Source organism: Acidovorax sp. Root267, assembly GCF_001429215.1.
GTDB lineage: Bacteria > Pseudomonadota > Gammaproteobacteria > Burkholderiales > Burkholderiaceae_C > Acidovorax > Acidovorax radicis.
Genome location: NZ_LMJC01000007.1, coordinates 1 through 56,378 on the forward strand (window position 1 = coordinate 1; position 56,378 = coordinate 56,378).

The 56,378-nt window shown below is 64.4% G+C and carries 53 protein-coding genes (1 of these 53 running past the window's edge); 23 read left to right on the forward strand and 30 right to left on the reverse strand.

The annotated features are described in order from the left end of the window. Positions 1 to 145 precede the first annotated feature (145 nt). From ASE39_RS08055 to ASE39_RS08085, 7 genes are all read right to left on the reverse strand, one after another. On the reverse strand, positions 146 to 1,111 hold the full coding sequence (locus ASE39_RS08055; protein ID WP_140426149.1) for a 5'-methylthioadenosine/S-adenosylhomocysteine nucleosidase: 966 nt from the start codon (positions 1,109 to 1,111) through the stop codon (positions 146 to 148). A 132-nt stretch (positions 1,112 to 1,243) separates the two neighbouring features. Next, the gene (locus tag ASE39_RS08060) at positions 1,244 to 2,254 is read right to left on the reverse strand and encodes a BMP family protein (RefSeq protein WP_057270799.1); all 1,011 of its coding nucleotides are present in this window, start codon (positions 2,252 to 2,254) and stop codon (positions 1,244 to 1,246) included. A 225-nt stretch (positions 2,255 to 2,479) separates the two neighbouring features. Next, complete coding sequence (upp, locus tag ASE39_RS08065; protein ID WP_057270800.1) at positions 2,480 to 3,124, reverse strand: uracil phosphoribosyltransferase; 645 nt, start codon at positions 3,122 to 3,124, stop codon at positions 2,480 to 2,482. 181 nt (positions 3,125 to 3,305) lie between these two features. Further along, positions 3,306 to 4,298, reverse strand: a complete 993-nt coding sequence (locus tag ASE39_RS08070) for a threo-3-hydroxy-L-aspartate ammonia-lyase (RefSeq protein ID WP_057270854.1) — start codon at positions 4,296 to 4,298, stop codon at positions 3,306 to 3,308. 484 nt (positions 4,299 to 4,782) lie between these two features. Beyond that, positions 4,783 to 5,628, reverse strand: a complete 846-nt coding sequence (locus tag ASE39_RS08075) for an enoyl-CoA hydratase-related protein (RefSeq protein ID WP_057270801.1) — start codon at positions 5,626 to 5,628, stop codon at positions 4,783 to 4,785. Between the two features lie 164 nt (positions 5,629 to 5,792). Then, positions 5,793 to 6,611: a hypothetical protein gene (locus ASE39_RS08080; RefSeq protein ID WP_057270802.1), complete on the reverse strand. Its 819-nt coding sequence runs from the start codon at positions 6,609 to 6,611 to the stop codon at positions 5,793 to 5,795. A gap of 185 nt (positions 6,612 to 6,796) precedes the next feature. Then, on the reverse strand, positions 6,797 to 8,317 hold the full coding sequence (locus tag ASE39_RS08085) for a helicase HerA-like C-terminal domain-containing protein (protein WP_057270803.1): 1,521 nt from the start codon (positions 8,315 to 8,317) through the stop codon (positions 6,797 to 6,799). A 250-nt stretch (positions 8,318 to 8,567) separates the two neighbouring features. Here ASE39_RS08085 and ASE39_RS08090 point away from each other — a divergent pair, with 250 nt between their 5' ends. From ASE39_RS08090 to rng, 7 genes are all read left to right on the forward strand, one after another. Beyond that, positions 8,568 to 9,287 (forward strand): YebC/PmpR family DNA-binding transcriptional regulator, encoded by a 720-nt coding sequence (locus tag ASE39_RS08090; RefSeq protein ID WP_010458745.1) that lies wholly within the window; start codon positions 8,568 to 8,570, stop codon positions 9,285 to 9,287. 114 nt (positions 9,288 to 9,401) lie between these two features. Then, a complete protein-coding gene (purD, locus tag ASE39_RS08095) occupies positions 9,402 to 10,679 on the forward strand; it encodes a phosphoribosylamine--glycine ligase (protein WP_057270804.1) in 1,278 nt (425 codons plus the stop codon). Between the two features lie 141 nt (positions 10,680 to 10,820). Then, complete coding sequence (gene hemF, locus ASE39_RS08100) at positions 10,821 to 11,789, forward strand: oxygen-dependent coproporphyrinogen oxidase (RefSeq protein ID WP_057270805.1); 969 nt, start codon at positions 10,821 to 10,823, stop codon at positions 11,787 to 11,789. Between the two features lie 194 nt (positions 11,790 to 11,983). Continuing rightward, a complete protein-coding gene (rsfS, locus tag ASE39_RS08105; RefSeq protein WP_010458751.1) occupies positions 11,984 to 12,868 on the forward strand; it encodes a ribosome silencing factor in 885 nt (294 codons plus the stop codon). Between the two features lie 55 nt (positions 12,869 to 12,923). Then, positions 12,924 to 13,391, forward strand: coding sequence for a 23S rRNA (pseudouridine(1915)-N(3))-methyltransferase RlmH (gene rlmH / locus ASE39_RS08110; RefSeq protein ID WP_010458753.1), 468 nt, complete (start codon positions 12,924 to 12,926; stop codon positions 13,389 to 13,391). A 96-nt stretch (positions 13,392 to 13,487) separates the two neighbouring features. Continuing rightward, entirely contained in the window at positions 13,488 to 14,102 is a 615-nt protein-coding gene (locus tag ASE39_RS08115) for a Maf family protein (protein WP_057270806.1), read from the forward strand. A 30-nt stretch (positions 14,103 to 14,132) separates the two neighbouring features. Next, on the forward strand, positions 14,133 to 15,620 hold the full coding sequence (gene rng, locus ASE39_RS08120) for a ribonuclease G (RefSeq protein ID WP_010458757.1): 1,488 nt from the start codon (positions 14,133 to 14,135) through the stop codon (positions 15,618 to 15,620). A 32-nt stretch (positions 15,621 to 15,652) separates the two neighbouring features. Here rng and ASE39_RS08125 read toward each other — a convergent pair whose 3' ends face one another. Continuing rightward, the gene (locus tag ASE39_RS08125) at positions 15,653 to 16,261 is read right to left on the reverse strand and encodes a glutathione S-transferase family protein (protein ID WP_010458759.1); all 609 of its coding nucleotides are present in this window, start codon (positions 16,259 to 16,261) and stop codon (positions 15,653 to 15,655) included. Between the two features lie 93 nt (positions 16,262 to 16,354). On the opposite strand from ASE39_RS08125, the gene ASE39_RS08130 reads away from it, so the two are divergent. After that, a complete protein-coding gene (locus ASE39_RS08130) occupies positions 16,355 to 17,311 on the forward strand; it encodes a YafY family protein (protein WP_035198153.1) in 957 nt (318 codons plus the stop codon). A gap of 21 nt (positions 17,312 to 17,332) precedes the next feature. Here ASE39_RS08130 and ASE39_RS08135 read toward each other — a convergent pair whose 3' ends face one another. The 6 genes from ASE39_RS08135 to kdpF all read right to left on the reverse strand — a co-directional run bounded on the left by ASE39_RS08135 (position 17,333) and on the right by kdpF (position 25,679). Beyond that, positions 17,333 to 18,043, reverse strand: a complete 711-nt coding sequence (locus ASE39_RS08135) for a response regulator (RefSeq protein ID WP_057224657.1) — start codon at positions 18,041 to 18,043, stop codon at positions 17,333 to 17,335. 120 nt (positions 18,044 to 18,163) lie between these two features. Further along, on the reverse strand, positions 18,164 to 20,881 hold the full coding sequence (locus ASE39_RS08140; RefSeq protein ID WP_057270807.1) for a DUF4118 domain-containing protein: 2,718 nt from the start codon (positions 20,879 to 20,881) through the stop codon (positions 18,164 to 18,166). Between the two features lie 67 nt (positions 20,882 to 20,948). Continuing rightward, positions 20,949 to 21,566 (reverse strand): potassium-transporting ATPase subunit KdpC, encoded by a 618-nt coding sequence (gene kdpC / locus ASE39_RS08145; protein WP_057270808.1) that lies wholly within the window; start codon positions 21,564 to 21,566, stop codon positions 20,949 to 20,951. A gap of 140 nt (positions 21,567 to 21,706) precedes the next feature. Further along, a complete protein-coding gene (gene kdpB, locus ASE39_RS08150) occupies positions 21,707 to 23,773 on the reverse strand; it encodes a potassium-transporting ATPase subunit KdpB (protein WP_010458770.1) in 2,067 nt (688 codons plus the stop codon). A 20-nt stretch (positions 23,774 to 23,793) separates the two neighbouring features. Further along, a complete protein-coding gene (gene kdpA / locus ASE39_RS08155) occupies positions 23,794 to 25,587 on the reverse strand; it encodes a potassium-transporting ATPase subunit KdpA (RefSeq protein WP_057270809.1) in 1,794 nt (597 codons plus the stop codon). Further along, positions 25,584 to 25,679, reverse strand: a complete 96-nt coding sequence (gene kdpF / locus ASE39_RS08160; RefSeq protein ID WP_010458774.1) for a K(+)-transporting ATPase subunit F — start codon at positions 25,677 to 25,679, stop codon at positions 25,584 to 25,586. Before kdpF ends, kdpA begins: the two co-directional genes overlap by 4 nt. Positions 25,680 to 26,182: 503 nt before the next feature. Between kdpF and ASE39_RS08165 the strand changes: the two genes are divergently transcribed. After that, entirely contained in the window at positions 26,183 to 27,085 is a 903-nt protein-coding gene (locus ASE39_RS08165) for a DMT family transporter (RefSeq protein ID WP_057270810.1), read from the forward strand. A 34-nt stretch (positions 27,086 to 27,119) separates the two neighbouring features. Here the strand turns inward: ASE39_RS08165 and ASE39_RS08170 are convergent, their stop codons facing one another. The 6 genes from ASE39_RS08170 to lptF form a co-directional block, all read right to left on the reverse strand. Next, positions 27,120 to 27,557, reverse strand: a complete 438-nt coding sequence (locus ASE39_RS08170) for a T6SS immunity protein Tdi1 domain-containing protein (RefSeq protein ID WP_057224644.1) — start codon at positions 27,555 to 27,557, stop codon at positions 27,120 to 27,122. 35 nt (positions 27,558 to 27,592) lie between these two features. After that, positions 27,593 to 28,780, reverse strand: a complete 1,188-nt coding sequence (locus ASE39_RS08175; protein ID WP_057270811.1) for a pyridoxal phosphate-dependent aminotransferase — start codon at positions 28,778 to 28,780, stop codon at positions 27,593 to 27,595. 54 nt (positions 28,781 to 28,834) lie between these two features. After that, complete coding sequence (locus tag ASE39_RS08180) at positions 28,835 to 29,776, reverse strand: CysB family HTH-type transcriptional regulator (protein ID WP_010458783.1); 942 nt, start codon at positions 29,774 to 29,776, stop codon at positions 28,835 to 28,837. 65 nt (positions 29,777 to 29,841) lie between these two features. Continuing rightward, entirely contained in the window at positions 29,842 to 30,228 is a 387-nt protein-coding gene (locus ASE39_RS08185; RefSeq protein WP_057270812.1) for a CbiX/SirB N-terminal domain-containing protein, read from the reverse strand. Between the two features lie 36 nt (positions 30,229 to 30,264). Continuing rightward, on the reverse strand, positions 30,265 to 31,371 hold the full coding sequence (lptG, locus tag ASE39_RS08190) for an LPS export ABC transporter permease LptG (protein WP_010458787.1): 1,107 nt from the start codon (positions 31,369 to 31,371) through the stop codon (positions 30,265 to 30,267). Continuing rightward, positions 31,368 to 32,471, reverse strand: a complete 1,104-nt coding sequence (gene lptF / locus ASE39_RS08195) for an LPS export ABC transporter permease LptF (RefSeq protein ID WP_010458789.1) — start codon at positions 32,469 to 32,471, stop codon at positions 31,368 to 31,370. The genes lptG and lptF overlap by 4 nt, the downstream gene beginning before the upstream one ends. A 73-nt stretch (positions 32,472 to 32,544) precedes the next feature. Between lptF and ASE39_RS08200 the strand changes: the two genes are divergently transcribed. From ASE39_RS08200 to ASE39_RS08215, 4 genes are all read left to right on the forward strand, one after another. After that, complete coding sequence (locus ASE39_RS08200) at positions 32,545 to 34,041, forward strand: leucyl aminopeptidase (RefSeq protein ID WP_057270813.1); 1,497 nt, start codon at positions 32,545 to 32,547, stop codon at positions 34,039 to 34,041. Between the two features lie 7 nt (positions 34,042 to 34,048). Beyond that, a complete protein-coding gene (locus ASE39_RS08205; RefSeq protein WP_057270814.1) occupies positions 34,049 to 34,483 on the forward strand; it encodes a DNA polymerase III subunit chi in 435 nt (144 codons plus the stop codon). A 329-nt stretch (positions 34,484 to 34,812) separates the two neighbouring features. Then, the gene (locus ASE39_RS27065) at positions 34,813 to 35,085 is read left to right on the forward strand and encodes a hypothetical protein (RefSeq protein ID WP_225585251.1); all 273 of its coding nucleotides are present in this window, start codon (positions 34,813 to 34,815) and stop codon (positions 35,083 to 35,085) included. A gap of 131 nt (positions 35,086 to 35,216) precedes the next feature. Next, positions 35,217 to 36,344, forward strand: coding sequence for a branched-chain amino acid ABC transporter substrate-binding protein (locus tag ASE39_RS08215; RefSeq protein ID WP_010458793.1), 1,128 nt, complete (start codon positions 35,217 to 35,219; stop codon positions 36,342 to 36,344). A gap of 264 nt (positions 36,345 to 36,608) precedes the next feature. On the opposite strand, the gene ASE39_RS08220 is transcribed toward ASE39_RS08215, so the two are convergent. Next, positions 36,609 to 37,616, reverse strand: coding sequence for a D-2-hydroxyacid dehydrogenase family protein (locus ASE39_RS08220; protein ID WP_010458796.1), 1,008 nt, complete (start codon positions 37,614 to 37,616; stop codon positions 36,609 to 36,611). 375 nt (positions 37,617 to 37,991) lie between these two features. Here ASE39_RS08220 and ASE39_RS26755 point away from each other — a divergent pair, with 375 nt between their 5' ends. After that, positions 37,992 to 38,186: a hypothetical protein gene (locus tag ASE39_RS26755; RefSeq protein ID WP_158004244.1), complete on the forward strand. Its 195-nt coding sequence runs from the start codon at positions 37,992 to 37,994 to the stop codon at positions 38,184 to 38,186. A gap of 401 nt (positions 38,187 to 38,587) precedes the next feature. On the opposite strand, the gene lexA is transcribed toward ASE39_RS26755, so the two are convergent. Then, on the reverse strand, positions 38,588 to 39,262 hold the full coding sequence (gene lexA / locus ASE39_RS08225) for a transcriptional repressor LexA (protein ID WP_010458797.1): 675 nt from the start codon (positions 39,260 to 39,262) through the stop codon (positions 38,588 to 38,590). A gap of 113 nt (positions 39,263 to 39,375) precedes the next feature. Between lexA and ASE39_RS08230 the strand changes: the two genes are divergently transcribed. The 3 genes from ASE39_RS08230 to ASE39_RS08240 are packed head-to-tail and all read left to right on the forward strand — an operon-like array spanning position 39,376 to position 41,238. Further along, the gene (locus tag ASE39_RS08230) at positions 39,376 to 40,302 is read left to right on the forward strand and encodes an asparaginase (protein ID WP_082615363.1); all 927 of its coding nucleotides are present in this window, start codon (positions 39,376 to 39,378) and stop codon (positions 40,300 to 40,302) included. Between the two features lie 16 nt (positions 40,303 to 40,318). Beyond that, positions 40,319 to 40,741 carry a hypothetical protein gene (locus tag ASE39_RS08235; protein WP_010458801.1) on the forward strand — a complete coding sequence of 141 codons (423 nt, stop codon included), beginning with the start codon at positions 40,319 to 40,321 and terminating at the stop codon, positions 40,739 to 40,741. Positions 40,742 to 40,764: 23 nt separating this feature from the next. Further along, positions 40,765 to 41,238 carry a DUF6152 family protein gene (locus tag ASE39_RS08240; RefSeq protein ID WP_057270816.1) on the forward strand — a complete coding sequence of 158 codons (474 nt, stop codon included), beginning with the start codon at positions 40,765 to 40,767 and terminating at the stop codon, positions 41,236 to 41,238. 119 nt (positions 41,239 to 41,357) lie between these two features. On the opposite strand, the gene adk is transcribed toward ASE39_RS08240, so the two are convergent. The 6 genes from adk to ASE39_RS08270 all read right to left on the reverse strand — a co-directional run bounded on the left by adk (position 41,358) and on the right by ASE39_RS08270 (position 45,488). Beyond that, a complete protein-coding gene (gene adk / locus ASE39_RS08245; RefSeq protein WP_010458805.1) occupies positions 41,358 to 42,014 on the reverse strand; it encodes an adenylate kinase in 657 nt (218 codons plus the stop codon). Positions 42,015 to 42,240: 226 nt separating this feature from the next. Then, a complete protein-coding gene (gene kdsB / locus ASE39_RS08250; RefSeq protein ID WP_082615364.1) occupies positions 42,241 to 43,080 on the reverse strand; it encodes a 3-deoxy-manno-octulosonate cytidylyltransferase in 840 nt (279 codons plus the stop codon). Continuing rightward, entirely contained in the window at positions 43,077 to 43,259 is a 183-nt protein-coding gene (locus ASE39_RS08255; protein ID WP_010458810.1) for a Trm112 family protein, read from the reverse strand. Before ASE39_RS08255 ends, kdsB begins: the two co-directional genes overlap by 4 nt. A 70-nt stretch (positions 43,260 to 43,329) precedes the next feature. Beyond that, complete coding sequence (gene lpxK / locus ASE39_RS08260; RefSeq protein WP_242421384.1) at positions 43,330 to 44,394, reverse strand: tetraacyldisaccharide 4'-kinase; 1,065 nt, start codon at positions 44,392 to 44,394, stop codon at positions 43,330 to 43,332. Between the two features lie 6 nt (positions 44,395 to 44,400). Further along, positions 44,401 to 44,835 (reverse strand): biopolymer transporter ExbD, encoded by a 435-nt coding sequence (locus ASE39_RS08265; RefSeq protein WP_010458814.1) that lies wholly within the window; start codon positions 44,833 to 44,835, stop codon positions 44,401 to 44,403. A gap of 5 nt (positions 44,836 to 44,840) precedes the next feature. Continuing rightward, entirely contained in the window at positions 44,841 to 45,488 is a 648-nt protein-coding gene (locus tag ASE39_RS08270; protein ID WP_010458816.1) for a MotA/TolQ/ExbB proton channel family protein, read from the reverse strand. Between the two features lie 352 nt (positions 45,489 to 45,840). Between ASE39_RS08270 and xseA the strand changes: the two genes are divergently transcribed. Together xseA and ASE39_RS08280 are read left to right on the forward strand one after the other, a co-directional pair. Then, entirely contained in the window at positions 45,841 to 47,166 is a 1,326-nt protein-coding gene (xseA, locus tag ASE39_RS08275) for an exodeoxyribonuclease VII large subunit (RefSeq protein WP_057270818.1), read from the forward strand. Between the two features lie 202 nt (positions 47,167 to 47,368). Further along, entirely contained in the window at positions 47,369 to 47,950 is a 582-nt protein-coding gene (locus ASE39_RS08280; RefSeq protein WP_010458819.1) for a Fe-Mn family superoxide dismutase, read from the forward strand. Positions 47,951 to 48,130: 180 nt separating this feature from the next. On the opposite strand, the gene ASE39_RS08285 is transcribed toward ASE39_RS08280, so the two are convergent. After that, complete coding sequence (locus tag ASE39_RS08285; protein ID WP_057224626.1) at positions 48,131 to 48,661, reverse strand: DUF192 domain-containing protein; 531 nt, start codon at positions 48,659 to 48,661, stop codon at positions 48,131 to 48,133. 172 nt (positions 48,662 to 48,833) lie between these two features. Then, positions 48,834 to 49,052, reverse strand: coding sequence for a hypothetical protein (locus tag ASE39_RS08290; RefSeq protein ID WP_010459080.1), 219 nt, complete (start codon positions 49,050 to 49,052; stop codon positions 48,834 to 48,836). A gap of 193 nt (positions 49,053 to 49,245) precedes the next feature. On the opposite strand from ASE39_RS08290, the gene icd reads away from it, so the two are divergent. The 4 genes from icd to ASE39_RS08310 form a co-directional block, all read left to right on the forward strand. After that, entirely contained in the window at positions 49,246 to 50,505 is a 1,260-nt protein-coding gene (gene icd / locus ASE39_RS08295; protein WP_057270819.1) for an NADP-dependent isocitrate dehydrogenase, read from the forward strand. 279 nt (positions 50,506 to 50,784) lie between these two features. Next, complete coding sequence (locus tag ASE39_RS08300; protein ID WP_057270820.1) at positions 50,785 to 52,635, forward strand: PAS domain S-box protein; 1,851 nt, start codon at positions 50,785 to 50,787, stop codon at positions 52,633 to 52,635. Continuing rightward, on the forward strand, positions 52,632 to 53,045 hold the full coding sequence (locus ASE39_RS08305; protein WP_057270821.1) for a response regulator: 414 nt from the start codon (positions 52,632 to 52,634) through the stop codon (positions 53,043 to 53,045). The genes ASE39_RS08300 and ASE39_RS08305 overlap by 4 nt, the downstream gene beginning before the upstream one ends. A 1-nt stretch (position 53,046) precedes the next feature. Continuing rightward, a protein-coding gene (locus ASE39_RS08310) for an EAL domain-containing protein (protein ID WP_057270822.1) crosses the window boundary here: on the forward strand, positions 53,047 to 56,378 show its 5' portion. Its footprint extends 319 nt past the window's final position; only the first 3,332 of its 3,651 coding nucleotides appear in the window; the start codon lies at positions 53,047 to 53,049; its stop codon lies off the right edge, out of view.

Sequence of the window (56,378 nt, forward strand, 5' to 3'; positions counted from 1 at the left end):
GAGGGGGGGGAGGGGGGAGGGGGGAGGGGGGAGGGGCGGACGCATTCAGCGCAGCGCCAGTTTCCACCACCCCCTCTCCCCAACCCCTCCCCCGCGAGGGGGGAGGGGCTACCGGTATGCGGTGAGCGGGGGCGGTGCAGAGCGGTCACTTCCAGGCCGCCAGAAACGCCTGCAGCACCTTGGCCGAATTGGCCGCCGCCAGGCCCATGAAGGTGCCCATTTCATTCTCGCCGTCACCACCACCCGCCAGATCGCTCAGCGAGCGAAAGGCGATGTACGGCACGCCGTTGCTGTGCGCCACCATGGCGGTAGCGGCGGTTTCCATGTCGAGCACGTTGGCCTCGAAGGTCTTGAACGCGTATTCGCGGAAGGCCTTGTTGTCCACAAATGCCTGGCCCGACACGCCGCTGCCGCCCACCACGAGTTGCGGGCGTTGCTTCAGGCAGGTGCTCGCCAGGCAATGCTCCAGGCCTACGTTCTGAAGGCTGCGTGCGGTGGCCAGCATCTTCGGGTCGGCTTCAAACCAGAACTGTTTGGTGATGCCGGGCTTGGCTGCCGACCGCACCTCGACGGGGCGCGGGTGCATCATGCCGAAGGCGGGCATCGTCAGCTCGCTTTTCATCCACGCTGGGGCGCTGTACTGCCCGGGCTTGTCTTCACGCGCCATCAGCCATTCCATGTACTGGCCCCACTGCGCGGGCACGGTCACGTCGCCAATGTGCAGGCTGGGGTTCACGCCACCGGCGATGCCGGAAAAGACAATGTGGCTCACATGGAAGCGGTCCAGCACCAGCTGCGTGTTCATGGCCGCGTTGGTCATGCTGATGCCCGAGAGGAACACGACCACGGGCTTGCCTTCGAGCGTGCCGGTGGTGAACTCCACGCCGTTGACGCTGTGCTTGGCGGGTTGTTGCACTTTGGGCAGCAGCACCGTCAGTTCGGGCGCAAAGGCCGAGATGACGGCGATGCGCGGTGTGTCATCCAGCCGCACGGCTGTTTTGCCAGGCGAGGTGGCGGCACAGCCCGCGACCACTGCGGCCAGGGCCAGGGCGCCCAGCAGGCGGGTGCACCGGGTTGTCAGAGACGGCTTGGTGGTACGGGGCGTGTGCATGGTGTGGTGCCTTGTGGTTCAGACAGAAGGGTGTGAGGAGATACAAGCAAACAGGCCACCGCGTTGCAGGGGTGGCCTTTAGAACAGGTTCTTAGACACGAAGCGGGCAGTGCGCCCGCGAGGGTGCGGTGTCTACTTGGCCGTGGACTTGGGCTGGCTGTCATCCACCTTCACGGTGAACTTGCCCGCCAGGATGTCAGATTCCTTGGCCTTGACCTTGGCGACGATGTCGGCGGGGATCTTCTTCTCGAACGTGCCCAGTGGGGCGAGTTCCGAGCCCTTGTGCTTCATCATCGAATACGGGCCGTAGTCCTCGGGGGTGAACTTGCCTTCCTTGACCAGCTTGAGCGCACGGTCGATGCTGGGCTCCATGTGCCAGATGGCCGATGCCACCACCGTGTCGGGGTACTTGTCCTGCGTGTTGATCACGTTGCCAATGGCGAGTTTGCCTTTTTCCTTGGCCGCATCGCTCACACCAAAACGCTCGGCATAGAGCACATCGGCGCCCTTGTCGATCATGGCAAACGTCGCCTCCTTGGCCTTGGGCGGGTCAAACCAGCTGTTGATGAAGGTGATGGTGAACTCGACCTTGGGATTCGTTTCCTTGGCACCCGCCATGAAGGCGTGCATCAGGCGGTTGACCTCAGGAATGGGGAAACCGCCCACCATGCCGATCTTGTTCGTTTTGGTCATGCCGCCCGCGATCATGCCGCTGAGGTAAGCAGGCTCCTGGATGTAGTTGTCGAACACGCTGAAGTTGGGTGCCTGCGGCTTGCCCGAGGAGCCGAGCAGGAACGATGTCTTGGGGAAGTCCTTGGCTACCTTGCGGGCGGCGGCTTCCACCGCAAAGGCTTCGCCCACGATGAGCTGATTGCCGCCCGTGGCGTACTCGCGCATCACGCGTTCGTAGTCGGCGTTGCTGACGTTTTCACTGGCCTTGTATTCGATCTCGCCGCGTGCTTCGGCCGCCTTGAGCGCCTTGTGGATGCGGCTGACCCATTGCTGTTCAAAAGGCACCGTGTAGATCGCCGCAACCTTGATCTTGGACTGCGCTGTGGCCAAAGAGGGTGCCATCGCCATGGCGGCAGACAAGGCCATGGAGGTGCAGAGCAGGCGTCCGGTGAAGATGCGGCGAGTGGTCATGGTGGGGGTCCTTCAGGCAATCGAATGAGGAGGAGAGGTCCGGTCCTCATGCAATTTGTGCGCCAGTGGTGCTCAGCGCCAGGGGAGCGGGCCGCAGGCAAGTCTGCCAGAGGAAAGCCACCAAGTGGTAAAAAAATCGCGGCGCTGCGGTTGTCTCCATCAAAAAAAGCCACCACAGCGCCCAAAGGCACGATGGTGGCTGGGGCATGCAACAGTGCCATGCGCTTATTTGGTGCCAAAAATCCGGTCCCCCGCATCCCCCAGGCCCGGCAGGATATAGCCGTGGTCGTTGAGCTCGCGGTCGATGGCGGCGGTGAAGATCGGTACGTCGGGGTGGGCCTTTTGCAGCGTGGCAATGCCCTCGGGCGCGGCGAGCAGGCAGACGAACTTGATGGAGCGGGGGTTGAGCTTCTTCAAGCGGTCCACGCAGGCGGCGGCCGAGTTGCCGGTGGCCAGCATGGGGTCTACCACGATGATGTCGCGCTCGTCCATTTCGGACGGCATCTTGAAGTAGTACTCCACGGGCTGCAGCGTGGCCGGGTCGCGGTACAGGCCGATGTGGCCGACGCGGGCGCCTGGCACCACGTTGAGCATGCCGTCCAGAAAGCCGTTGCCCGCGCGCAGGATGGAGACCAGCACCAGCTTCTTGCCGTCGATGACCTTGCCGGTCGTGGTCTCCAGCGGGGTTTCGATCTCGAAGTCCTGCAGCGGCATGTCGCGCGTCACTTCGTAAGCCATCAGGGTCGAGAGCTCGCCCAGCAGGCGGCGAAAGCTGTTGGTGCTGGCGTCCTTTCGGCGCATCAGCGTGAGCTTGTGCTGCACGAGGGGGTGGGTGATGACGGTGACATTGCTTTGGGGTGCGGAGCTCATGGCGCGGCCTCTGGTCTACGGGATGAATGAAGGGTGTTGGCCGTATTTTGACCTCCCTTCGCCCTCTGGGCGTGGAAACTGGAGCTGTCCGACACCAGTGGCCCCGCGGAACCGGCTTTGCCGGGCCGCTGGGGCCGTCCCCCTGAGGGGGAGGCGATGCAGTCGCATCGGGGGAGAAGGTTCAGTCTGCCAGAAACCGCGCATAGCGCGCCAGATCGACATTGCCCCCGCTGATGAGGATGCCCACGCGTTCGCCGTGCAGCAACTTGCCGCCGTTGTCCGCGCCCGAGAAGGCTTGCGCGCCTGCATAGGCCAGGGCACCGGTGGGTTCCACCACGATCTTCATGCGCTCGGCAAAGAAGCGCAGGGATTGCATCAGCTGTTCGTCGCTCACGCTGATGATGTCTTCGGCATGGTCGCGGATGATGGGAAAGGTGAGTTCGCCCAGGGCCTGTGTTTGCGCGCCGTCGGCGATGGTGTGGGGTGTGGGGATGCGGACGATGTGCCCGGCGCGCAGCGACTGCTGGGCGTCGTTGCCGGTTTCGGGCTCGACGCCCACCACGCGGCACTGGGGCGCCAGGGCCTGCGCGGCCAGCAGGCTTCCGGCCAGCAGGCCGCCGCCGCCCACGCAGACGAACAGGTAGTCCAGGTCGGGCACTTCTTCAAACAGTTCCTTGGCAGCGGTGCCCTGGCCTGCAATGACGTGCGGGTGGTCGAACGGCGGTACCAGCGTCATGCCGCGCTCCAGCGCCAGGTGGCGGCTGATGGCTTCGCGGTCTTCGGTGTAGCGGTCGTAGGTGACGACCTGGGCACCATAGGCCCGTGTGGCCGCCATCTTGGAGGCGGGCGCGTCTGCGGGCATGACGATGACGGCGGGCATGTCCAGCATCCGGGCGGACAGTGCAATGGCCTGTGCATGGTTGCCGGCCGAGAAGGCCAGCACGCCACGCTCGCGCTGTTCGTCGGTGAATTGGGCCAGGGTGTTGAAGGCGCCGCGAAACTTGAAGGCGCCAGTGCGCTGCAGGTTTTCGCATTTGAAGAACAGTTGCGCGCCGAGCAGTTCGTCGGCGGTGGTGGAGCGCAGCACCGGCGTGTGGTGCGCCATGCCCTTGAGCCGGTGCGCGGCGGCGGCCACGTCGTCGTAGGTAGGCGGGGTCACACTGGGCAGCGTCATGGCGGCATCCTCCATCAGGGCGAAAGCGGGGCGGCGATGGCCCACCCCTGGGCGGCTACATGATAGCCCGTCAGCATGGAGTTTTGAGTAAAAATGGCCGCCAGCGCTTGTCCTGAAAGCGTGGGTAGCTATGAATTTTGATAGTTTGGGGCGCGCGCATCAGCGCAGATGCCCTGCCATGCCCAGGCCCGCCTCGCGGGCCGAGCCCCTTAGAACGTGTTCAAAATCTTTTCGGGGGTCGCGTTGGAGTGCAATCGGGATGAGTGGATGCTTCGGATGCGCCGCATGGGCTCGTCGTGCCCATGCAAGCGGACGAGGCTTCCAATCGCACGATTTCACTCCAACCCTTCGGGCAAGTGCCTTGCCGGGCGGTCTGCGGCGTTGCGGCGCTTGCCAATAGCCGTGGCTATTGGCTGCCCACCGCGCCTTGCATCCCATCCCGGCAAGGCGCTTGCGCGACCCCGAAAAGATCTTGAACACGTTCTTAGCCCAGCTCGCTGAACCGCTGCAGCGGCGTGAGCGCCGGGAAGTCGCCCGCGCGCTTTTGTTTCATCGCCGTGACGGACTCGCGCACATGCTGGTTGCTCCAGATGGCGCCTTGCAGCCAGCCCATCTGGCGCAGGCTGTCTTCCACCGAATGGTCGCGCGCGTAGTTCACGGCCTGTTTGGTGCCCCAGATGGCCACGGGCGGCTTGCTGGCGATCTCTTGTGCGCATTGCAAGGCAGCGGCGAGCATCGCTTCTTGGGTCTCGAACACTTCGTTGACCAGGCCGTAGCCCAGGGCCCTGGCGGCGCTCAGGCGGCGGCCGGTGTAGGCCAACTCCTTGACCACACCCAGCGGGATCAGCTTGGGCAGGCGCTGCAGCGTGCCCACGTCGGCCACCATGCCGATGTTGATCTCCTGGATGCAGAAGAACGCGTCGGCCGTGGCGTAGCGCACGCAGGCGGCGGTGACCATGTCCACCGCGCCGCCGATGCAGCCGCCGTGGATGGCCATGATCACGGGGATGCGCAGGCTTTCGATGCGGGTGAAGGTGGCCTGCATGTCGGTCAGCAGGTCAAAGATGGCGGCGCGGCCCTCGGGGCTCTGGTCGTCCATGGTGATGGCACCGCCGAAGGTCTCCAGCGCCATGCCCGCGCTGAAATGTTTGCCGGTGCTGCTGATAACCAGCGCCCGCGCCTCGCCCGATTTGTTCAGCTGGGCCAGCACCTCGTCCAGCTCGCGCCAGAAGGTGGGGTGCATGGTGTTCATGGCCTCGGGGCGGTTCAGCACCAGGTGGGCGACATGGTGGGTGATGCTGAGGGTGAAGCAGGTGGGGGTGGTGTTCATGGGCTGTCACTGTAGACCCGCTGGCCCACCCGGGGTCGTCGCCTGGGTGACTTTGGGTATTTTTGGCCGCTGGCGCTTGTCTGGCAAGCGCTTCAAGCTATAAAAAAAGGAGTAACTACCGGGGTCGCCGTGACTACGCGGTATTCCGCCGGAGCGGATGTCGCTCAATCGCCGCCGCCCCCACCGCAGCCGCCGCCATCGCCCCCTCCATCTCCGCCGCCGTCGCCACCACCGCCATCCGAACTCTCGGCACCGCCGAAGTCGCCCGAGCTGCCGCTGTAGCTGCCGTCCGAGAAGCTGGTGCCGCAGTAGCTGTCGCCACCGCTACCACCCGTGTCGCTCTTGCGGGCGATGTCGGAGCAGTCGGGCACGTAGGTGAAGCCGCCGGCAATGGCGAACTTGGCATCCAGCGCAAACAGCAGGGGCAGGCGGCTGGGGGCCTTGGGGTCGATCGACTCCTCCTTGCACACCCAGTACCAGCAGCGGCGCAGGCCGTCGTTGTGCCGCGCCTTTTTGCCCAGCGCCTCGGCCGGGGTGTGGTGCAAGAAGAAACCCAGGGCGTTGTGGCACCAGGCTTTGTAGGCCTGGGTGTGCAGGATGAACTCATGCCACAGCACATCGACCGCCTTGGAGGGCATGGCCACAAACTGCTTGTTGCCGCGCAGGCAGGCCATGAAGAACTGGCGCAGGCCGCGTTCGACCAGCTCGCAATCGCGCGTGCTCAGGTGCGGGTAGGTTTCACGCAGCTTGCGCTGCAGAAAGCGGGGCAGGGGGGCTTCGCGGATGGTGCGCTGGCGCACCGCGTTGGTCCACTGGATCACCAGGGCCGTGACGACGACCGTGGCAAAAAAATACAGGATCCAGGGCCAGCGCAAGCGCCAGGCACCCGCAAAGATCCCGACGATGGCGGCCACCCACACGCCAATCGCCAGCAGCACAACCTTGCTTGCCCACCACAGCAGAATGTTTTCGATGCGTTTCATCGTCCCTCCTTTTGTTGTTATGTGGCGATTTCACGGCGGTTATGTGACTGATTGATGACGCTTTGGACGATGTCTTCAGATTGTCACGCGCGGATTCCCAGCGGCACCACCAATAGCAGACGGTCCGGCGATGGGGCCGCGCTGGGGATGCAAGGCAGGGGCGGGAATCTGCGCCCCTGCCGGGTTCAACGCCGCTTGCTGCCGCCGAAGATGCTGCCCAGCACCCCGCGCAGGATTTCCTTGCCGATGGTGGTGCCCATGGTGCGCACCGCCGACTTGGCCATGGTCTGGGCCAGGCCGTCGCGTTTGCCACCACGCGGGCCGGTGGTGCCAAACAGCACATCGTTGAGCCCGCCCATCAGGCCGCCGCCGCTGTCTTCCGTGTTGGCGGGTGCTCCTTTGCCACTAGTCGGCGCTTGCGCACTGGCTTCGGCCGCGCGGCCCTTGAGCTTTTCGTAGGCCGATTCGCGGTCCACCACCTTTTCATACACGCCCGCGACCAGCGAGTTGGCCACCAGCACCTGGCGCTGCTGCGGTGTGATGGGGCCGAGCTGGCTGCCGGGTGGCAGTACGAAGACGCGCTCGGTGATGCTCGGACGGCCCTTGGCATCCAGAAAGCTCACCAGCGCCTCGCCCACGGCCAGCTCGGTGATGGCGGTTTCGATATCGAGGCCCGGCTTTTGCCGCATGGTGGTGGCCGTCGCTTTGACGGCCTTTTGGTCGCGCGGGGTGAAGGCCCGCAGCGCATGCTGCACACGGTTGCCCAGCTGGGCCAGCACGCTGTCGGGGATATCGAGCGGGTTTTGCGTCACGAAGTAAACCCCGACGCCCTTGGAGCGCACCAGGCGCACCACAAGTTCGATGCGCTCCACCAACACCTTGGGCGCCTCGTTGAACAACAGGTGGGCCTCGTCGAAGAAGAACACCAGCTTCGGAATCTCGGGGTCGCCGATCTCAGGCAGCTGCTCGAACAGCTCGGACAGCATCCACAGCAAAAACGTGGCGTACAGGCGCGGCGAGTTCATGAGCTTGTCGGCCGCCAGGATGTTGACCACGCCGTGGCCATCCACCGTTTGCATGAAGTCCTGGATGTTGAGCATGGGCTCGCCGAAGAACTGCGTGCCGCCCTGCTGCTCGATCTGCAGCAGCCCGCGCTGGATGGCGCCCACGCTGGCGGCGCTCACGTTGCCGTATTCGGTGGTGAACTCCTTGGCGTTGTCGCCCACATACTGCAGCATGGCGCGCAGGTCTTTGAGGTCCAGCAGCAGCATGCCGTTGTCGTCGGCGATCTTGAACACCAGGTTGAGCACACCCAGCTGGGTCTCGTTCAGGTTGAGCATGCGGCCCAGCAGCAGCGGGCCCATGTCGGACACCGTGGCGCGCACCGGGTGGCCCTGTTCGCCAAACACGTCCCACAGTGTGGTGGGGCAGGCCAGGGGGGCGGGCAGGTCCAGGCCACGCTCTTTGAGCACGGCAGCCAGCTTGTCGCCGATCTTGCCCGGCTGGCTGGCGCCCGTGAGGTCGCCCTTCACATCGGCCATGAACACCGGCACGCCAATGCGCGAGAAGTTCTCGGCCAGGGTCTGCAGGGTCACGGTCTTGCCGGTGCCGGTTGCACCGGTGATGAGCCCGTGGCGGTTGGCCAGGCCTGGAAGCAGGTGGCATTCGATGGTGTCGTGCTTGGCAATCAGCAGGGGTTCGGCCATTTCGGGTTTCCTCGGGGTGAGGGAGCCTCTGCACGCGTCGCGCGCCGTGTGCATCTGCGGTCTCGGGCGGCCTGCTGCGTTACAAATGCTCGCAATAGCTGTGGCTATTGCTGCGCTTTGTGCCTGGCAGCCCATCCCGATCCGCGGCGCCCACTTTCCGCGCGAAGCGTGCAGAGGTTCCCTGGGTTCAGCAAAAAGTAAAATCCACTGAGTAGATTAAATCAATACACCAAGTACAGAAGGACTTCCCGTGGCAGGACACAGCAAATGGGCGAATATCCAGCACCGCAAGGGGCGGCAGGATGAAAAACGCGGCAAGATCTGGACCCGCATCATTCGCGAAATCACCGTGGCCGCCCGTTCTGGTGGCGGCGACCTGTCTGCCAACCCCCGCCTGCGCCTGGCGGTGGACAAGGCCAAAGCGGCCAATATGCCCGCCGACCGCATCAAATACAACATCGACAAAGCCACCGGCAACGCCGAAGGCCTGACCTACGAAGAAATCCGCTACGAAGGCTATGGCATTGGCGGTGCGGCCATCATGATCGACACCATGACCGACAACCGCGTGCGCACCGTGGCCGAAGTACGACACGCGTTCAGCAAACACGGTGGCAACATGGGCACCGAAGGCTCGGTGGTGTTCCAGTTCAAGCACTGTGGCCAGCTGATTTTTGCCCCGGGCACGAGTGAAGACAAGGTGATGGAAGTGGCGCTGGAGGCCGGCGCTGAAGACGTGGTGACCGACGACGACGGCGCAGTGGAGGTGTTGACCGCCCCGGCCGACTTCGAAGCCGTGAAGAATGCCCTGGAAGCCGCAGGCCTCACGCCCGAAGTGGCGGGCGTGACCATGCGGCCTGAAAACACCATCGAACTGACGGGCGACGACGCGGCGCGCATGCAGCGGCTGCTGGATGTGCTGGAAGACCTGGACGATACCCAGGAGGTCTACCACAACGCGGCATTGTGACCTTGCGCCTTTGGATCGCCGCTTTTTTCTTGCGCTGACTTGTTTTCCGACTGATATTTCCCCGAACCCCGCCAAGCAGCCCAGCGCTGCGGGCCGGGTTCACCAAAGGTTCCTATGAAAGTACTTGTGATTGGTGGCGGCGGCCGTGAACACGCGATGGCGTGGAAACTGAGCCAGTCCCCCAAGGTGACCAAGGTGTATGTGGCGCCCGGCAACGGTGGCACGGCGCTGAACCCCAAGCTCGACAACGTGGCCATCACCGACGTGCGCGAACTGCGCGTGTGGGCGCAGGCTGAGAAGATCGCGCTGACCGTGGTGGGCCCCGAGGCGCCACTGGCGGCGGGTGTGGTCGATGAGTTCCGTGCCAATGGCCTGCGCATCTTCGGCCCCACCAAGGCTGCTGCCCAGCTCGAAAGCTCCAAGGCCTTTTCCAAGGCCTTCATGCGCCGCCATGGCATCCCCACGGCCGACTACGACACCTTCACCGACCCGGTCGCCGCCCACGCCTTCGTGGACCGGCTGGGCGCGCCCATCGTCATCAAGGCCGATGGCCTGGCGGCAGGCAAGGGCGTGGTCGTGGCCATGACGCTGCAGGAGGCCCATGATGCTGTGGACTTCATGCTGGTGGACAACAAGTACGGCGTGACGCACAACGAAGGCGGCGCGCGCGTGGTGATCGAGGAATTCCTCGAAGGCGAGGAAGCCTCCTTCATCGTGCTGTGCGACGGCAAGAACGTGCTGGCGCTGGCCACCAGCCAGGACCACAAGCGCCTCAAAGACGGCGACGAAGGCCCCAACACCGGCGGCATGGGCGCGTATTCGCCCGCGCCGGTGGTCACCGCCGATGTGCATGCCCGCGCCATGCGCGAGATCATCCTGCCCACCATCCGTGGCATGGAAAAGGACGGCATTCCCTACACCGGCTTCCTGTATGCCGGCCTCATGATCGACGCCAAGGGCCAGCCCAAGACGCTCGAATTCAACTGCCGCATGGGCGACCCCGAGACGCAGCCCATCCTGATGCGCCTGAAAAGCGACTTCAGCGACGTGATGGCCGCAGCGGCCGACGGTAAGCTCGACCAGATGGAACTGCAATGGGACCGCCGTACCGCGCTGGGCGTGGTTATGGCGGCGCACGGCTATCCGGAAGCTCCCCGCAAGGGCGATCCCATCACGGGCCTGCCCGCCGAGGCCGACGATGCGGTGGTGTTCCACGCCGGCACGCAGTTGCAGGATGGCGTGGTCAGCGTGACCGGTGGTCGGGTGCTGTGCGTGACGGTGCTGGCTGACAGCGTCAAGCAGGCGCAGCAACGTGCCTACGACGTGGCGCGTGGCATCCAGTTTGACGGCGCGCAATACCGCCGCGACATTGGCTTCCGCGCGGTGAAATAGCTCCCCCTGAGTCGCCTGCGGCGCCTTCCCCCACAGGGGGATGACGCCCTCGCGGCGGGGCGGCCCTTGCTTGGCGTCCCTGGCCTGGGCCGCGCCAGTTTTACCGGCAGCGCATGGCGTCGATGGCAATGGATAACTGAAATGCAACAACCTGGATTGAATCCGGCCACGACCGTGGCGACCGTACGCAGCTATTTGCAGGGCCTGCAGACGCGCATTACCGATGCGCTCGAAGCCGTGGAAGGCGAGGGCGGCGCGCGTTTTTTGGCCGATGCCTGGAGCAAACCCCCTGGTGAGCCGCTGCAAGGCGACGGCATCACCAAGATCCTGGAAGGTGGCCGGGTGTTCGAGCGCGCGGGCTGCGGTTTCAGCCATGTGCGTGGCCCGCAGCTGCCGCCCTCGGCCACGCAGCACCGGCCCGAGCTGGCGGGTGCACCGTTCGAGGCCATGGGCGTGTCGCTGGTCTTCCACCCGCGCAACCCGTACGTGCCCACCGTGCACATGAATGTGCGCATGATCGCGGCAGGCCACCCGGGTCAGACGCCCACCTGCTGGTTTGGCGGTGGCATGGACCTCACGCCGTACTACGGGTTTGAAGAAGATGCGGTGCACTTTCACCAAACCTGCCGTGACGCGCTGGCGCCGTTTGGCGACGACAAGTACCCGCGCTTCAAGCAGTGGTGCGACGAATACTTTTACCTCAAGCACCGCAGCGAGCAGCGCGGTGTGGGCGGGGTGTTCTACGACGACTTCTCGGAACTGGGTTTCGACCAGAGCCTGGCCATGACGCAGTCGGTGGGTGATGCCTTCCTCAAGGCCTACCTGCCCATCGTGGAAAAGCGCCAGAACCTGCCGTTTGGCGAGCGCGAGCGCGACTTTCAGCTCTACCGCCGGGGCCGCTATGTCGAGTTCAACCTGGTGTGGGACCGGGGCACCCACTTTGGCCTGCAGTCGGGGGGGCGCACCGAGTCGATTTTGTTGTCTATGCCGCCGCTGGTGGCTTGGTCGTACCAGCGCTCGGATGCTGCGGACACTGCTGAAGCCGACCTCACGCAACGCTTTCTAGTGCGACGCGACTGGCTGGCTGGCGAGGCTGCTGCAGCGGTTTGAAAGCCTTGACAAGCGCAAAAGCTATAATTTCAATAGCTGCCCGCGCTTTTCACACCAGCGCAAGAGGCCAAAAACACCTCAAACTGCCGCAGCGCCCCTGCGCAACACCAGCGCAACACCCAAGGCGCAGCCCTACTGGTTGCGCGCTGCGTTGCACGCTATATTGATTCCATTTCCTCTCTATTCACCGCCTGATGACCACCTCCACCAAATCGGAAACCGCCGCCAAAAAAGACGTCACCAAACTCCAGCGCGCCATCGTCGATGGCCTGGAGGACGTCAAGGCGCAAGACATCCAGGTCTTCAACACCGAGCATCTCTCGCCGCTGTTTGAACGGGTGATCGTGGCATCGGGCACCTCCAACCGCCAGACCAAGGCCTTGGCTGCCAGCGTGCGCGACGCGGTGAAAGAAGCGGGCTTCACCAAGCCGCGCATCGAAGGCGAAGACAACGGCGAATGGATCATCGTGGACTGTGGCGCCGCCGTGGCGCACATCATGCAGCCCGCCATCCGCCAGTACTACCGTCTGGAAGAGCTGTGGGGCGACACGCCAGTGCGCCTGAAGCTGGGCGCCGCCAAGCCGGTTTCCAGCGCCGCCACCGAATTGGCCGAAAAGAAGTCGGCCCAGAAGGCTGCCAAGTCCGACGCCAAGGCTGCAGGCAAGGCGCCCGCCAAAAAGGCAGCCGCACCAGCGGTGCCGGCCCGGTCGGGCAAGGCCACGGTCAAGGCCGTGGCCAAAACAGCTGCCAAGTCCGCTGCCGCACCTGCTAAATCTGCTGCGAAACCTGCAGCCAAGACAACAGCAAAAGCACCTGCCAAAGCCATCACCAAGGCCCCAGCCAAGACCCCCGCAAAAAGCAGCAGTGCCAAGGCCGCACCGGCCAAGGCGCCCGCAAAGCCAACCACTGCCGCCAAGAAGCCCGCAGCCACCAAGGCACCGATCAAGACCGTGGTCGTCAAGCCATCGGCCCCCCGCAGCAAGACCGCTGCTGCCGCCAAGACCGGTGCCAAGCCCGCCGCAACTCGCGGCGGCGCAGCTGCCAAGCCCGCAACCAAGAGGGCGCCAGGCCGCAAGTGATTGCTGCCTCGGCCATCGACGACCCACCGTACCCGCGCACCGCGCCTGAGTTTCCATGAAGCTGCTGATCGTGGCCGTGGGCCAGCGCGTGCCCGACTGGGCGCAGACGGCATACGACGACTACGCCAAGCGGTTTCCGCCGGAGCTCAAAGTCGAACTCAAAGCCGTCAAGACCGAACCGCGCGGCTCCAAAACGCTGGAGACGCTGTATGCCGCCGAGCGCGAGCGCATTGAAGCCGCCATCCCCCGGGGCACGCGCGTGGTGGCGCTGGATGAGCGCGGCACCAACCTCACCACCAAGGCCCTGGCCGAGCGCCTGAAGGGCTGGCAGCTGGGTGGCGACGATGTGGCCCTGGTCATCGGCGGCCCCGACGGGCTGGACCCGGCCTTTCGCCAGGGGGCGCACGAGCGCATCCGCCTCTCGGACCTGACCTTGCCGCACGCCATGGTGCGGGTGCTGCTCATCGAGCAGCTGTACCGCGCCTGGTCGGTGAACGCCGGGCACCCCTACCACCGCGAATGAGGCCTGGATCGGGGTGTGGGTGAAGTACTATATTTTTTATAGCTGCTAGCGCTTGATGGATAGGCGCTGGAGCTGATTTTGATTCAAAGTCCGTTCATGCCCGACTTCATCTACCTTGCCTCCCAAAGCCCGCGCCGGCGCCAGTTGCTCGAACAACTGGGTGTGCGCCACGAACTGCTGCTGCCCAATGTGGGCGGCGACGAGCCCGAAGACGCCGAGGCCATCGAAGTGGTGCTGCCCGGTGAGGCGCCCACGGCCTATGTGGAACGTGTGACCGGCCTCAAGCTCGATGCCGCCGTGGCCCGGCGCGCGCGGCGGGGTTTGCCCGATGCACCGATCCTGTGCTCTGACACCACCGTGGCCCTGGGCCGCACGATCTACGGCAAGCCCGATGACGCGCCGCATGCCGTGCGCATGCTGGCCGAACTGGCGGGGCATGAGCACCGCGTGCTCACTGCCGTGGCGTTGCAGGTGGGCGGCAAACGGCTGGCGGCACTGTCGGTGTCACGCGTGACCTTTGCCCCCATGACACCCGCGCAGATCGACGCCTATGTGGCCACGGGCGAGCCACTGGGCAAGGCCGGGGCCTATGGCATCCAGGGGCGGGCGGCGGCGTATGTGGAGCACCTGGCGGGCAGCTATTCGGGCATCATGGGGCTGCCCATGTACGAGACTGCGCAACTGCTGCGCGCTTCGGGCTTTGCCATCTAAGCGACGCTAACAAAAGACAACAACAACGCCATGCAACAAGACATCCTGATCAACTGGTCCCCCCAGGAAACCCGGGTGGCCGTGGTGGAGCACGGCGCCGTGCAGGAGCTGCACATCGAGCGCACGCTGGAGCGTGGCCTGGTGGGCAATGTTTACCTGGGAAAGGTCTCGCGGGTGCTGCCCGGCATGCAGTCGGCCTTCATCGACATCGGCCTGGAGCGCGCGGCCTTTTTGCATGTGGCCGATGTGTGGCAGCGCCAGCCCGATGGCGAGCCGCCCGCATTCGCCCGCAAGAACGAGCCGCAGGTGCCGATTGAAAAGCAGGTGTTCGAAGGCCAGTCGCTCATGGTGCAGGTCATCAAGGACCCGATTGGCACCAAGGGCGCGCGCCTTTCCACGCAGATCAGCGTGGCCGGGCGCCTGCTGGTGTTTTTGCCGCAGGACGACCATGTGGGCGTGTCGCAGAAGATTCCGCCCGCAGAGCGCGATGCGCTGCGTGCGCGCCTGCAGGCGCTGGTGGGCGACAAATCCACGGGCGGTGGCGGCGGGTTCATCCTGCGCACCAATGGCGAAGACTCTACCGACGAAGAACTGGCCGAAGACATCGCCTACCTGCGCAAGACCTGGGCGCGCATCAAGGAGGCATCGCTCAAGCTGCCGGCCATGTCGCTGCTGCACCAGGACCTGGACCTGCTGCAGCGCGTGCTGCGCGACCTGGTGGGCGACCACACGCAGACCATCCGGCTCGACTCGATGGAGCAGTTCCAGCGGCTGCGGGCGTTTGGCGTGGAGTTCATGCCCGCCGCCGCCGGCAAGCTGCAGCACTACAAGGGCGAACGTCCGATTTTTGACCTGTACTCCATTGACGAAGAAGTGGCCAAGGCCCTGGGGCGCCGCGTCGATCTGAAGTCGGGCGGTTACCTCATCGTGGACCAGACCGAGGCGCTCACCACCATCGACGTGAATACCGGCGGCTATGTGGGCGCCCGCAATTTCGACGACACCATCTTCAAGACCAACCTCGAGGCCGCGCAAGCCATTGCGCGCCAGCTGCGCCTGCGGAACCTGGGCGGCATCATCATCGTGGACTTCATCGACATGGTGCGCGACGACCACCAGCAGGCCGTGCTGGCGGAGTTCAAAAAACAGCTCGCCCGCGACCGCGTGAAGACCATGGCGGGTGGCTTCTCGCAGCTGGGGCTGGTGGAAATGACGCGCAAGCGCACCCGCGAATCCCTGGCCCACATGCTGTGCGAACCCTGCGAGGCCTGCCAGGGCAAGGGCAGCGTCAAGACCGCGCGCAGCGTGTGCTATGACGTCCTGCGCGAGATCCTGCGCGAAGCGCGCCAGTTCAACCCGCGCGAATTCCGGGTGGTGGCGTCGGCACGGGTGGTGGAGCTGTTTCTGGACGAAGAGAGCCAGCACCTCGCGGGGCTGTCGGACTTCATAGGCAAGCCGATCTCGCTGCAGGCCGAGAGTGCGATGGGGCAGGAGCAGTACGACATCGTGCTGCTCTAGCGCCCCGGCGCCCTCGCGGCCGGGGCGCAGCATCAGCTCTCGATCTGCATCGCAGGGCGTGCCTGCACCCGCGCCAGCCAGTCCTTCACGTGCGGGTGCGCATTCACCGGCGCGCCCAAGTACACGCTGTAGCCCAGCACCGACCCCACCACCAGGTCCACCAGCGAGTAGTCGGCCCCCAGCATCCAGGGCTGCTTGGCCAGACGCGCGTCCAGCACCGCCAGCAAATCGTTCAGGCCTGCTGTGGCCGCCTGTGCATGCACGGCGCTGCGCAGCGACTCCTCGCCCTGTGTGGCCACGTGCAGGCGCACCAGCACCGCGCCGTAGGTCACATACGACCAGGCACACCACGACAGGGCCTGCAGCGCCTCGGGCGTGCCCGCTGCGGGCCACAGCCCGCGTTCGATGCCAAAGCGATGGCCCAGCCACAGGTGGATGGCCAGGGTCTCGAACATGGGGGCACCGTCCACGGTCAGGGTGGGGACCTTGCCGTTGGGGTTGAGGGCCAGGTACTCCGGGCGGTGCTGTTCGCCGGTGCGGATGTCGACCTTCACGCGTTCGTGGGGCACACCCAGTTCGACAAGGGCGCAGGCGATAGGGCTGGCGCTGGACATGGGGTGCCAGTAGAGGACGATGGACATAAAAAGCTCCTTGGGGTTGTGGAAGAAAAGGTGGTGCCACTGTAAGAACCATTGCGGACAGTTTTGGCCCTCAATGCGCAGTACAGTCACGCCATGCTCACGTCATCCACCCGCCTGTTGCGGCTGCTTTCCTTGTTGCAGACGCGCAACCACTGGATGGGGCCGGAACTGGCCGAGCGCCTGGAGGTGCATCCGCGCACCCTGCGGCGGGACATCGACCGCCTGCGCCAGCTGGGCTACCCCGTGCATGCCAGCAGCGGTGTGGCGGGTGGCTACGCCTTCCGGGCCGGGCAGGCGCTGCCGCCCTTGCTGCTGGACGACGGCGAGGCCCTGGCCGTGTCGATTGCGCTGCGCACCGCCACAGCGGGTGCGGTGGGCGGCATTGAAGAGCCGGCGCTGCGGGCGCTGGTCAAGCTGGAGCAGGCCATGCCCGCACGGCTGCGGCAGCAGGTGGACGCACTGCGCTCCACCATCCTGCCCATGGACCGTGTCGGGCCGGTAGTGGATGCCTCGCTGCTGGCCACACTCGCATCGGCCTGCCGAGACCAGCTGCGCCTGGCGTTCACCTACGGCGACAGCCGGGGCCGCAGCGCTGAACGCAGCGTGGAACCCCAGGGCCTGGCCCATACCGGCCACCGCTGGTACCTGGTGGCGTGGGACCGGGTGCGGGAGGACTGGCGCACCTTCCGCATAGACCGCATCGTGGGGGTGCCCACGGTGGGCGCCCATTTCGCGCCCCGGGTGTCACCGGACGGTGGGGATTTGAAGGCGTATGTTTCACGCTCGCTGGCGGTGGCCCCTTATGCGGAGCAGGCGCGCATTGTGTTGCATGCGCCGTTGTCAGAAGCGGTGCACCGCATTCCCCCGTCGGTCGGTGTCCTCAAGGCCTTGGATGCCGAGCGCTGTGTGCTGGAATGCGGAGCCCATTCGCTCGATACGCTGGTGTATTGGCTGGTGGTGTTGGACCTGGATTTTGAGGTGCTGGCCCCACAGGCGTTGAAGGACCGGCTGAAGGCGATTGGCGAGCGGGCCCTGCGCTGCGCACCCTGAGAGAAATCAGGTCTTTCAGGCCTACGGCACAAACCGATAGCCGATTCCAGCCTCGGTCACCAGGTGCCGGGGCATGGACGCGTTGTCTTCCACCTTCTTGCGCAAGTTGGCCAGGTGCACGCGCACATAGTGCGTGTCCTCCGCGTGGCCCGGCCCCCACACAGCCTTGAGCAGTTGCTGGTGGGTGATCACGCGGTCGGGCTGGGACGCCAGGTGCGTGAGCAGCTTGTATTCGATGGGCGTGAGGTGCAGGGCCTCGCTGCCATGCCCTTCCGTGTGGCGCTCCACGGTGCGGCGGGCCAGGTCCACGGTGATGTTGCCGAACTGGATCACGGGTTGCGCCTCGGCGCTGGAGGACCGCTGGCTGCGCCGCAGCTGCGCGCGCACGCGGGCCATCAGCTCGCCCGAGCCAAAGGGCTTGACCAGGTAGTCGTCAGCCCCCGCGTCCAGCGCCGCGATCTTGCTGGCCTCCGCGCTGCGGGCCGAGAGCACGATGATGGGCATGGCCGACCAGGTGCGCAGGTCGCGGATCAAATCGACGCCATCCCCATCGGGCAGGCCCAGGTCCAGCACCACCAGGTCGGGGCGGCGGGTGCCGGCTTCGATCAGGCCGCGCTGCAGGGTGGCGGCCTCATGCACGGTGTGGCCTTCGGTCTCCAGCGTCAGTCGCACAAAGCGGCGGATATCGGCTTCGTCTTCGACGATGAGGATGTGGGTGGGCAGATCGGTCATGGCATGGATGCTAGGGTGTCATTCCGTTTCCAAATCATCCGTGTCGTTGTTGCTTCGCCTTGCCGTGCTACAGCACTGTCTGCGGCTTCGCGCCTAGACACGAATGATTTGGAAACGGAATCAGGCGTCGGCATCATCGCCCAGGTCGGTGGGCGGCGTGCCGCGTGGCAGCAGCAGCGTAAAGCGCGCACCTGTAGGCTGGCCCTGTGCGTTGTGGATCGTATCGCCCCGGATACTGCCACCATGCGCCTGCACGATGGCGCGGCAAATCGCCAGCCCCAGGCCCACACCGGGCGTCGCGCTCTCGCGGGCGCCGCGCTCGAACTTTTCAAACAGCAGCTCCTCGCGGCCTTTGGGCAGGCCCGGACCTTCGTCGGTGAGGGTCAGTGCCACCGCGTCGCTTTGGGGCTGCGCGCTGATGTGGATGGTGGTGTCTGCGGGGGTGTACTTGGCGGCGTTTTCCAGCAGGTTGACCAGCACGCGCTCCATCAGCACGGCATCGATCTGCAGCAGCGGCAGGTCGTCGGGCAGAGTCACTTCGACCCGGTGCGCAGCGATGGCGGGGGCACTGGCGGCCAGGGCACTGCCCACCACTTCTTCCAGCGGCTGCCAGGCTTTGTTGAGTTGTACGGCCCCAGCCTCCAGTCGGGCCATGTCCAGCAGGTTGTTGACCAGTGCGCTCATGCGCTGGGCGGATTGCTGGATGGCGCCGGTCAGCTCCTGCTGGTGCGCGGGCAGGGGCGGTTGCACCATGGCCAGCGATTCGGCCAGGCCGACCAGCGAAGCCAGCGGCGTGCGCAGGTCGTGCGAGATGGCCGAGAGCAGCGAGTTGCGCAGCCGCTCGGACTCGATCTGTACGGTGCTCTTTTGCGCCACGTCGATGTAGTGGATGCGTTCGAGCGAAATGGCGAGCAGCGAGGCGCAGGTCTGCAGCAGGCGGCGCGGTTCCACGCCCGGCACCTGGCCTTGCGGCATCGCCACCACCAGCACGCCACGGATGCGCATCGGCGCCTTGAGCGGCAGCACCAGCGTGGGGCTGGAGTGCAAGGTGTCCGTGCCCCGGCCTGCGGGCTCGCCGCGCTCAAATGCCCATTGCGCCACGGCCATGTCCACGGGGGCGTTGCCTCCGGGCAGAACCTGCAGGCGGTTGTCATCGTCGGCCACCACCAGCGTGCTGCCTGCGCTGAATTCCCCCGTGATAAAGCGTGCGCCAATCTCGGCCACCTGTTCGGGCAGCAGGGCGGCAGACAGGTCCCGTGCCATGTCGTACAGGCTGCGCACGCGGTGTTCGCGGTCGGTGGCGGCCTCGGCCTGCACCTTGAGCCCGGCGGTGAGCTGGCCCACCACCAGGGCCACCACCAGCATCACGGCGAAGGTGACGACGTACTGCGCGTCGCTCACCGCAAAGTTGAAGCGGGGCGGCACAAAGAAGAAATCAAAAAACCCCACGCCCAGGAACGCCGCCATGATGGCCGGGCCGCGCCCAAAGCGCAGCGCCACCCCCACCACCACCAGCAAAAACAGCATGACGATGTTGGTCAGCTCCAGCACGTTGGCCAGCGGTGTGGCAATGACGGCGGCAATGCAGCAGGCCAGGGCGGCGGCGATGTAGCCGGGCCAGAATGCAGCGCGGGGGGCTGCGGTGCTGGTGCGGGTGGTTTTGCGTTCGGTGGTGTCGGCGCTGCGGCTAGGCAGTGTGCCCACCTGCAGCAGGTCCAGGTCGCTGGCACTTTGTCCGATCTGCTCGGCCAGCGTGGCCTGCCACGGCCAGCGCCGGGTGCTGCGCCCCATCACCACGCGCACCAGGTTGTGCTCGCGCGCATAGCGCACCAGGGCCTGGGCGGGCTTGGCTGCGGGCAGCACGGCGCAGGCGGCGGCGCCCAGTTGCTGGGCGATCTTCAGCGTGCGCTCCACCTGCGGGTGCAGGGTGGCCGAGTGGCCTTGCTGCTCGGGCGTTTCCACATGCACGGCGTGCCAGGGCAGGTCGAGCTGGGCGGCCAGGCGGGCGCAGCTGCGCACCACTTTTTCGGCGTTGTCGCCGGTGCCCACGCAGGCCAGCAGGGCTTCGCGGTTGGGCCACACGGCCTCGGCGGTGGTGGTGCTGGCGCGGCGGTAGGCGCGCATTTCGTCGTCCACCCGGTCGGCGGTGCGGCGCAGGGCCAGCTCGCGCAGGGCCAGCAGGTTGCCTTTGCGAAAGAAGTTGGCGGCGGCGCGCTCGGCTTGCTGGGGCAGGTAGACCTTGCCGGCCTTCAGGCGCGCCAGCAGCTCGTCGGGCGGCAGGTCGACCACCACCACTTCATCGGCCGCGTCAAAAAACTGGTCGGGCACCGTCTCCCACACGCGGATGCCGGTGATGCCGCTGACGATGTCGTTCAGGCTCTCCAGGTGCTGCACGTTCATGGTGGACCACACGTCGATGCCTGCGGCCAGCAGCTCTTCGGCGTCTTGCCAGCGTTTGGGGTGGCGCGATCCGGCCACATTGCTGTGGGCCAGCTCGTCCAGCAGCACCAGGCCCTCGGGGTTCGCAGCGCCCCAGGCCAGGGCGGCGTCCAGGTCAAACTCGGGCAGGGTGCGGTCTTTGTAGGGCAGGGCGCGCAGCGGCAGGCGGGGCAGGTGCGCTGTCAGCGCCTCGGTGTCGGCGCGGCCGTGGGTCTCGACCACGCCAATGGTGACGGGCAGGCCCTGCGCCTGCGCCGCCCGCGCGGCGGACAGCATGGTAAAGGTCTTGCCCACCCCCGCGCAGGCGCCAAAAAACACCTTGAGCCGCCCACGCTGCTGCTGGGCCTGCTCTTGCTGGATGCGCTGCAGCAGCGCGTCGGGGTCGGGGCGATCCTGCATGGGCACAGTGTATCCACCAAATATGAATCAAATCGGCATCTGGCGCTTGTACATAGAGCGTAAGCAGCTATTTATTTGATAGCGAATCGAGTGCCAGGTTCAGCGCCAGCACATTCACGCGCGGCTCGCCCAGCAGGCCCAGCCAGGGGCTTTCGGTGTGCTGCTGCACCAGGGCCTGCACCTGCGCCAGCGGCAGGCCACGGGCCTTTGCCACACGGGCGGCTTGGTAGTCGGCAGCGGCGGGGCTGATGTGTGGGTCCAGCCCGCTGGCCGATGTGGTGACCAGGTCCACGGGCACGGGGCGGGTGTTGCCGGGGTCGGCAGCGCGCAGGGCGTTGATGCGTGCCTTCACGGCTTCGGCCAGCGCCGGGTTGGTGGGGCCCAGGTTGGAGCCACCCGAGGCCGATGCGTTGTACGGCATGGGTGCCGTGGCCGAAGGGCGGCCCCAGAAGTGGCCGGGCTCGGTGAACGACTGGCCGATCAGCTCCGAGCCCACCGCCTTGCCACCTTGCGTGATGAGGCTGCCGTTGGCTTGGTGCGGGAAGGCCGTTTGTGCCACGCCGGTCACGGCCAGCGGGTAGAGCAGGCCGGTGACGATGGACAGCACGACAAACAGCGTGAGGGCAGGGCGCAGCAGGCCGCCTGGGCTGGCGGGCACGTCGTCGCGGGGGATACGGATAGGCATACGATTTTCCTTTCAATGAAATTCCGGGAGCTGCGCATCAGACTGGCGCTGCTCAGGCGAGGGGACACCGAGCAAGGGCCGCCCCGCAGCGAAGCGAGAGGAGGGGGAAGGCGCGAAGCGACACAGGGGGAGGTCCTGGTTCAGATCAACCCGGCTGCCGCGAACACCATGTCAATCAACTTGATGCCAATGAACGGCACCACCATGCCCCCCAGCCCATAGATAGCCAGGTTGCGGCGCAGCAGCGCGGCGGCACCCACGGCGCGGTAGGCCACGCCCTTCAAGGCCAGCGGGATCAGGAAGATGATGATCAGCGCGTTGAACACCACGGCAGACAGGATGGCCGACGAGGGGCTGGCCAGGTGCATGAAGTTCAGCGCCGACAGCTGCGGGTAGGTGGTGACGAACGCCGCCGGGATGATCGCGAAGTACTTGGCGATGTCGTTGGCAATGCTGAACGTGGTGAGTGAGCCGCGCGTCATCAGCATCTGCTTGCCGGTCTCCACGATCTCGATGAGCTTGGTGGGGTTGCTGTCCAGGTCCACCATGTTGCCGGCCTCCTTGGCGGCCTGGGTGCCGGTGTTCATAGCCACGGCCACGTCGGCCTGGGCGAGGGCGGGCGCGTCGTTGGTGCCATCGCCCGTCATCGCCACCAACTGCCCGGCGGCCTGGTAGCTGCGAATGAGCTGCAGCTTCGCCTCGGGCGTGGCCTCGGCCAGAAAGTCGTCCACACCCGCCTCGGCGGCAATGGCGGCAGCTGTCAGGCGGTTGTCGCCCGTCACCATCACGGTCTTGATGCCCATGCGGCGCAGCTCGGCAAAGCGCTCCTTGATGCCGCCCTTGACCACGTCTTTGAGCTCCACCACGCCCAGCACGTGGGCGCCATCGGCCACCACCAGCGGGGTGCTGCCGCGGCGCGATACATCGTCCACCGCCGTCTGCACGGCGGTAGGAAAGCGCCCGCCCAGTGCCTCCACATGCTTGCGGATGGCATCGGCTGCACCCTTGCGCAGCAGGCGCGGGCCGGGTAGGTCCACCCCGCTCATGCGCGTTTGGGCAGTGAACGGCACAAACACGGCCTGCAGGCTGGAGAGGTCGCGCTCGCGCAGGTTGAACTTGTGCTTGGCCAGCACCACGATGCTGCGGCCCTCGGGCGTTTCGTCGGCCAGCGATGCGAGCTGTGCGGCATCAGCCAATGCGGCATCGGTCACGCCGGGGGCAGACACGAACTGGCTGGCCTGCCGGTTGCCCAGGGTGATGGTGCCTGTCTTGTCCAGCAGCAGCACGTCCACATCGCCCGCAGCCTCCACCGCGCGGCCCGAGGTGGCGATCACATTGGCCTGCATCATGCGGCTCATGCCCGCCACGCCAATCGCACTGAGCAAGCCTGCAATGGTGGTGGGGATCAGGCACACCAGCAGGGCCACCAGCACCACCAGGCTCACAGGCTTGCCCGCGCCGCTGGCCTGCACGCTGAACATCGAAAAGGGCAGCAGCGTGACCACCACGCCCAGGAACACGATGGTCAGCGCCACCAGCAGGATGGTCAGTGCAATCTCGTTGGGCGTCTTGTGGCGCTTGGCGTTTTCCACCATGGCGATCATGCGGTCCACAAAGGTCTCGCCAGGGTTCACGGCCACGCGCACCACGATCCAGTCCGACAGCACGCGGGTGCCGCCGGTGACGGCCGAGAAGTCGCCGCCCGATTCGCGGATCACGGGGGCCGACTCGCCCGTGATGGCGCTCTCGTCCACCGAGGCCACGCCATCGATCACCTCGCCGTCGGCAGGGATGGTGTCGCCCGCCTCAATCAACACCACGTCGCCCTTGCGCAGGTTGTCGGCCTCCAGCGGCAGCCAGGTCATGGCGGTGCGTGGGGTGGCCCGGTCAAACTGACCATCGAGTTTCTTGGCCCAGGTCTGCTTCTTCAGGCCGCGCAGCGAGGCCGCCTGGGCCTTGCTGCGGCCTTCGGCCATGGCCTCGGCAAAGTTGGCAAACAGCACGGTGAACCACAGCCACAGCGCCACGGCAGCGGTGAAGCCCTCGGGTTTGCTGGCGGCCAGCGCGGTGGTGAAGGCGCTGCCCACGTACACCACAAACATCACCGGGTTGCGCCATTGCACGCGCGGGTCCAGCTTCTTGAACGCCTCCAGCAGCGCTGGGCGCACCAGGGCAGGGTCGAACAGGGTCAATGTCTTGCGAGTCATCACAATCTCCCAGCCATTTCTTAACGGGGTGTGAGCACGAGATGCTCTACCACCGGGCCCAGCGCGAGGGCGGGCACATAGTTCAGCAAACCCACCAGCAGCACCACACCCGCCAGCAGCGCCACAAACAGCGGGCCGTGGGTGGGCAAGGTGCCATCGGTGGCGGTGGCGCGCTTCTTGGCGGCGAGGGACCCAGCCATGGCCAGCACGGGCACGATCACGCCAAAGCGGCCCAGCCACATGGCCACGGCCAGCAGCACGTTGTAGAAGGGGGTGTTGGCCGACAGGCCTGCAAAGGCGCTGCCGTTGTTGTTGGCGGCGGAAGACAGCGCATACAGCACCTGGCTGAAGCCGTGCGCGCCGGGGTTGGACAGGCCCGCACGACCCGCCTCGCTCATCACCGCCACGGCGGTACCGAGCAATACGAGCAACGGCGTGACGAGGATGGCGATGGAGACGAGCTTCATCTCATGCGTCTCGATCTTCTTGCCCAGGTACTCGGGCGTGCGGCCAATCATCAGCCCGGCAATGAACACGGCCATGATGGCGAACACCAGCATGCCGTACAGGCCCGAGCCGACACCGCCAAACACCACCTCGCCCATCTGCATCAGCACCATGGGGACCATGCCGCCCAGCGGGGTGAAGCTGTCGTGCATGGCAATCACTGCGCCGCAGCTGGCGGCCGTGGTGATGACGGCGAACAGGGCCGAGGTAGCGATGCCAAAGCGCGTCTCTTTGCCTTCCATGTTGCCGCCTGCCTGCAGGGCGCTGGCAGCCTGGTCCACACCCAGCGATGCCAGCAGCGGGTTGCCTTGCTGCTCGAAGGCGGTGGCTGCTACTACTGCTACCACGAAAAGCAGGCTCATCGTGGCCAGAATCGTCCAGCCCTGGCGCTCATCGCCCACCATGCGGCCAAACACCAGGCACAGTGCGGCGGGGATGAGGAAGATCGCCAGCATCTGCAGCAGGTTGCTGGTCGCCGACGGGTTCTCGAACGGGTGGGCGGAGTTGGCGTTGAAGAAGCCGCCTCCATTGGTGCCCAGCATCTTGATGGCCAATTGCGAGGCCACGGGGCCCATGGCCAGCGTTTGCGTGGTTTGGGTTGCAGGCTCGGTGACGGGAGCGCCCTGGGCGTCCAGCACCGGCTGGCCTGCGCCATCGAGCTTGGGCGCGTCGTAATGCACGGGCTCCAGCGTCTGTACCTCGGTATAGGGCGACAGATTCTGGATCACGCCCTGGCCCGCAAACACCACGGCCAGCACCAGCGACAGGGGCAGCAGCACCCAGAGCGTGGCGCGGGTCAGGTCGGCCCACACATTGCCAATGCTCTGCGCTGAATGCCGCGCAAACCCGCGCACCAGCGCAATGACGACGACCAGGCCCGTGGCGGCAGACAGAAAGTTCTGCACTGTCAGCGCCAGCATCTGCGTGAGGTAGCTCATGGTGCTCTCGCCACCATAGCCCTGCCAGTTGGTGTTGGTGACAAAGCTGATGGCGGTGTTGAAGGCCGAGTCCGGTGCCACTGCAGGCATGCCCTGCGGGTTGAATGGCAACACAGCCTGCCAGCGCTGCAGCGCATACACCGCCAGCACACCCAGCCCGTTGAACACCAGCAGCCCCAGCGCGTAGCGCAGCCAGCCGGTTTCTTCATCGGGCCGCACGCCCGCGAGACGGAACAGCGGCCCCTCAAGCCGCCGCCCCAGCGCAAAGCGGCCGGCCATCACGGCGTCGATAGTGCGTGCCAGCGGCCACGCCAGCGCCAGCAGCAGGGCCAAAAACACCGCCAATTGCAGCCAGGCACTGGTGCTCATGAAAAGTCCTCCGGCCGCAGCAGTACGGCGACCAGGTACACCAAGAGGGCCGCAGCCAGTACGGCCGCCAGAATCATCCAGCCGCTGGTCATGACCGCCCCCCTTGCGCTTGGCGCTGCAGCAGTGCGCAGCCCTGGGTCAGCCCGTAGACGGCCAGCCAGAGCAGGCCTCCCGCCGCCAAAAAAATCCAGTCCATATCGTCCTCCTTGAGACATGGACCGATGCTAGGAACCACCGTATCAAGATGGGCGCAAGAGTGCGGGGCGGGGTATCAAGAACGCATCAAGACGCGCAGGCACCAGGGCCGGGCCAACAGAAAGGGGGTGCTGGGATTTGCTATAAAATGTATAGCATATAGCGCTTATCAATAAAGCGCTAGAGGTCATTTTTATTCATTTTTTTCTCTGAACGGACCACTGGCCTGCTGGTTTTGCGCTGGCGCCTGGTGTCTTTGCGGCTGCGCACCTTGCCGAGGTGCGGCACGCGCTGAGACCTGCTCCTGCCCATCGCGCGTCACGAGAGCGCATATGCCGGCCTGGAGCACAGACGCTCGCAAGCTGCGATCATCCCCACCCTGCATTCGCTTCTTTCCTCCATGACCCAGGCTACTCCGCTCCGTCCCAGCGCTTCCAGTCCGCTCGATTCGCTGGTCCCTCTGCTTTTTGTGGCGCTCTGGAGCACGGGCTTTATCGGCGCCAAGCTGGGACTGCCGTATGTGGAGCCGCTGACTTTTCTTGCGCTGCGGTTTGCCATCGTCATCGTGCTCATGCTCGCGGTAGTGGCCGTGGCGCGTGCACCCTGGCCGCTGTCGGGCAGGGCCTGGTTGCACATCGGGGTGTCGGGCCTGCTGGTGCACGGCGTGTACCTGGGCGGGGTGTTCATTGCCATCGGCCACGGGCTGCCGTCGGGCATCACGGCGCTGGTGGTGGGGCTGCAGCCACTGCTGACCGCTTTGGTGGCGGGGGCCCTGCTCGGTGAAAAGGTGCGGGCCGCGCAGTGGGCGGGCCTGGCCCTGGGCTTTACGGGTGTGGCGCTGGTAGTGGCCGGCAAGGTGGCTACCGTGCCTGCGGGTGCTTTGTGGGGCATGCTGTTGCCCGCTGTGGTCGCGCTGCTGGGCATCACCGCTGGCACGCTGTACCAGAAGCGGTTTTGTCCCTCGTTCGACTTGCGAACCGGCTCGGTGATCCAGTACCTGCCCTGTGCCGCCGCCATGGCCGTGGTCGCCTACGCCACCGAATCCATGGCCATATCGTGGACCGGAGAGTTTGTGTTTGCGCTGGGCTGGCTCGTGTTGGTACTGTCGCTGGGCGCCGTGAGCCTGCTGAACCTGCTCATCCGAAGGGGCGGGGCAGTGAACGTGGCCAGCCTGTTTTACCTAACCCCGCCCACCACCGCGCTGATCGCCTGGGCGATGTTTGGCGAGACGCTCAGCGGCTGGGCGCTGGTGGGGATGGCGCTGGCGGCTGCGGGTGTGTGGCTGGCAAGGCAGGCCCGATGACGATCTCATCAGCCTGGGCATGGTGCGCGTAGCGTCAGTCCAAGACCCTTAGCCGGATTTGCGTCCCGTCAGGAAGCGTCTCAATCTGGTGAGCAATGTCCCCCGAGAAGCGCACGAGTTCGATTTGTGGCGCGGTGCCGAGATTGTCACCGCCATAGATGCCGCCCAGAACACCAGGAATCTTGAGACAGTATTTCCTACCGCTTGTTAACGGGCCGCATCTGCTGCTTGCCGAATCGACAAGCGCAGCCATGTGCCAGTCCTCTAAAAAAGCAGGATCGCTTGAGAGCGCATCAAACTCCGGGCGATTGGTTGCAATGACTTTGCAGTAGCAGTCTTCTGGGCACAGTCGCCAATAGCAGCCATGCTCGTCTTTGATGATGAGATTGCCGAAATCGTTTTCGGCGACGACCTCTGTAGGCTCGATTCCAGCCCAGCCCCAAGACTCGCGAATTTCGTCAATGAGGCTCATTGTTGGGAAAATATGGTGCAACAAGCTGGTCAACCTTACAGCGTGCGCAGCCGCTCCAGCGCGGCACGCAGCGTTTCGTCCTTCTTGGCGAAGCAGAACCTCACCACACGCTGGTCAAACCCGTCGCCATAAAACGCCGACAACGGAATCGCCGCCACGCCCACTTCACGGGTAAGCCACTGGCAGAAATCGGCCTCGTTCAAATCGCTGATGGCCGAGATATCCACGCACTGGAAGTAGCTGCCGGTGCTGGGCAGCAGCTTGAAGCGTGAGCCCGCAAGGCCCTGGCGGAACAGGTCGCGCTTGGCCTGGTAGAACGCGGGCAGCTGCAGGTAGGGCGTGGGGTCTTGCAGGTAGGCGGCCAGGCCGTGCTGCATGGGGGTGTTCACCGTGAATACGTTGAACTGGTGCACCTTGCGGAACTCGGCCGTCAGCGCTGCGGGGGCGGCCACGGTGCCGACCTTCCAGCCGGTGACGTGAAAGGTCTTGCCGAAGCTCGACACGATGAAGGCGCGGTCGGCCAGGCCCGGAAAGCGCGCGGCGCTCTGGTGGTCAGCGCCGTCGAACACCATGTGCTCGTACACCTCGTCGCTGATCAGCAGGATGTTGGTGGGCGCGAGCAGGTCTTCGAGCTGGCGCATTTCCTCGGCCGTCCAGATGGTGGCGCTGGGGTTGTGCGGGCTGTTGATGAGGATGGCGCGGGTGCGCGGCGTGATCGCGGCGCTGATCTTGGCGAAGTCGGGGCGGAAGGTGCCGGGCGTGAGTGGAACGCGTACGGCTTTGCCACCGGCCAACTCGATGTTGGGCACGTAGCTGTCGTAGCAGGGGTCGAGCACGATGACTTCGTCGCCCGGGTGCACGATGGCCAGGATGGCGGTGATGATGGCCTGCGTGGCGCCGGCCGTGATGGTGATTTCGGTGTTGGGGTTGTAGGCGCGCCCGTGCAGCGCTTCGATCTTGTGGGCTACGGCCTCGCGCAGCGCGGGGATGCCGGGCATGGGCGGGTACTGGTTGTGGCCGGCCTGCATGGCGGCGGTGACGGCGTTTACCAGCTCGGGGGCACATTCAAAGTCCGGGAAGCCCTGGCCCAGGTTGACGGCCTTGTGCTCGGTGGCCAGGGCCGACATCACCGTGAAGATGGTGGTGCCGACATTGGGCAGTTTGCTGGGGAAGGCGGGTGTGCGTGCGGTGGCAGCAATGGAGGCGGCGTTAGCTTGGGTCATGGCGCAACAACGTGGAAATCAGTGTGTTCTGCAATCAGCTGGATGGTGGAGCGGTCACAGCTCGTAGTCGTTGACGTGCCCCGTCATGGCGCGGGCGATGAGGTCGCGGCTCAGGCGGTCGCTCAGCAGTTCGGCAAACTTGTAGACGAAGTTGCGCAGGTAGGCGCTGCGCTTGAAAGCAACACGGGCCACGCTCTGGCCGAAGAGGTGCCCCACGGGGCGCACGGCCAGGTCGCCCACCGGGTCGTCGCGCATTGCCATCTCGGCCACGATGCCGATGCCCAGGCCCAGGCGCACATAGGTCTTGATCACGTCGGAGTCGATGGCTTCGAGCACGATGCGCGGCTGCAGCTTGCGGGCGGCAAAGGCCTGGTCGATCTTGCCCCGGCCGGTGAAGGAGGGGTGGTAGGTAATGAGCGCCTCATGTGCGAGGTCATCAAGGCCGATACGTTCTTTTTGCGCCAGCGGGTGGTCGTTGGGCACCACCAGCACGTGTTGCCATTCGTAGCAGGGCAGGGTCACGAGTTCAGGGTAGTCAGCCAGCGATTCGGTGGCCATGCCGATTTCTGCCACTTCATCGATCACCATGCGTGCCACCTCGTGCGGCGTGGCCTGGTGCAGGCTGATGTTGACCTTGGGGTAGGCCTCGCGCAGCCGCGCCACGGGCACGGGCAGCACATACCGGGCCTGGGTGTGGGTGGTGGCGATGCTGAGGGTGCCGCTGTCTTGCGCGCTGAACTGCTCGCCAATGCGCTTCAAGTTACCGACCTCGCGCATGATGACTTCGATGCTTTTGAGCACATGCTGGCCGGGCTCGGTGATGCGCTTGAGGCGTTTGCCGTGGCGGGCAAAAATGTCCACGCCCAGTTCTTCTTCCAGCTCGATGATGGCTTTGGAGACGCCCGGCTGCGACGTATGCAGGGCCTTGGCGGCTTCGGTCAGGTTGAGGTTGCGGCGTGCGGCCTCTTGAACGAAGCGAAATTGGTGCAGGTTCATATCTGATATCGCCTAAAGGGTTGCATCATTATGCTGCAAGCATCTAAGGGATTTCGACAGAACCGTCAATTTTGAGGGGGCTCGCAGGCAATTTCTGCCATCAGGGCAGTCATGCGCGGGTCTTCGCCGATGGCGGTCTGCACATGGAATTGAACGTCGGGGTGGGTGGCACGCAGTTCCTGCACCAGCAGGGGCAGGTCTTCGCGGGCATGTTTGCCAGTGCCCAGGAACATGGGCACCACCGTGACTTGGGTGGCGCCTTGGGCTACAACCTGTCGGGTGGCGTCAGCCAGTGAGGGGGCGCACAGCTCCAGGTAGGCGCAGACCACCTGCGGGTTGGGAGCTTGGGCGGCGATGCGTGCGGCCACGGCCTCCATGGGCGCGCGCCACAGCGGATCGCGCGAGCCGTGAGAAAAAAGGACGATGGCGCGCCGTGAGATGTCGGGGGGCATTGGGGTTTTTGTGCCGTGAGGCTTGGGAGTTTCAGGTCACCGTCTGAGCACCAACCAGCCAAAGGCCGCCAGCGACAGCACCGAATAGATGAGCCCCGGCGCTGCAGCGGTGAGCCAGGGCGACCAGTTCTGCAGATTGCCTGCGTAGCCAAACACGTTGTTCAGCAGGAAGAAGCTGATGCCCGCCATGACCCCGCCAAACACATAGCCCGCAATGCCGCCCGAGCGGAAATGCAGGTAGGCAAAGGGCAGGGCCAGCACCACCATCACCAGGCAACTGAGCGGGTAAAACACCTTGCGCCAGAACTCGATCTCATACCGCTGGGCGGACTGGCCGTTGGCGTCGAGGTGGCGGATGTACTGGAACAGATCAATGGTGGCCATGCGGTCCGGCTTGAGCAGCGAGGCGGCCACCATGTCGGCGCTGATGCGGGTGGGCCATTGCAGGGTGGGGGCGTCCAGGTGCTCCACACGCGCCTCGTCGCTGCCGCGTTGTTCAAACCGGCTGCGCTTTACATTCTCGAGGTTCCATGCCCCTTCTGACCCAAACTGGCCTGTCGCAGCACGCGTCTGCGATGCCAGCCGGCCCTTGGCATCGAATTCAAAGATGCGCACGTCCAGCATGCCGCCATTGGGCGTGAGGGCGCGCACGTTCACGGCATAGGAGTGATCGTCCTGGCGCTCCTTGAGCCAGGCGCCAGTGGCGCCCGTGGTCAGGCGCCCCAGGTATCGCACCTTGACCAGCTGGGCCGTGCGGTCTGTGAGCGGCGCAATGTAGTCGCCGACCGCAAAGGTCAGCAGCACAAAAAAACTGCCCAGCGCCACCAGGGTGCGCAATGCGCGCCAGGGACCCATGCCGCTGGTGCGCATGATGGTGAACTCGGAGCTTTGGGCGAGCCGCGCCATCACGAAGATGGTGCCGATAAGCACGGTAATGGGCAGCAGCTCGTACAGGTGGCTGGGAATGCTCAGCACCACGAACAGGAACGCGTGCGAGAGCTGGTAACCCTCGGCGCCGGTGCGGCCCACCCAGCGCAGTTCGTCCACCAGGTCGAAAAAGAAGAACAGCGCCAGAAATCCGGCGGTGACAAAGGCGACGGCAAATAGGGCTTCGCGGTGGATCAGGCGGCGGATGGTTTTCATGCAGGGCTCCTGGTCGGCCTGGGCTGCCAGAGCCGCCGCACGGTCCAGTGGTTGTGGCGCGCAGCCAGGATCAGCAGCGACATCGTCAGCATGCCGCCATGCAGCAGCACCATGAAGCTCACCAGGCCCAGCCGGCCCGCGCCCACCCAGCTTTGCCCCAGCGTCATGAGGTTGTAGTACACGATGAAGGCAAAAAGCGCGAATACCAGGCTGGTGCTGCGTGCAGCGCGCGGGTTGACGCTGGCCACGGCCAGGCCCAGCACCACAAAGTTGATGGCGGCCAGCGCCAGCCCCAGGCGCCAGCCCAGCTCGGCACGGTAGGCGGGCAAGGGTTGCATCAGCAACTCGTGCGTGGCGCGGGTCTTGACGGAGAGTTCTTCCGCCGAGCCTGCGGGTGCGGAGCCAATGCGGGTGCCGTATTCGACGAACTCGCTGATCTTGACGCCGGGCTTGTCGCGTGAGGTCTCCAGCCGCTGGCCTTCGCTCAGCACCGCCATGCGTTCGCCGCCCCGTGTCTCGAGCCGGGCGCTGCGTGCAGAGGTCACGGATTCGCGGGCGCCGTCGGTGGCGGCGATGAAGATGTTGTTGCCGGCTTGCGTGTCAGGGCTGTCCTTGTCAATGAAGAACACCCGGCTGCCGTTGGAGGATTCCTGGAATTCGCCGGGCGCGATGCGATCGATGTCGCTGCGCTGTTCATAGCGCGTCTTGAGTTCCTGGATCTGGGAGTTGGCCCAGGGCCAGACCAGCAGCGACAGCACGGCAATGATCACCATCACCGGCCACGCAAAGCGCAGCAGCGGCCGCAGCAGGCTGATGAGGCCACGGCCACTGGCAAACCAGATGACCATTTCACTGTCACGGTACATGCGCGACAGCGTGCCAACCACGGCGATGAAGAGGCTCAGGCTCAGGATGGTGGGCAACTGCCCAAGGACGGTGAAGCCCATGACCAGCATCACATCGGAAGGGCTCACGCTGCCCTTGGATGCCTGTCCCAGGGTGCGGATGAGCATCATGGTCATGACCACGGTCACCAGCACCACGAGCGTCGCGCCGAAGCTGCGCGCCAGCTCCTTGCGGATGGATGAATCGAATAACATTGGTGAAGAGCGCGCTATGCACTTTTGCGTGCATGTCAAAGTGCATAGCACGCTCAAAAGGAAAACACCGATTATGAACTTTGATCTCAAGACCCTTGACCTTGCTGCGGCAGCTTCGGAAAAATGCGACCTGTTGGTCGTTCTGCTGCCTGAGGGCTTCAAGCCTGGCAAGGATGCACTGTCTGCCCTGGCGGCGTTGGCGCTCAAGAACGGAGATCTGGCCACCAAGGCGGGCAAGCACCTGCAGCTGTACCAGGTGCCTGCCGTTGCCGCCCGTCGCGTGGTGCTGGTGGGCCTGGGCGACGGGTCTGCCCGCGCCACGCGCCAGGCGCTGCAGGCGGTTGGCGGTGCCATCAAGGCGCCGCAAACCAAGCGGGTGGTGCTGTGTTTTGCTGGCGTCGTGCAAGCCGCATCCGTCAGCGCCGCTGTGCAAGCTGTGGCCGAAGTGAGCTATGTCTACACCACCACCAAGACCAAGGTCGAAGCGCGCAGCCTGAGCCGCTGCGTGGTGGGGGTCCATAGCGCACCAGATGTGCGCGAAGACTTCGACGCTGGTGTAGCCCTGGTGGCTGGGGTGGAGTTTGCGCGTGAATGGGGCAATCGCCCCGCCAACCACGCTACCCCCAGCCTGCTCGCCGATGCGGCGAAGACCCTGGCCAAGCTGCCTCGTATCCAGTGCAAGGTGCATGGCCCGGCCGAAGTGGCCCGGTTGGGCATGGGCGCCTTCCTTGCCGTGGCACGGGGTTCCGAGGAACCCCTGCGATTCATTGAATTGCGCTACAACGGCGCGGCCAAGGACCAGGCGCCGATCGTGCTGGTGGGCAAGGGCATTACCTTCGACACCGGGGGCATCTCGATCAAGCCTGCCCCGGAGATGGACGAAATGAAGTTCGACATGTGCGGTGCTGCCAGCGTGCTGGGAACGTTCCGCGCGTTGGGCGAGCTGCAGCCCTCTGTCAATGTGGTGGGGCTGATCCCCGCCTGCGAGAACATGCCCGATGGCCGTGCCGTCAAGCCGGGTGACGTGGTCACCAGCATGAGCGGACAGACCATCGAAATCCTGAACACCGACGCCGAAGGCCGCCTGGTGTTGTGCGACGCGCTCACCTACGCCGCCCGCTTCAAGCCTGCCGCCGTGGTGGACATTGCCACGCTGACCGGCGCTTGCGTGATTGCGCTGGGTGGCGTGCGCAGTGGGCTGTTTGCCAACAATGATCCCCTTGCATCAGCGCTGCAGGAGGCTGGCGAGTCTGCGCAAGACCCTTGCTGGCGCATGCCGCTGGACGACGACTATGCCGACGGTCTCAAGAGCAACTTCGCGGACATGGGCAATGTGGCCGGGCGTGCGGGGGGCTCCATTACCGCCGCAAAGTTCCTGCAAAAGTATGTGGGCGACCTGCCATGGGCGCACCTGGATATTGCCGGCACGGCCTGGAAGGGGGGGGCCGCCAAGGGAGCCACGGGGCGGCCCGTGGGACTTCTTGTGCACTATCTGCTGGGGCAGGCCAGTGCCAAGCCGGTTTCCAAGCCTGCGGCGGCAAAACGCTCCGTGCGCACCAAGACCGCCTGAGCGCACGATGACCGAGGTTGCGTTTCACTTCAATGCGCCGGACAAGCTGGCCTATGCATGCCGCTTCGCCCGCAAGGTGCAGCGCAATGGGGCCCGGCTGGTGATTGCGGCGCCGCCCGACACGCTGGCGGTGCTGGATCGCATGCTCTGGGCCCTGGCACCGCAGGACTTTGTGGCCCATTGCCTGGGCGATGCCGATGAAGAACTGGTCCACGCGTCGCCGGTGTTGCTGACAGCTGATGCGCGGTTTGCCCCGCACCACGAAGTGCTGCTGAACCTGCATGCGGAAGTGCCCGAAGGATTTGGCCGGTTTGACCGACTGGTGGAGGTGGTGAGTGCACAGGATGAAGTGGATCGTGGCGAGGCCCGGGGGCGCTGGCGCCACTATGCATCGCGCGGCTACGCCATCACCCGCCACGACCTTGTGCTGAAAGCTGGCTGATGGCACTGCCTCCTTCCAAAACCCCTCCACGTTTTATTCCCACCCTCACCGAAGTGGTGCAGGTGCCGGACTCCGTGCCCCTGCAACCTGCAGCGGGTGCACCATTGCGCACGACGGTCATGTCTCCGTCCGCCTTGTCGAGTGCGCGGCCCCTTGCAACAGCGCCGCAGCCGGCGGCCCGTCCATTGAGTCCGCCATTGCCCAGTGCCCGCCCGCCTGCTGTGGTCGCGCCACGGCCTGCAGCTGCTCCCATGCCTGTGCACGCAGCGTCCCCTGCTGTGGCTCAACGGGCACCCGCTGCGGCGGTTGTGGCGGCGCCTGCGCCTCTTATGGCTCCCTTCGCCGCCGTGGCTGCAAAACCGGTGTTGACGCGGCCCCTGCCTGAAGGCATGGAGGAGTACATGGTGCACCGGGTCATGCAGCGGGTGGATGTTGTGCTGGATCAACGTTTGCGCGAAGCAATCGCCACGGTGGTGCAGGAGCAGACACGATCGGTGCTGCCGCGGCTGCGTGAAGAGATTGAATCCGTGGTCCGGCACGCTGTGTACGAGGCGGTGGCGGATGAGTTGGCCAGTGGCGCACCCTCTGTGCCAAAGGGATGACAGGGTATTCCCCTGTGGTTTCTCTCGCGTTTAATCGTGTTCCCTAATGATCTGGCCCGTAAATTGCGATATGTTCGCCTGCGTTGAGACACAAGAAGATTCTCAGCGTTTATCTTTACTGGAGATTTGATATGCAATTGAAGTTGAAACTGACCGTGGTTGCTGCTATCGCGGCTGTTGCTGGTGTGGCCTCTGCACAAGAGCAGGTGGTCAAGATCGGCCATGTGGCTCCGGTTTCTGGCGCCCAAGCCCACTACGGCAAGGACAACGAAAATGGCGCCCGCATGGCCATTGAAGAGCTGAATGCTCAAGGTGTCACCATCGGCGGCAAGAAGATCAAGTTCGAACTTCAAGCCGAAGACGACGCTGCCGATCCAAAGCAGGGCACGGCCGCTGCACAAAAGCTGTGCGACTCCAAGGTCGCTGGCGTTGTCGGCCACCTCAACTCCGGTACCACCATTCCTGCTTCCAAGGTCTACAACGACTGCGGCATTCCAATGGTGACGGGCGCTGCAACCAACCCCAACCTGACCAAGCCTGGCTACAAGACCACGTTCCGTATCATCGCCAACGACAACGCGCTGGGCGCTGGTCTGGCGTTCTACGCAGTCGATACGCTCAAGCTGAAGACCGTTGCCATCATCGATGACCGTACCGCTTACGGCCAAGGTGTGGCAGACGTGTTCAAGAAGACCGCTGTTGCCAAGGGTATGAAGGTGGTGGACGAGCAGTTCACGACCGACAAGGCCACTGACTTCATGGCCATCCTGACCGCCATCAAGTCCAAGAACCCCGATGCCGTGTTCTACGGTGGTATGGACCCTCAAGCCGGTCCTATGCTGCGCCAGATGGAACAGCTGGGCATGGGCAATGTGAAGTACTTTGGTGGTGACGGCGTCTGCACGTCTGAAATCGCCAAGCTGGCTGCCGGTGCCAAGACCCTGGCTAACGTGATCTGTGCCGAAGGCGGTTCCTCGCTGGCCAAGATGCCTGGCGGTACCGCCTGGAAGGCCAAGTACGATGCCAAGTACCCGAACCAGTTCCAGGTGTACAGCCCTTACACCTACGATGCCACGTTCCTGCTGGTTGACGCCATGAAGCGCGCCAACTCGGTGGACCCCAAGGTGTATGTGAACGAACTGGCCAAGGCGAACTTCAAGGGTGTGACCTCTGCCATCGCCTTCGAACCTAACGGCGAAATGAAGAACCCCTCGATCACGCTGTACGTCTACAAGGACGGCAAGAAGACCCCTCTGTAATTGGAGGGGTCCCACTTGCAAGGCACTCTGTGCCTTGCAGGGCCAAAACAAAAGGGCTTCCTTCGGGAAGCCCTTTTTGCTTGTGGAAGCGTCACTTGTCTGTAGCTATTCAGTTTGTTGGCGCAGCACTCCGAACCGGGAATTCATCGAAGAACAGACTGAACGAGAGGGGGCCACCAAAGCGCAAAGCGAAACCGAGACGAACTCAACCACCTGCAAGGTTTTTTTGCCCATGGCGGAATGGCCCAGTGGGATTTCTTTGTATCAACGCCTTACCTGCAACGCACCTGGATTCACGATGTTGGTGGGGGTGCCTTTGATGAAATTCACCACATTGTCAAACGCTGCACCAAAGTAAAGCTCGTAGCTGTCTTGCTCCACATAGCCGATATGGGGTGTGCAAATGCAGTTCTCCAGCCGGAGGAGGGCGTGACCCTGGAGGATGGGCTCGCTCTCGAACACATCGACTGCGGCCATGCCGGGGCGACCCCGGTTCAAGGCTGCGATCAGTGCGTCGGGTTCAATCAGCTCGGCCCGCGAGGTGTTGACCAAAAGCGCGGTGGGCTTCATGCATGAGAGATCTTCGAGAGAAACGATGCTGCGTGTTTCATCGTTCAAGCGAAGGTGCAGCGAGATCACATCGCATTGCGAGAAAAACTCTTCGCGCGTGGTGGCAGCCTGGTAGCCATCCGTCAGGGCCTGGGCGCGTGAGGCTTCGCGTCCCCAAATGCGGACGTTCATTCCAAATGCACGTCCATAGCCCGCCACCAGTTGGCCAATGCGGCCATACCCCCAGATCCCCAGCGTTTTACCACGCAGCACGTTGCCAAGGCCAAAGTTGGCGGGCATGGAAGCTGTCTTCAATCCCGATTGTTGCCACGCGCCGTGCTTGAGGTTGGAGATGTACTGTGGCAGCCTGCGCATTGCCGCCATGACAAGGGCCCATGTCAACTCAGCGGGAGCTACGGGGGAACCTACGCCTTCTGCCACCGCTATGCCACGCTCGGTACAGGCTGCCACATCGATGTGGTTGCCGATCTTGCCGGTTTGCGCGATGAGCTTGAGGCGGGGCAGTTTTTCCACCAGTTGCCGGGTGATCTGCGTGCGCTCCCGCACCAGAACGATGATGTCAGCGTCCTTGAGGCGAACCGAAAGCTGGCCCAGTCCTTTGACGGTATTGGTGTAGACCTTGGCGGTGTACGCGTCGAGCCGGGATGCGCAGTGGAGCTTGCGGACTGCGTCCTGGTAGTCGTCGAGAATCACAATGTTCATCCCGACATTGTGCCTTGGTGAAGCGGCCTGCATCACGCCGGGCGGCCTCCTTGCGCATCAAAGGTGTTGGACTTTTCGTGACGGAGTGTTGGCACCACCTGCCAGAACGAGTGCGTATTCTTGTTCACCCATGGCCTCAAGGAGGTCGAAAACAGGTCCCTGATGCTGGCAGGGGCAACGGAGTAGCCCACATGCGGCGGGATGCGACGGGGAGTGCGGTGGCTGCGCCTCGAGCTATTTTGCTTAAAACCATTAAGGAAGGCCCCGAAATGAGAGGGCATCAATGGCTCGTTGTGAGAGATGGCGCCGCCTCAACAGGTTTGCAGCGCTGCCTCTGATGCGGCCATTCGGTCCAACTCAGCGCACACATCCGCCATGCGGCCAGCGATCACCAGCCGGCCCGAGCCGCCCGATGCTGGGGCTCGGCGCAGGACCTTGGCCGTCCTGCTGGCAGAGCCTTCTGCCGACCACGGTGATCCACAGGGGTTGCGGGTGGTCGCAGGCGAAGACGTGAACACTCCGCCGCTGGTGGTTGCCAGTCGAGTTGGGGCTTCGGTGGGCGGTGTCTGAGGATTGACCGTAAAAGGCCAATTGCCACGCAGCGGGCGCTGGTGCGGGATGCCCGCGGGGCGTTGGTGGGGCTTGCGGGTGCCTGCATCACTGTGGCTGCTGCCCCGGGCCGCATCTTCGGGATGGGCATCGGCTGTGGATGAGTCTGCCGCAGACTGCATTTTGAGAGGGCTTGCGTGATGGAGCCAGCGGGTCAGTGAGCGCAGTGGGGTGGAGAGTGCAGAAAAGGTGGTCAAGGCAATTCCCATGTGAAAACTCCGAAGGTCGGGGGTTGGACATAGGCAGGATTGCAAATCGAACCGGCACCGCAGGGCTGGCGTACCTGTTTTACCGGTACACCAAACGCCCGCCACCTGCAGTGCGGCAGCTAACTAGGGAATGAATGTGATGGAGCGCTGTGGCTACATCAGCATGGTGTTGCGGATGAGTCCGACCGCGAGACCTTCGATCTCGAACGGTTCGCCAGGCTGCACCACGATGACCGGGTAATCTGGGTTTTCGGGCAGCAATTCGATGGCCGTGGCGGTGCGACGCAGGCGCTTGACCGTCACGTCGTCTCCCAGGCGGGCCACGATGATCTGGCCGTTGCGGGCTTCACGGGTGGACTGCACGGCCAGCAGGTCGCCATCCATGATGCCGGCATCGCGCATGGACATGCCGCGCACTTTGAGCAGGTAATCGGGCTTGTGATGGAAAAGGCTGTTTTCCACACTGTAGGTCTGGTCAACGTGTTCCTGCGCGAGAATGGGCGAGCCCGCCGCCACGCGTCCCACCAAAGGCAGAACCAGCTGTGAAAGCCCGGGAATGGGTAGGTTGAACTGGCTGCCACGTGCTGCATTGATGGAGCGCACCGTGTCGCTGCGCAGACGGATGCCACGGGATGTGCCGCTGACCAGTTCGATCACGCCCTTGCGTGCCAATGCCTGCAGATGCTCTTCGGCCGCATTGGCCGACTTGAACCCCAGTTCGGCCGCGATTTCTGCGCGGGTGGGAGGCGCACCAGTGCGTGCAATGGCCGTCTGGATGAGATCCAGAATCTGTTGCTGGCGGGCGGTGAGTTTCGGGTTGTCGAGCATGGTGGTTTCCGGTGGAGGCGGCTACAGTGAAGGACAACTGTTTTTTAATCCAGTAACTGTATTTTTCACCAGTTTTTCGGAGTACGCAAGTGAGTGGGCAAAAAATTGTAGTTTTGGGCACCGGGGGAACCATTGCGGGCACATCCGCGCAGGCTGGTGACAACATTGGTTACACCGCTGCACAGGTGGGCGTTGAGCAACTGCTTGCGGCCGTTCCCGGATTGCAACAGGCGGCGCAGGGCGGGCTGGTGGCGGAGCAGGTGGCCCAGATCGACAGCAAGGACATGGATGGCCAGGTGTGGCATGCGCTGGCGCTGCGCTGCGCACACCACCTGGAAGATCCGGAGGTGCGTGGTGTAGTCATTACCCACGGAACCGACACCCTGGAGGAGACGGCTTGGTTCCTGCACGAAGTGCTGGATACCCGGGCGAAACCCGTGGTGCTGACCTGCGCCATGCGCCCAGCGACAGCGCTCACGCCCGACGGCCCGCAGAATCTTCTGGATGCTGTTGCCGTGGCGGTTACACCCGGTGCACGGAGTGTGCTGGTGGTGGCCGCTGGGGAAATCCATGGGGCGCGGCAGGTTCAGAAGGTGCACCCCTACCGGGTGCATGCGTTCAACTCGGGCGAGGCTGGCCCTTTGGGCTGGGTGGAGGAGGGGATTCCCCGCCTGGTGCAGGATTGGCCGCCAGCGCTTGGTAAATCTGCATTTAATGCTATTAAAAATAGAGCATCCTCCTTTGCCTGGCCCCGCGTGGAAGTGCTCGTCAGCCACGCTGGCGCATCGGGCGCCATGGTGGATGCGCTGGTGCGTGATGGGGTCCAGGGGCTGGTGGTGGCCTGTACGGGCAATGGCACCATCCATCACGCTCTGGAGGGCGCGTTGCTGCGTGCACAGGATGTGGGTGTGCGGGTGGTGCGGTCCACACGCTGCCCCGAGGGGCAGGTGCTGCCCAAGCCGGGGGATGCGTTGCCCGACTCCAGAGGACTCTCGCCCTTGAAAGCCAGGATCTCGCTGATGCTGGAACTGCTGCACTGAAAAACAAGGCCGCCCGATGTTTTTTGCTGCCCTCAAGACCCATGCGTGGGCCTACCCGGCGCTGGAGGTGGTGCACATCGTGGGCATTGCCTTGCTGCTGGGCAATCTGGTCTTGCTGGAGCTGCGGGTGTTTGGTCTCGGGGCGGCATTGCCCGTCAAGGACCTTGCGCGGCTCAGCCTGTCGCTGGCGTTGTGTGGTTTTGGACTGGTGGCTGCGTCGGGCCTCTTGATGTTTGCCACGCAGCCTGCCGAACTGCTCGCCAGCCGCGCATTCACCTTGAAGATGCTGCTGTTAATGCTTGCAGGCTGCAACGCCGCGTGGTTCCATGGGCGGGGTTCGCTGGCGCGCCTGGACGGTCTGGCCCGGGTGCAGATGCTGGGTTCCACCATGATCTGGCTGGCTGTGGTGGTCTGTGGCCGCTGGATTGCCTATCTCTGATCGACACGACAAGGGGAGAATCGATGACCCACCTGCAACGCCGCCACGTGCTCCTGGCCGCCTCCGCCGTTCCGCTGGGGGTGCACGCCCACCACGGTTGGAGCAGTTTTGACCCTGAGCGTCCCATCTATCTGGAAGGTAAGGTCCTCAAGGTGCGCTGGCAAAACCCGCATGCCGAGCTGGAACTGGAGATACCTGCCGAACTGAAGCTGCCTGCGGATCTGGCCCAGCGCGTGGTGCCGGCCCAGACCTCCCCCGTGGACGGCAAGGCCCTGCTGGCCAAGGCGGTGTTGCCCAACCGCAAGGACCGCCGCTGGGAGGTCGAACTGGCGCCCCTGACCCGCATGCAGGCCTGGCAGGTGCAGGAGATCAAAACCGGCGCGGCGGTATCGGTGGTGGGCTTTACCCTGCGTGAAGAGAAGGGCGATGCGGTGCTGCGGGCGGAGTACCTGTTTGTGGATGGCAAGACCTACGGATTGCGCTCCAGCCCAGCCTGAATAACCAGGATGGCCTGGCTTCCAGATGGAAGCTCTGAAACGGTTGTCTTCGCCGCATAAAAAAAGCGACGCCCGGGGTGCCTGGGCGTCGCTGGTTTCGGGGGCGTGTGCCCCACGCGTCAGCTGGCGAGTGCCTGCAGCGCGCGTGCCGTGATTTCGTCTACGCTGCCCGTGCCGCTGATGGCGCGGTACTTGGGTGCAACCTCAGGCTCGGCCTTGGCCCAGTTGCTGTAGTAGTCCACCAGCGGGCGTGTTTGGTCGCTGTAGACCTGCAGGCGCTTCTTGACGGTTTCTTCCTTGTCGTCCTCGCGCTGGATCAGTTCTTCGCCCGTCACGTCGTCCTTGCCTTCCACCTTGGGTGGGTTGAACTTGACGTGGTAGGTGCGGCCGCTGGCAGGGTGCGATCGGCGGCCGCTCATGCGTTCGATGATGGCGTCAAAAGGCACATCGATTTCGAGCACGTAGTCGAGCTTGACGCCCGCTGCCTTCATGGCGTCTGCCTGGGGAATGGTGCGCGGAAAACCGTCGAACAGGAAACCCTGTGCGCAGTCGGGCTGCGTGATGCGTTCCTTCACAAGACCGATGATGATGTCGTCACTGACCAGGGCACCCGAATCCATCACGGCCTTGGCTTGCAGGCCCAGAGGCGTGCCAGCCTTGACGGCGGCGCGCAGCATGTCGCCGGTGGAGATTTGCGGGATGCCGTACTTCTGGCAGATGAATGTGGCTTGCGTGCCCTTTCCGGCGCCAGGCGCGCCCAACAGAATCAGTCTCATGAAAGTCCTCGAAGGTTAGAAATCGGTTGGCGCCGCTGGCGGGGACGTTCGAAGGGCGCCTGAAGCCGTTCTGTGCGCCCGGGATGCGGTGCTCTCGTTGCGGGCGAGGATAGCATGCGACTCCTTGCGCTGACTTACACCCTGCACCGGTTTTGGCGAGGGTGCCGCGGCGTGGAGAGCCGCTGCATGGAGCTGGCAGGTGCATCACACGCAGCCGGGCGCCACCTCAGCGAAAAAGGCCGCGCACCCGTTCCAGGTCTTCGGGCGTGTCCACACCCGGGCCCGGGGCGGTTTCTGCCAGGTGCACCGCAATGCGGTGGCCGTGCCACAGCGCGCGCAGTTGCTCCAGCGCTTCCACCGCCTCGGTGGGGGCGGGAGCCAGGGTCGGAAATTCCCGAAGGAAGCCTGCGCGATAGCTGTAGATGCCCACATGCCGCAAGGGCGCAAATCCCACTAGGGCCGCCACGCCGGGTGCCGCCGCGTGTGCAGCGCCTTGCCACCAGGGCGAACCGACATGATCACGCGCAAAAGGGATGGGCGCCCGGCTGAAGTAGTGCGCCAGGCCGCGCGCGTCGAGCACCACTTTCACCACATTGGGGTTGGTGTAGTCGGCCAGGGATGCAATGGCGTGGGCTGCGGTGCCCATGCTGGCCTCGGCGCGGGCAGGCAGCAAGGCCGCGACGGCGTTGATGAGGCCGGGATCCATCAGGGGTTCATCGCCTTGCACGTTGACGACCACGTCGTCCCCGTCCAGGCCCAGTTGTGTGCAGGCCTCGGCCAGGCGGTCGCTGCCGCTGGGGTGGTCAGCGCGGGTCAGTATCGCTTGCACGCCATGGGCGGCGCATGCCTGCAGGATGCGGGGGTCATCGGCGGCCACCACCACGCGGGCTGCCGCGCTCTGGGCGGCACGCTGGGCCACCCGCACCACCATGGGCAGGCCCGCGATATCGGCCAGGGGTTTGTCAGGCAGGCGGCTGGATGCCATGCGGGCCGGGATCAGCACCGTGAAGTGGCTGCCCGCCGCCGCAACGCCTGGAGCGATGGGGGCTGCGCCTGCGCTGCTCACTGCTCCAGTTCCTCGTCGGTGAGCGTGCGGGCTTCGTTTTCGAGCAACACCGGGATGCCGTCCCGCACCGGATAGGCCAGGCGGGCGCTGCGGGAGACCAGTTCCTGGGCATCGCGGTCGTAAGTCAGCGGGCCTTTGGTGACGGGGCAGACCAGCAGTTCAAGCAGTTTGGGATCCATGGTGACAGCGCTTTCCAGGAGGTTCGTTCGGGCAGGCTGGGATGATAGCGGCGGCCCGGGCGGTGAATCGTCAATGCCTGCGGACGCCCAAGGCCTGCAGGCGCACATCCAGCGCCGCAAAAAAGGCCGGTTCAATCTGCAATTGCAGGGGCACGGCCAGTGCGTCCGGATGGTACCGCCAGAGCTTGACGGCATCTTTTTCTGTGCAAACAAGCGTGTAGCGCTTGTCAGAATTGCGGTTCCAGCTATCAAAATCGTAGTGATCTGGCAAGGCCTCCGTGTGTGCCAGTTGCAGTGCCTCGGACTGCAGCATGGCAAAGAATACTTCGGGGCGTGCCACGGCCGCCACGGCATGCAGCGGCTGGCCGTGCAGGTCAGACAGCGGTACCCGGGTGCCGTCTACACGCAGGGCGTAGGAGGCCAGGCGGCGCTTGAGGCCGTAGGCATGGGCGGGGTCGTTTCCAGGCGGCAGACCCCCTGCATGCAGCACAAAATCCACCGCGCGAGGCCAGGGCTCGCGCAGGGGCCCCGCCGGCAGCAGGAAGCCGTTGCCCACGCCCTGTTCGTTGAAGATGCAGACCTCCAGGTCGCGTGACAAGGCCAGGTGTTGCAGGCCGTCGTCGCACACGATCACGTCGGTGTCCGGGTAAGCCGCCCGCAGGGCGCGGGCGGCGGTGATGCGGTGGGGCGCAACAAACACGGGCACGCCACAGCTGCGCGCGATGAGGGCGGGTTCATCGCCCACCTCGCGGGCCGGGCTGTCGGGCGCTACCGCGCGGCAGTCGGTGGTGCTGCGGCCATAGCCGCGCGAAACCACGCCGGGGCGCAGGCCCAGGCCTTGCAGGTGCTGGACAAGGGCAATGACCACGGGGGTTTTTCCAGCGCCTCCGGCAATCACATTGCCCACGACGATGACGGGGCGGCCTGGGTGTTCCGCCTTCAGCATGCCCATGCGATAAAGAGCGCGTCGGATGCTTACCAATGTTCGGTACACCAGCGAGACCGGCCACAGTGCCAAAGCGACCGGGCCGCGCGTTTGCCAGGTTTTTTGCAACCCCGTGGCCTGGGGTAGAACGGTGTGGCGTGCTGCGGCTGACGAAGAGGGTGAGGGCGGCTGCGGCCCGGGGGCAGCCATGCCGTGTCAGCGGCTGGTGCTGCGCGCCGCGGCCGACGACTGCGTGGCAAACGTGATCTGCGTGAGGCCCACGCGGCGCGCGGCCTCCATCACCGAAACCACGGACTGATGCGGCGCCATCGCATCGGCACTGATGATGACCACGCTGCCCGGGCCCGCGCTGGCGGCGCTGCGCAAGGCCTGCGCAATCGCATCCACGCTCTTGCCGTCCACCCCCGCCTTGTTGACGGCATAGCGCCCGTCGGCGGCCACGGACACGATGACTTCCTTCGGGTGGTCGCGCTGCTGCTCGGCATCGGCCACGGGCAGCGTGAGCTGCAGCTCGGTGAACTTGCTGTAGGTGGTGGTCAGCATCAGAAAGATGAGGATCACCAGCAGCACGTCGATGAACGGGATCAGGTTGATCTCCGGCTCTTCCTTGGCGCGGGGGCGGAAGTTCATGGAGCTTATTTGGCTTTGCGCAGACGCAGGATGTGGCGGACGAATTGTTCTGACGCCAATTCCAGGGTGAGCAGGTAAGCATCCACGCGGGCGCGGAAGTAGCGCCAGAAGATCAGCGCCGGAATGGCCACGATCAGTCCGAACGCCGTGTTGTACAGCGCCACCGAAATGCCATGTGCCAGCTGGGCCGGATTGCCGCCACCCATGGCCTGGCCCACGCCACCGCTGCCGGATTGGGAGCCGAAGATCTCGATCATGCCGATCACCGTGCCCAACAGGCCCAGCAGCGGCGCGGCCGAGGCGATGGTGGCCAGGGCCGCCAGGTACTTCTCCAGCCGGTGGGCCACGGCGCGCCCGGCGCCTTCCATGGCGGCGCGCAGGTCGGTCTCGCTGCACTGGGGGTTGCTGTTGAGCGTACGCAGGCCACTGGCCAGCACCTCGCCCAGGGCGGAGTTTTGCGCCAGCTGGTTCACGACGTCGGGAGTGGGTACGGCCTTGGATGAGACCGTGATCGCTTCATCGAGCAGTTTTGGGGGGGCGACACGGGCCGTTTTGAGGGCCACAAAGCGTTCGAAAACCAGCGCCATTCCCAGGATGGAACACGCAATCAGGGGCCAGATGGGCCAGCCTGCGGCTTGTATGATGGACAGCAAATCTCTCTCCGCGCAGATGAAAGCAATCGGCGATTATGGCCCAGCTTGCAGGGCCCGCCTCGTCACAAACCGTTACGTTGCTGTGCGCGCCACTGCCCCGTCTGCTCACCCACAAAAACTGTGGATAACTTTGTGGGCAACCCGGTTCTGCAACCCCGCAAAGTGGCGTCCCGCCGTGCTTGCAACAGATTGATGAAAAATTGTGCAGTGAAAAAACCATATAAATCAATAACTTGCACGTGCGCTCGTGTTTTGCAGCCCATTTGTAACGTGTCGATGTCGAGTCCCTCCGCTGGCCTGATTCTGTGGAGTACTCCGGCTTCCAATGGGGCGCAAACGCCCGCCGTTTCTAATGTCTGAGCGCCCAGGCCCAGCAGTGGCGCCCCGTGTGTGGGAGGTTGGCGCGCTGTGCCGCGCCATTGCTGATGCTCTGGAAGCGCGCTTCAATCCTGTCGCGGTGCGCGGCGAGATCACGGGCTTCTCGCGCGCATCCAGCGGGCATTGCTACTTTTCGGTCAAGGACGCCAACGGCCAATTGCGCTGCGCCATGTTTCGCCGTGCCGCCGGCCTGCTTGACTTTTCGCCGCGCGATGGCGAATTGGTGGAAGTGCGGGGGCGTCTGGGGGTGTACGAAGCGCGCGGCGATCTTCAGTTCATTGTGGAAAGCATGCAGCGGGCCGGGCAGGGCGCGCTGTTTGAGCAGTTTCTGCGCCTGAAGGCCCAACTGGACGCTGAAGGACTTTTTGACAACGCCCGAAAGCGCCCGTTGCCTTTGCAGCCGCGTGGCATTGGCCTGGTCACTTCCACCGGGGCGGCGGCCCTGCACGATGTGGTCACCGCGCTGCGCCGGCGCGTGCCCCACATTCCGGTGGTGCTGGTGCCTGCGCAAGTGCAGGGGGCTGCAGCGCCTGCTGCGCTGGTGGCTGCGCTATCAAAAGTGTATCTGCTCGCGCAAGCTGGACAAGCGCCAGGGGCTGATTTGGTCAAAAATCCGCCGATCGACGTGATCCTGCTGGTGCGGGGGGGCGGTTCCATCGAGGACCTCTGGGCCTTCAATGACGAGCAACTGGCCCGCACCATCGTGCAAAGCCCGGTGCCGCTGGTGTCTGGCGTGGGGCACGAAACCGACTTCACCATCGCCGACTTCTGCGCCGACCTGCGCGCGCCCACGCCCACCGCCGCCGCCGAGCTGGTGGCCCAGCCCCGCGACGTGTGGCTGGGTGCGCTGGGGCTTCTGGCTGGACGCATCGGCGATGGTGTGCAGCGCCAGCTCGACGCACGGCACCAGCGGCTGGACCAGGCCGCGGCGCGGCTGGGTCGCCCGTCGGGCCTGGTGGCCCGCGAGCAAATGCAGCTGGCGCGCCTGGCCCAGCGCATGCGCCACGGAGTGCTATTAAAACTGCAGCGGCTTGCGCAATCACAGCAAGCGCTGGAGGCCGATTTGCCTCAAAAAATGCAGCGGCGCCTGGTGCAGCAGACCGAGCGGCTGGACCGTGCGGCCCTGCGGCTGGATCTGCTGGACCCGCGCCTGGTGCTGCAGCGCGGCTATGCCCTGCTGACCGACACCGAGGGCCAGGCCGTGACCAGCGTGCGCCAGGCCCACCCTGGCGATGCCCTGCGCGCAACACTGGCCGACGGCGTGGTGGACATGACGGTGGCCCAGCCGCGCCTGCTGTGATGTCTTGATGCCGTCGGGTGGGCTGTGGCTGTAGGACAGCGGCGGTTTGTGGTGCTGCGGGCCGGATCTGGGTGGCCTCACGCTGCACAGGTCTGCTGATGTTCCTACAATGCCCCCTTCGCGCTGTGTCCGACTGCATTGCTCAGGAAAGAAAGCGTTGCAGATGGCATCCCGGAATTTCAAACCACAAGGAAACACCACCATGGAACATACCCTTCCCCCGCTGCCCTACGCCATCGATGCCCTGGCGCCGAACTACAGCCAGGAGACTCTGGAGTACCACCACGGCAAGCACCACAACGCGTACGTGGTGAACCTGAACAACCTGCAAAAGGGCACTGAGTTCGAAGCCATGACGCTCGAAGAGATCGTCAAGAAGTCGAGCGGCGGCATCTACAACAACGCGGCCCAGATCTGGAACCACACGTTCTTCTGGAACTGCATGGCTCCCCAAGGTGGCGGTGAGCCATCCGGCGCGCTGGCTGCGGCCATCAACGCCAAGTGGGGCAGCTACGCCGCCTTCAAGGAAGCGTTTGTGAAGAGCGCCGTGGGCAACTTCGGTTCGGGCTGGACCTGGCTGGTGAAGAAGGCTGACGGCAGCGTGGACATCGTCAACACCGGCGCCGCCGGCACGCCGCTGACCACCGCCGACAAGGCGTTGCTGACCGTGGACGTGTGGGAACACGCGTACTACATCGACTACCGCAACATGCGCCCCAAGTTCGTCGAGACCTTCCTCTCAAGCCTGGTGAACTGGAAGTTTGCGGAAGCCAACTTCGCCTGATGCACGGCGGGCCCGCTGGGTGAACCAGCTGGCGAACCAACAAAAAACGGCCCTCGGGCCGTTTTTTGTTGGGAGGTTCGATTTTTCAATCGATTTTCAAGCCCCATGGGCTGCTAGCGCTTGATTATCAAGCGGTAATTGCTATTAAAAATATAGCAAACAAGGCCCGGCTTGGCCCTGTTATTTGCGGATGAACGGCGCGCCTGCGAGCTTGGTGCCGGCCTTGATGCCCTTCTTGGCAAACCAGCCCTGGTTCATCTCCAGCACGTAGCGCACGGGCTTGGTGGAACAGTGCGAGTCCAGCGTCTGGGGCTTCATGTCCTCCAGGTTCACGATGGTGCCGTCATCCGCCACGAAAGCGGCCGTGAGCGGGAGCAGCGTGTTTTTCATCCAGAAGCACTGCTGCGAAGCTTGCTCGAACACGAACAGCATGCCCTCGTGCTGTGGCATCTCCTTGCGAAACATCAGGCCAGTCTGGCGCTCCTGGGGTGCCTGGGCCACCTGGGCGTCGATGCGGTGCATGCCTGCGGTGAGTTCGATCCGCTGCAGGTTCAGTTGTGGCCCTTCCTGGGCCGTGGCCACTGCGGGCAGCGTGAGTCCGGCCAGCATGGCCAAACCCAGGGCGCAGGTGGCGCGGCGGGCAAGGCAGTCCAGACGCTCGAGGCGTGTGGTCCCGGTGGTGGGGGGCGGGGCGGCGCGAAAGGCGGTCATGGGAGAGGCTTTCTGATCAACACGGATACGAACACGATGGGCTGATTGCATGGCGGGCGGAAAGTTCGCAGCGCGGCCCTGCCCATAAAAAAGCCCGCAGCTGCGGGCGATTTTGAATCAACGGGGACCTGGGAGGAGGTTGGAGGCCTCAACCAGGTCTCTGTTCCCGGGTTCAGGCGGCTTTGTGGGCCGTCTTTTTCTTGGCGACCTTTTTGGTGGTCTTCTTCTTGGCGGTCTTGGTTGCCTTGGTCTTGGCTACCGGTGCAGGAGCCTGGGCAGCCATGGGGGCGGCTGCGGGTGCAGTGGCGGGGGCAGGAGCGGCTGCAGGCGCCTGTGCAAAAGCACCAGCGGTGAACAGACCGGCCACGAGGACAGCGAGGAGTTTTTTCATATATGCCGTTTCCAGTGTGAACGAAGGGTTGAGGGCCGCACGAAAACCGTACGGCTCCACTCGCAACGATAGCAGCGCGCGGTGCGTTGACAGGGGCTTGGGCGAAAATTTTTGTCATTAGAATGGTTCGAAACCACACTGCTTTGCCGTATCTGCCGAATCCGTTTTGGCGCACACAGGAGACATCTCACCCATGACCACCTACCAGCACATTTTGGTGCCTGCTGAAGGCCAGAAAATCACCGTCAATGCCGACATGTCCCTGAATGTGCCGGACGAGCCCATCATCCCCTTCATCGAAGGCGACGGCACCGGCCTGGACATAACGCCTGTGATGATCAAGGTGGTGGATGCCGCCGTGGCCAAGGCCTATGGCGGCAAGAAAAAGATCCGTTGGATGGAGGTCTATGCGGGCGAGAAATCGACCAAGGTCTATGGCCCCGATGTCTGGCTGCCGGAAGAGACCCTGCAGGTGCTGCGTGAGTATGTGGTGTCGATCAAGGGCCCGCTGACCACGCCCGTGGGCGGCGGCATCCGCTCGCTCAACGTCGCCTTGCGCCAGGAGCTGGATCTGTATGTCTGCCTGCGCCCCGTGCAGTATTTCAAGGGCGTGCCATCGCCGCTCAAGGAGCCCGAGAAGACCAACATGGTGATCTTCCGCGAGAACTCGGAAGACATCTACGCCGGCATCGAGTTCGAAGCCGAATCCGACAAGGCCAGGAAGCTCATCAAGTTCCTGCAGGATGAAATGGGCGTGAAGAAAATCCGTTTTCCCAACACCTCGGGCATCGGCGTCAAGCCTGTTTCCATCGAGGGCACGGAGCGCCTGGTGCGCAAGGCCATCCAGTACGCCATCGACAACGACAAGCCCAGCGTGACCATCGTGCACAAGGGCAACATCATGAAGTACACCGAAGGTGGCTTCCGCGATTGGGCCTACGCGCTGGCGCAGAAGGAATTTGGCGCTGAACTGATTGACGGCGGCCCATGGTGCCGCTTGAAGAATCCCAAGACCGGCAAGGAAATCACCATCAAGGACAGCATCGCCGATGCCTTCCTGCAGCAGATCCTGCTGCGTCCCGCCGAATACTCGGTGGTGGCCACGCTCAACCTCAATGGCGACTACATCTCTGATGCGCTCGCAGCGCAAGTGGGAGGTATCGGCATTGCGCCTGGCGCCAACATGTCTGACTCCGTGGCCTGTTTTGAAGCCACACATGGCACGGCCCCGAAGTACGCAGGCAAGGACTACGTGAACCCCGGCTCCGAGATTCTCTCTGCCGAAATGATGCTGCGCCACATGGGCTGGATTGAAGCGGCCAACTTGATCATCAGTTCGCTGGAGAAGTCGATTGCCTCCAAGAAGGTGACCTACGACTTCGCCCGCCTCATGGACGGCGCCACCCAGGTGAGCTGCTCGGGTTTTGGCCAAGTAATGATCGACAACATGTAAGCCTGCACCAACGCTTGCGCATCCCACAAAGCCCCTGTTCCCATGGCGGAACAGGGACTTTTTTTATGGCCATGCCGATGCGCAGCAGGCCCCGCAGCCGTGCCGACCCTGGCGTTGCCGCCAGGGGGTCTCCTTGGCATTTGAATGTTGGCAATCTGGAGACTTCCCGCCTAATATGAGGCCAGCCATGGACCAGGGCTGGTGATGGCAGGGGCTTGCATCCGCACGCACACACTACAAAGGGATGCAGGTGGGGGTGGTCCCTACAGGGAGGGCTGCATGGCGTCTGATTTTTCTGCCGCATATTGGGAGCAAAACCCCGATGCGCTGCTGGTGCTGTCGCCCGAGGGCACGGTGCTCAACTGGAACCCCGCTGCCGAAGCGATCTTTGGCTATGCGGTTGCAGAAGCGCAGGGCAGACCCCTCATTGATCTTATTGTTCCCGAGGACCGGTCCCATGAGGAAGCGGACATCCGCGCGGAGGCCCTGCGTGGTTTGACCACCGTGCACGAGTCGGTGCGCCGCCGCAAGGATGGTTCGCTGGTGCACGTCAACGTGTCCACCAAGGCTGTGTACGACGAGGCTGGCCAACTGCTGTACTTTCTGTCGAGCAAGAAGGATGTCACCCAGCTCAAGGTCCAGCGCGAGGCCAAGCTGCTCGAGGCGCGGTTTCGTGACCTGCTTGAATCCACCCCCGACGCGATCGTGATGGTCAACGTGACGGGCCGCATCGTCCTGGTGAACTCCCAGGCCGAGCGCGTGTTTGGCTACGAAAGGGCCGAATTGCTGGGGCAGGCGGTGGAGGTGCTGTTGCCTCACCGCTACCGGGGTGCACACCTGGGGCACCGCAGCGGTTTCTTCGGAGCACCGCGCACCCGCACCATGGGGGCGGGGCTGGAGTTGTTTGGCCTGCGCAAGGACGGTGGGGAATTTCCGGTGGAGATCAGCCTGAGCCCGATCCACACCGAAGAAGGCGCGATGGTGATGAGTGCCATCCGCGACATCACCGACCGCAAGCGGGCCGACCAGAAGTTCAAGGACCTGCTGGAAGCCGCGCCGGACGCGATGGTCATCGTCGACCGGGAGGGCCGCATTGTGCTGGTCAATTCGCAGGCCGTGAAACTGTTTGGCTGGAGCCGCGACGAACTCCTGGGCCAGAAGATCGAGTTGCTGGTGCCCGAGCGCTTCAGCGGCCGGCACCCCGAACATCGCCACCGTTTTTTTGCGGAACCACGCTCTCGCTCGATGGGCGCTGGCCTTGATCTGTATGGCCTGCGCAAGGATGGTTCCGAGTTTCCGGTCGAGATCAGCCTGAGCCCGCTGGAGACGGAAGAAGGCCTGTTTGTCTCCAGCGCGATCCGTGATGTGACCGAGCGCAAACGGATCGAACGGGCCTTGCGCGACAAGAACCTGGAGCTTGAAAATGCGGCCTTGGTCAAAGACCGCTTTCTGGCCAGCATGTCCCACGAACTGCGAACCCCGCTCAACGCCATCATCGGTTTCACGGGCACCTTGCTGATGCAGTTGCCTGGGCCGCTCAACCCTGAGCAGGACAAGCAGTTGCGCATCGTGCAGACGGGGGCGCGGCACCTGCTCTCGCTCATCAACGACTTGCTCGATGTGGCCAAGCTCAGCGCCAACAAGGTGTCGCTCCACGTTGAGGCGCTCGATTGCCGTGGCATCGTGGTAGAGGTCGCCGCCACGCTGGAGCCGGAGGCCGTGCGCAAGGGGCTGGTGTTCAACGTACAGGCCCCCGCCCAGGCGGTGCAGTTGCACACCGACCGCCGGGCTTTCAGCCAGATACTGATCAATCTGGTGGGCAATGCCATCAAGTTCACTCCGCAGGGGCGTGTCGACGTGGTGCTGGAGGAAACTCCCGCGTCCCAAGGGCGCACCGTGCAGGTGTCGGTGCGCGATACCGGGCCCGGCATTCCCTTGCAGGAGCAATCGCGGCTCTTCGAGGCCTTCTCCAGGGGCGAAAGCGCCGACCGGCGCCACCACGAAGGCACCGGCCTCGGGCTGCACCTGAGCCGCAAGCTTGCCGAGGCCCTGGGGGGAAGCGTGGGCTTGGAAAGCACCGAGGGGCAGGGCAGCACCTTCACGGTGAAATTTCAGGAGGCCAGTGCATGAAAGCCACGATCCTGGTCATCGAAGACGATGACGCGAGTCGGCTGCTCGTCACCTACCTGCTCGAAAACGCAGGACACCGCGTGCTGCTGGCCGAAAACGGTGCGCTGGGCCTGGGGCTGGCGCTGGCCGAAGGGCCTGACCTGATCTTGTGCGATCTGCAAATGCCTGTGATGAATGGGTATGAGGTGGCACAAAGCCTGCGCTCGCACCCCACATGGCGTGTGGTGCCGTTGGTGGCGGTGACCGCTTTTTCCATGCCGGGCGACCGCGAGAAGGCGCTTGAAGTCGGTTTTGACGAGCACCTGTCCAAGCCCATCACGCCAGAAACCTTCGTGAGCCAGGTCGAGGCGTTTCTGGGCTCGTCGTCCTGTGCGCCGCCGGGCACGGCCTCACCTTGGTCCCCGGGGTAGCATGGCCAAGATCCTTGTTGTCGATGACCTTCCGGCCAACCGTGCGCTGGTGGTCACGCTCATCGGGCACAGCGGCCACCAGGCCCTGGAGGCCTCAGACGGTGCGGAGGCGCTGGCCCTCGTGCGTGCCGAGCATCCCGATCTGGTGATCTCCGACATCCTGATGCCGACGATGGACGGCTACGAATTTGTGCGCCAGCTGCGGGCCGACCAACAATTGGCCGCAACGCAGGTGATCTTCTACAGCGCACACTACCGAGAGCAGGAGGCCCGCAACCTGGCACTGGCCTGCGGGGTGACGCAGGTGCTGGTCAAGCCCTGCGAGCCGCAGGACATCATCTCTGCCATTGAACAGGCCTTGTCGCAGGTGCCGCCGCAGCCCTTCCATCCGCTGGAGCACAGTTTTCAGACGCTGCACCTGCAACTCATGACAGACAAGCTCACGGGCAACATCGCCGAGCTGGAAGCCATGAACCGGCGCCTGGCGGCGTTGACCGATCTGAACCTGCAGCTGGCCTCCGAGCGGGACCCGCAGGTGCTGCTGGCCAATGTGTGCCGTGGCGCACGCGAGCTGGTGGGGGCGCAGTATGCGGTGCTGGGTGTGGTGCGCAAGCAGGGCGATACCTCCATTACCTGCACCAGTGGCATCGAGCCCGCGCTGACTGGGCCGCTGAACCTGCCGGTGGTTTCGCATGGCCTTCTGGGGCAGTTGCGTGCCGCACGCCGCTCGCAGCGCCTGGCCAATGAAAGCGGAGACCCGAGCGAGATCGGCCTGCCTGCGGGCTACCCGCCACTGCATACGGGGTTGATTGCGCCCATCACCTCGCTCTCGTTTTCCTATGGCTGGATCTGCCTGGCCAACAAGCAGGGCGAGGATGCGTTCAGTGCCGACGACGAAAAAGTCCTGGCCATCCTGGGGGCCCAGGTCGGCCGCATCTACGAAAACGGCAGCCTGTACATCGAGATCCAGAAACACGCCGAACAACTGCAGGTGGAAGTGTTCGAGCGCCAGCGTGCCATGGACGCGCTGCGCGCCAACAAGGCCAGCCTGCGAAGGGCGCAGGCACTGGCCAAGATCACCCATGTGATCAGCGGACCCGATGGCGCTTTTGAAAGCTGGCTGGACACGCTGCCAGACATGCTGGGGCTGGCCGAAGAGGCCATGCCAAAATCCGCGCGTGATTGGCTGGCGCTGGTGCACCCGCAAGACCGCGACATGTTCCGCCAACATGCGCTGCAGGCCGCGCACCAGGGGGCTCGCCTGGATTTCACCTACCGAGTGCTGCGCGCAGATGGCGAACTGCTGCACTTGCGGCAGGTGATGGAGCCCCTCGAAGACGAGGCAGGCCGTGGTGAACAAAGCCGCTGGTTCAACACCATCCAGGACGTCACCAAGGAAAAACGCGCCGAAGAAGAGTTGCACGAAAGTGATCGGCGCTTCAACGACATGCTCGACAAGGTCGAGATGATCTCGTTGATGCTCGATTGCGAAGGTCGCATCACCTACTGCAACGACTACCTGTTGCGCCTGACCGGGTGGCGGCGCGAGGAGGTCTTCGGGCAAAGCTGGTTCTCGCTGTTTCTGCCACCGGAGCTGGCGGATGTGCGTGATGTGTTCGCCGATGTGCTGGCGGATCGACCCTCGGCCTGGCACTACGACAACGAAATCCTCACCCGTTCTGGCGAGCGCAGGCTGGTGCACTGGAACAACACCGTGCTGCGGTCGGCGGGTGGACAGGTGACGGGGGTGGCCGCCCTGGGTGAAGACATCACCGAGCGCAAGGACGCCGAGCACAAGATCAAGCGGCTCAACCGCGTGTACGCCATGCTCAGCGGCATCAATACATTGATCGTGCGGGTGCGCAAGCGCGACGAGCTCTTTCACGAGGCGTGCCGCATAGCGGTGGAGGAGGGGCAGTTCAAGATCGCGTGGCTGGGCAGGGTGGACCTGCCCAGCCAACAACTGGTTCCCGTGGCGCTGTCCGGGGCTGGAGAGGATTTCCTGTCGCACATCCGGGACCGCCTGCGGCTTCACGCGCAGCCCACTCCGGGCGAGAGCCTGAGCGCGCAGGTGGTGCGCACGGGGCTTCCCGCCGTTTGCGACGACGTGGCGGGCGACCCGAGAATTCTCTTTCCAGACCTGCTGGCGCAGAGCGGGGTGGCATCGCTGGCCATGCTGCCCTTGTTGGTTGCGCGCGAGGTGGTGGGGGTGCTGGCGCTGTTTTCCGAAGAGGTGGGCTTCTTCGACGAGACCGAGATGAAGCTGCTGACCGAGCTGGCCGGAGACATCGGTTTTGCACTGGATCACCTCGACAAGGAAGACCGGCTGAGCTATCTGGCCTACTACGATGAGATCACCGGGCTGCCCAACCGCACCCTTTTTCTGGAACGCACCGGCCAGCACTTGCGCCCGCGCGATGGCCCCCGGTCTTTGCTGGGTATCGCGCTGATGGACATCAGCCGTTTCCGCTTCGTCAATGACACGCTGGGGCGTCAGATGGGTGACGAACTGCTCCGGCAAGTGGCGCAGCGGCTGCAGCACGCCGCAGGGGATGTATATGACGTGGCGCGCATTGGCATCAACAGCTACGGCATCGCGGTGACCGATGCGCGCGATGCAGGGTCGGTGGCACTGGCGGTGGATCATCTCTTGCGCGCCTGTTTTGACACGCCCTTTGCCCTGGGCGCCACCGAGCTGCGCATGGCCGCCAAGGCGGGTGTTGCCTTGTACCCCATGGATGGCACGGATGCCGAAACGCTGCTGCGCAACGCGGAGGCGGCTGTCAACAAGGCCAAGGCCTCGGCAGACAGCCTGCTGTTCTACACCTCCGAGATGAACACCCGGGTGGCCGAGGCTCTGGGCATGGAAGGCCGCCTGCGCGAGGCCCTGGAGCGGGAACAGTTTGTTCTGCACTACCAGCCCAAGCAGTGTCTGGCCAGTGGCGTGGTGACAGGTGCCGAGGCCCTCATCCGCTGGAACGACCCCGAGCGTGGCTTGGTGCCACCCGGGCTTTTCATTCCCATCCTGGAGGAAACGGGCCTCATCTACGACGTAGGCCGCTGGGCGCTTCAGCAGGCGCTGGCAGACAACCAGCGCTGGCGGCAGTCCGGCCATGCACCGCTGCGTGTGGCGGTCAATGTGTCGTTCCTGCAGCTGCGCCACCGCAGCTTTGTGGCTGAGGTGCGCGAGGCGCTGGCCTTTGACCCGGCCGCAGGGGCGGGGTTGGAGCTGGAAATCACCGAAAGCATGGTGATGGAGGACGTGGAGCACTGCCGCCGCAGCCTGCACGCCCTGCGTGAGATGGGCATCACGATCGCCATCGATGACTTTGG

Coding starts and splice junctions, on each gene's coding strand:
- ASE39_RS08125 (WP_010458759.1), bottom strand. CDS start 16,261: ATGTCCATCGTCCTCTACTGGCACCCCATGTCCAGCGCCAGCCCTATC.
- lptF (WP_010458789.1), bottom strand. CDS start 32,471: ATGTTATTCGATTCATCCATCCGCAAGGAGCTGGCGCGCAGCTTCGGC.
- ASE39_RS08140 (WP_057270807.1), bottom strand. CDS start 20,881: ATGCAGGATCGCCCCGACCCCGACGCGCTGCTGCAGCGCATCCAGCAA.
- ASE39_RS08285 (WP_057224626.1), bottom strand. CDS start 48,661: ATGACCGCCTTTCGCGCCGCCCCGCCCCCCACCACCGGGACCACACGC.
- ASE39_RS27065 (WP_225585251.1), top strand. CDS start 34,813: ATGGCTCCCTTCGCCGCCGTGGCTGCAAAACCGGTGTTGACGCGGCCC.
- ASE39_RS08060 (WP_057270799.1), bottom strand. CDS start 2,254: ATGACCACTCGCCGCATCTTCACCGGACGCCTGCTCTGCACCTCCATG.
- rng (WP_010458757.1), top strand. CDS start 14,133: ATGCAACAAGACATCCTGATCAACTGGTCCCCCCAGGAAACCCGGGTG.
- ASE39_RS08135 (WP_057224657.1), bottom strand. CDS start 18,043: ATGACCGATCTGCCCACCCACATCCTCATCGTCGAAGACGAAGCCGAT.
- ASE39_RS08300 (WP_057270820.1), top strand. CDS start 50,785: ATGGCGTCTGATTTTTCTGCCGCATATTGGGAGCAAAACCCCGATGCG.
- lptG (WP_010458787.1), bottom strand. CDS start 31,371: ATGAAAACCATCCGCCGCCTGATCCACCGCGAAGCCCTATTTGCCGTC.
- ASE39_RS08070 (WP_057270854.1), bottom strand. CDS start 4,298: ATGACGCTGCCCAGTGTGACCCCGCCTACCTACGACGACGTGGCCGCC.
- ASE39_RS08235 (WP_010458801.1), top strand. CDS start 40,319: ATGTTTTTTGCTGCCCTCAAGACCCATGCGTGGGCCTACCCGGCGCTG.
- ASE39_RS08205 (WP_057270814.1), top strand. CDS start 34,049: ATGACCGAGGTTGCGTTTCACTTCAATGCGCCGGACAAGCTGGCCTAT.
- ASE39_RS08185 (WP_057270812.1), bottom strand. CDS start 30,228: ATGCCCCCCGACATCTCACGGCGCGCCATCGTCCTTTTTTCTCACGGC.
- xseA (WP_057270818.1), top strand. CDS start 45,841: ATGTCTGAGCGCCCAGGCCCAGCAGTGGCGCCCCGTGTGTGGGAGGTT.
- kdpF (WP_010458774.1), bottom strand. CDS start 25,679: ATGACCAGCGGCTGGATGATTCTGGCGGCCGTACTGGCTGCGGCCCTC.
- kdpC (WP_057270808.1), bottom strand. CDS start 21,566: ATGCCTATCCGTATCCCCCGCGACGACGTGCCCGCCAGCCCAGGCGGC.
- rsfS (WP_010458751.1), top strand. CDS start 11,984: ATGACCACCTCCACCAAATCGGAAACCGCCGCCAAAAAAGACGTCACC.
- ASE39_RS08280 (WP_010458819.1), top strand. CDS start 47,369: ATGGAACATACCCTTCCCCCGCTGCCCTACGCCATCGATGCCCTGGCG.
- ASE39_RS08055 (WP_140426149.1), bottom strand. CDS start 1,111: ATGCACACGCCCCGTACCACCAAGCCGTCTCTGACAACCCGGTGCACC.
- ASE39_RS08175 (WP_057270811.1), bottom strand. CDS start 28,780: ATGACCCAAGCTAACGCCGCCTCCATTGCTGCCACCGCACGCACACCC.
- purD (WP_057270804.1), top strand. CDS start 9,402: ATGAAAGTACTTGTGATTGGTGGCGGCGGCCGTGAACACGCGATGGCG.
- lexA (WP_010458797.1), bottom strand. CDS start 39,262: ATGCTCGACAACCCGAAACTCACCGCCCGCCAGCAACAGATTCTGGAT.
- ASE39_RS08220 (WP_010458796.1), bottom strand. CDS start 37,616: ATGAACATTGTGATTCTCGACGACTACCAGGACGCAGTCCGCAAGCTC.
- ASE39_RS08165 (WP_057270810.1), top strand. CDS start 26,183: ATGACCCAGGCTACTCCGCTCCGTCCCAGCGCTTCCAGTCCGCTCGAT.
- ASE39_RS08170 (WP_057224644.1), bottom strand. CDS start 27,557: ATGAGCCTCATTGACGAAATTCGCGAGTCTTGGGGCTGGGCTGGAATC.
- ASE39_RS26755 (WP_158004244.1), top strand. CDS start 37,992: ATGCGGCCAGCGATCACCAGCCGGCCCGAGCCGCCCGATGCTGGGGCT.
- ASE39_RS08305 (WP_057270821.1), top strand. CDS start 52,632: ATGAAAGCCACGATCCTGGTCATCGAAGACGATGACGCGAGTCGGCTG.
- ASE39_RS08215 (WP_010458793.1), top strand. CDS start 35,217: ATGCAATTGAAGTTGAAACTGACCGTGGTTGCTGCTATCGCGGCTGTT.
- ASE39_RS08085 (WP_057270803.1), bottom strand. CDS start 8,317: ATGGCCGAACCCCTGCTGATTGCCAAGCACGACACCATCGAATGCCAC.
- ASE39_RS08080 (WP_057270802.1), bottom strand. CDS start 6,611: ATGAAACGCATCGAAAACATTCTGCTGTGGTGGGCAAGCAAGGTTGTG.
- hemF (WP_057270805.1), top strand. CDS start 10,821: ATGCAACAACCTGGATTGAATCCGGCCACGACCGTGGCGACCGTACGC.
- kdpB (WP_010458770.1), bottom strand. CDS start 23,773: ATGACTCGCAAGACATTGACCCTGTTCGACCCTGCCCTGGTGCGCCCA.
- lpxK (WP_242421384.1), bottom strand. CDS start 44,394: ATGGCTGCCCCCGGGCCGCAGCCGCCCTCACCCTCTTCGTCAGCCGCA.
- upp (WP_057270800.1), bottom strand. CDS start 3,124: ATGAGCTCCGCACCCCAAAGCAATGTCACCGTCATCACCCACCCCCTC.
- ASE39_RS08255 (WP_010458810.1), bottom strand. CDS start 43,259: ATGGATCCCAAACTGCTTGAACTGCTGGTCTGCCCCGTCACCAAAGGC.
- adk (WP_010458805.1), bottom strand. CDS start 42,014: ATGAGACTGATTCTGTTGGGCGCGCCTGGCGCCGGAAAGGGCACGCAA.
- ASE39_RS08265 (WP_010458814.1), bottom strand. CDS start 44,835: ATGAACTTCCGCCCCCGCGCCAAGGAAGAGCCGGAGATCAACCTGATC.
- ASE39_RS08180 (WP_010458783.1), bottom strand. CDS start 29,776: ATGAACCTGCACCAATTTCGCTTCGTTCAAGAGGCCGCACGCCGCAAC.
- ASE39_RS08115 (WP_057270806.1), top strand. CDS start 13,488: ATGCCCGACTTCATCTACCTTGCCTCCCAAAGCCCGCGCCGGCGCCAG.
- ASE39_RS08200 (WP_057270813.1), top strand. CDS start 32,545: ATGAACTTTGATCTCAAGACCCTTGACCTTGCTGCGGCAGCTTCGGAA.
- rlmH (WP_010458753.1), top strand. CDS start 12,924: ATGAAGCTGCTGATCGTGGCCGTGGGCCAGCGCGTGCCCGACTGGGCG.
- ASE39_RS08075 (WP_057270801.1), bottom strand. CDS start 5,628: ATGAACACCACCCCCACCTGCTTCACCCTCAGCATCACCCACCATGTC.
- ASE39_RS08130 (WP_035198153.1), top strand. CDS start 16,355: ATGCTCACGTCATCCACCCGCCTGTTGCGGCTGCTTTCCTTGTTGCAG.
- ASE39_RS08240 (WP_057270816.1), top strand. CDS start 40,765: ATGACCCACCTGCAACGCCGCCACGTGCTCCTGGCCGCCTCCGCCGTT.
- ASE39_RS08290 (WP_010459080.1), bottom strand. CDS start 49,052: ATGAAAAAACTCCTCGCTGTCCTCGTGGCCGGTCTGTTCACCGCTGGT.
- kdpA (WP_057270809.1), bottom strand. CDS start 25,587: ATGAGCACCAGTGCCTGGCTGCAATTGGCGGTGTTTTTGGCCCTGCTG.
- icd (WP_057270819.1), top strand. CDS start 49,246: ATGACCACCTACCAGCACATTTTGGTGCCTGCTGAAGGCCAGAAAATC.